The following is a 57,671-nucleotide window of genomic DNA, read 5'->3' on the forward strand; positions in this document are numbered from 1 at the left end:
CACCGTCGGTGGAGGCTTCATGGCCCGGCGGTGACCGGGTCGCGAAGCGGCTCGCTTTCCAGAGTTGCCTCGCCACGACGGTACAGGGGGCCTGAGAGATTCCCGGGGAGGATTTGCTCCTTCGGCGCCGGCTCCGGCGTCGTCGTCCACGGGGGTGACGACGCCATGTCCGGACTCTCCCGTCGCGGCTGATGGCGGCACGGTCCAGGAAACCGAACGCGTCGGAACCCCGGGCCGTCGATTCAGTTGTGGGTCCAGCCTACTGGGGCACGGGGGCGCGATGTGACGCGGGGCCCGGCGGAGCCTCGCGCTCGGACCAGGGGCCGCCCGCAGCACGCCCCGGCCGCGCTCCCGGATGCCGTTCGATCGCCGCTACGCTTGCCCCATGACGAACTTCCAGGTTGCCCACCGTGACAAGCAGGAGCCGACGGCGGCCCTCCTGGTGCGCGTGATCGTGTGCTTCGCCCTGTTCGCGGGCGGTCTCGCCCTGATCGGCGTCGGAACCGCCGCCGGGCCGTCCGAGGACCTCGGCGGCGCGCTCGCGTTCACCGGTGGCATCCTCCTGGTCGGCCTGTCCTTCGGCCTCCCGATGCTGGGCGCCCACGAGCGCTGACGTACCCGGCTTCCGAGCCCCGATTTCACCCTGCAGCCGGGCATATCGGGGCGCGGCGTGTGCCAGGATGAGCGACGGTGCCGTCTTCGACGGGCCATTTCCTTTCCTTTCTTTTCTTCCTCCCAGAGGTTGATCCATGCGCTCATTGCTGCGTTCTGCCGTAGTCGCCCTGTCTGCGGGTGCTGTCCTGCTCGGCGGGCTCGTCACTCCGCTCGCCCCCACCGCCGAGGCCGCGACAAGGAAGGATTCGCTTCGCGTCGAGACGTCGGCGGGACCGCTCGACGTCACCTACTCCGTCTCGGATGTGGTGACGGGCACGGCGCCTCGTGTCGCTCGCGTGAACTTCGTCTTCAACCCGCACGGCAAGTCGCTCAGGCTGAGCGCCTCGGGCAAGAGCGCGATCTTCGTGGAGAGCAGAAGCGACGGGTACGGCGAGCGCGTATACCTCGTGAAGGACTCGGGCACGAGGGCGCACGCCGATTTCTACCTCGACGCGAGCGACCCCGCGGGCACCTATGACATCCACCTCGAGCTTGCGTTCACCCTCGACGGCGAGGGCAACTTCGGGACGTACGAGGAGTCCGCGCTGTCGTTCTCGGTGAAGCGCCAGACGAAGGCGGCAGTCACGGCGAGGCGGTCGGGCTCGTCGGTAGTCGTCTCGGGCTCGCTCAGGCGTGCTGTGCCGCAGTACTACAACACGGAGGTGGGCCTCAAGCGCTACCCCGACGCCAAGATGGCTCTCTACTTCGACCCCGACGGCAGTGCCGGCCCGGTCTACAAGGCGACCGTCACGACGTCGTCGAAGGGGACGTTCAGCAAGAAACTGGCCTACCCGGGCGCTGGGCGCTGGATCGCCCGGTTCAAGGGCAACTGGGGGTACGCGCGGTCGAACGTGAGGCCCACCGGCAAGCTTGCCCCCAGCGCCGATCTCACGAAGACGGTCAAGTACACCGAGCCCGACAACGGCATCACGATGTCGCTGAAGACGGCTGCGAGGAATGTGACCGTTGTCGGGTCGAACGACTCCCGGATGCGTGTTGACGTCACGGGCGCCGTCAGTTCCGGCCGACTGTCTCTCGGCGTGGACTACGTCTGCGCGACGAGCCGAATCGGCCGCTACGACTGGTACTGCAGCCCCGCCGTCAAGGTGAGCCGTACGCACTACTACGCCAACTTCTGGATCGGTGCGGACGACCCCGCGAGCGTCTACGATCTTGCCGTCTGGGGTGATTTCCGGCTGGACAAGAACTCGGACGGGAACTATGAGGACTACATCGACTTTCCGGCCGACTCCGGACTCGCCAGTTTCACGGTCACCAAGCGTCCCAACCTGAGGACGACCGTGAGTGACACGACGGCCCGCGTCGGGCGCACCGTGAAGGTCTCCGGAACGCTCAAGGTCCCGACGCAGGCCGACAAGTACAACCTGCGTGGCTACCACCCGCTCTCCGGGCAGAAGCTTCGGATCTACTTCGACCCGGCAGGTTCTGCCGGGCCCGTGCTCAAGGCCAAGGTGACCACGGGTTCGACCGGCTGGTACTCGAAGTCGTTCACGGCGCGGAAGTCCGGAACCTGGATCGTCAAGTACGCGGGGCACTCCAGCCGCTACCTCGGGGCGACGTCGAAGAAGGTGTGGATGTCGGTCCGCTGAGCCGGCTCCGGCGCGGGTTCAGCGCGCACCACACCGGAACGCTCGTCCGGCGGGGTGACCGGCTCGGCCGGCGCCGCCGGAGCCGCGCGGGGACGACGTCACCGTCCCCGCGCGGCCTCCGCGTCACAGCCGGGTGATGCGGATCGCGTCCGCGACGACGTAGGCCGAGCCGCCTGTCCAGCGGCTGACGGCCACGACCGTCCGGGTGCCCGCCGTCATCGAGTACGTGCCGAGGGACAACCAGGCGCCGCCGCCGGTCGACTGGTCCACGCGGACCGTCGACTGTCCCGCGCCCGTGTACACGATGAACGGCGTCGACGTGTTGTAGCCGGAGATGCCCGGGAACCAGGCCTCGACCCGGTAGGACCCGTTCGACGGGATCGTTGCCCGGTACGTCGCGAGGTCGCTCACCTCGGCCGGCGTCGTGTACCGGTAGTTGGAGCCGTACCGCTCGCTCGAGTACGACGACGTCAGCCAGTTCCCGCTCGCGGAGAACGCGCTGGAGGTGTTGTCGATGGTCACGGACCAGGAGGTGCCGTTCAGCGCCGCGGCCACCTCGCTGCGCAGCTGCGGCAGCATCGAGTAGAGCACGTCGCCCGGGCACGCCGTCGCGCGGAAGTCCCGGTGACCGTAGATCTGCGTGGGCGCGATGTCGTACTGCTGGCAGATGTACGCGCACAGGTCGACCAGGCTGTTCCACAGCTGGGCGGGCGGGGCGACGTTCGTGTACGTGCCCTGGTTCTCGATGCCGATCGCGTCGCTGTTCTGGCCGGGGCAGTGGGCGCCGACAACGGTATGGGTGCCCGCCCGCAGGCCGTTCAGGCTGCCTCGCCGGCCCTCCATGACGTATCCGCCACGGCTGACGGACAGGTGCTGGCCGGAGTCGACCCAGCCGTTCGCGAAGTGCCACTGCTGCACGTCGCGGGCGATCCGGTAGGCCGCCGCCTGTGAGTAGTCGGTGACGTTCGCGGAGGCCATGTGGTGGATCAGGATCTTGTTGGGCCGGCCCGACGTCGTCGAGATCGTGCCGCGCGGGGCCTCGGCGCCCCACGTGTCGCAGCTCGCGATGGTCGGCGCCGCCAGCGTGACACCCGCGGCGGTGCCCGCGGGCGCGTCGGAGGGGGCTTCCGGCGCGGGCGCGAGGCTCGGCTCGCGAGGCCCGGACGGAGCGGCGATCGCGGGCGCGGCGGCCGCGGGGAGCGCGGCACTCGCGCCGGCGGCTCCGAGGCCGACGACGACGGCTCCGCGGAGCAGACCGCGGCGATCCATCGCGTGGTGAGTGTGTTCCTGCGGGTCCTGGGCGTGCTCGTGTGGGTGGTGCACGGGTCCTCCACGTCGGCGAGATGCGAAAGGGGCAGGTCAAGCCCGAGTATCGCAACGGCCACGTCGGAGCGGCTACATTCCGCCTACATCACACCTACGTCATACCCCCGACGTGATGACGTGATGGACACCGGCCGCGTGGTCATGGCCCCGAGGCCGGCGTCACCGGCACGAGGTTCGCGCGCCTCACCCGAGACGGGCGGTCGGCAACCTCATGCCGGTGATGCCGACCTCGTGCCGGCACCAGCCCTAGAGACTGGCCCGGACCTCCCGGGCCGCCGCGACCAGGTTGGTCAGCGACGCCGTCGTCTCCTCGTAGCCGCGGGTTTTCAGGCCGCAGTCCGGGTTCACCCACACGAGCCGCGGATCGATCTCGGCCACGGCGAGCTTCAGCAGGTCCGAGACCTGGCCGTCGGACGGCACGCGCGGGCTGTGGATGTCCCACACCCCCGGCCCGATCCCCCGCGCGTACCCGGCCGAGGCGAGGCCCGGGACGATCTCCATCCGGGACCGCGCGGCCTCGACGGACGTGACATCCGCGTCGAGGTCGTCGATCGCGCCGACGATGTCGCCGAACTCCGAGTAGCACAGGTGCGTGTGGATCTGCGTCGAGGGGGCGGCGCCCGACGTCGTCAGCCGGAACGACCGCACCGACCAGTCGAGGTACGCGGGCTGTGCCGCGGCGTCGAGCGGGAGCAGCTCCCGCAGTGCCGCCTCGTCCACCTGCACGATGGCGATGCCGGCCGTCTCCAGGTCCGCGACCTCGTCGCGCAGCGCGAGCGCGACCTGGTTCGCGGTGTCGGCCAGCGGCTGGTCGTCCCGCACGAACGACCACGCCAGGATCGTCACCGGGCCGGTCAGCATCCCCTTGACCGGCTTCTCGGTGAGCGACGCCGCATACGTGGCCCACGGCACGGTGATGGGCTCCGGGCGCGACACGTCACCCCACAGGATCGGCGGACGGACGCACCGCGATCCGTACGACTGCACCCAGCCGTGCACGGTCGTCGCGAACCCGGCCAGGCGCTCCGCGAAGTACTGCACCATGTCGTTGCGCTCGGGCTCCCCGTGCACGAGCACGTCGAGGCCGAGCTCCTCCTGCAGCGCGACGACGCGTGCGATCTCCTCGCGGATCCGCGCCTCGTAGTCGGCGTCCGTGAGGTCGCCGCGAGTCCAGGCGGCGCGGGTCGTGCGGATCTCGGTCGTCTGCGGGAAGGAGCCGATGGTCGTGGTCGGCAGGGGCGGCAGGTCCAGTCGCGTGCGCTGCGCGGCGGCTCGGTCGGCGTAGGGGGCGCGCGCGAAGTCGCCGTCGGACAGCCGCGCGAGCCGGTCCCGTACCGCGGGGACGACGACGCCGGCCGCGTCCGCCCGCCCTGTGACGGCCGCCGTGGCCTCGGCCAGCTGCGGCTCCACCGCCGCCCGGCCCTCACGCAGCCCGCGGGCGAGGGTGACGACCTCCCCGACCTTCTGGTCGGCGAACGCCAGCCATCCGGCCAGCGCCGGGTCGAGCCGCGGTTCGTCCGCGACGTCGTGCGGCACGTGCAGCAGAGACGTGGACGTGCCGACGGCGATCGCGCCCGCGCCCGTCCCCCGCAGGGACTCCAGGAGGTCGAGCCGCGCGGCGAGGTCGGCGCGCCAGATGTTGTGGCCGTCGATCACGCCCGCGACGAGGGTCTTCGACGCGAGCCCAGGAACGGCGAGTCCGGCGCCGCGCGCGGCGTTCCCGGGACCGCCGTCGGCGGCGTCCTGGACGGCCGGTCGCGACGAGGGCGCGGTGCCGCGCACGAGGTCCAGCGCGATCGCCTCGACGTCGGTCCCGGCGAGCAGCTCCAGGCGGTCACCGGACTCGCGCCGCAGGTCGCCGAACGGCGCCGCGACGAGGATCTGCGGGCGTCCGGCCCCTGCTTCCGGGGCGGTGAGCGTGGCGTACGCCCGGCGGACGGCGTCGGACACGGTCCTCGGCGCCGACTCGGGCTCGTTCCGGTCCTGGCCCGGGCCGGTCGGCCCGTCGAACGGGACACCGATCAGGTCGCTGACGAGCGCGGGCTCGTCGAGCTGCACCCAGGGCGCCCCGGCGGCGGCGAGCGCGGCGAGCAGCTCGCGGTAGGCGGCCACGACGTCGTCCAGGCGGCTCAGCGGGGAGAAGTCCTCCGGCGCGCCGTCCTCGGGTTTGCTGAGCAGCAGGTAGGTCACCGGACCGACGACGACCGGGCGCGTCACGACGGGCGTGCCGCCGTCGGACGGGCGAGCGGCCTCGGTGAACTCGCGGACGATGCGGTCGTCGGCGAATCCGATGGGCGTCTCCGGCCCGATCTCCGGAACGAGGTAGTGGTAGTTCGTGTCGAACCACTTGGTCAGCTCGAGGGGCGGCTGATCGGCCGTGCCGCGGGCGAGGGCGAAGTACGCCTCGGTGGAGATGCCGGTGGCGGATCCCGTGGGCGCGAGTCCGGCCCGGTCTCCCGTCGACGCCCCGGCGACGGACTCCGCCGCGGAGGACGCGGCAAGGTGCCCGAAGCGGGCCGGGATCGCGCCGAGCGTCGCGGTGACGTCGAGGACCTGGTCGTAGCGAGAGAACGAGTTCGGGACGGCACCCGTCCCCGGGTCCAGGCCGAGTTCCACCAGGCGCCGCACGGTGGCGAGGCGCAGCTCACGGGACGTGCGCTCCAGGTCGTCCGCCGTCGTCGTACCGGCCCAGTACGACTCGAGCGCGCGCTTGAGCTCGCGCCGCCGCCCGATCCGGGGATAGCCGAGCGCGGTGGCGTGCGGGAAGTCGGGGCGCGGGGAGTCCGGCGCGGTCGTGTCAGTCATCTCAGCTCCATCGCACCTGGCATTGAGCACCGTGCCCCCGGGCGGGGGTGGTTGCTGCGGCGTCGTCGAGCCAGGTCTCTCGGCCGCTCTGGATGGGTGTACGTGCCTCCGTGGAGAGGCGGGGCCTCGGCGTGGTCGCACGGGCTCTCAGGGCCCGCGCGACCTCTCAGGCCGAGGTGGTCGTGAGGCCGACGCCGGACAGGAGGTCCAGCGCCGGGCGGTGCTTGTTGAACGTGTAGACGTGGATGCCGGGTGCGCCCGCGTCCAGGACGGCGCGGGCGAGGCGTACCGAGTGCTCGATGCCGCGGGCGTGCTGTGCCTCGGTGTCGGGCGAGCCGTCGTCGAGCCGCAGGCCCTCGAGCTCCGCGAGCAGCTCCCGCGGCGGTACGACGCCGGTCAGCTCCTCCACGCGGCGCAGACGGCGCGGCTCCGTCGTGGGGATGACTCCCGCGAGGATCGGGATCGTCACTCCGGCCCTCCGGGCCGCCTCCACGAAGCCGGTGTACGACTCGGCCTCGTAGAACAGCTGCGTGATCGCGAAGGACGCGCCCGCCTCCTGCTTCTCCAGGAGCCGGACGACCTCCTGCTCGCGCGTGGTGCCCGCGTCCGCGTTGCCGTTCGGGAACGTCGCCACGGCGATGGTGAGCGGCTTGGTCGCGCCGCGGAGCGCGGTGGCCGGGCTGGCGGCGCAGCGGCGCTCCTCGACGGTACGAAGGAGCCGGACGAGCTCGATGCTGGAGTGCACGCCGTCGGCCGGCGGCCGCCAGTCCGGCTGGTCCTTCGGGGGGTCGCCGCGCAGGGCCAGGAAGGTGCGCACGCCGGCGTCGAGGAAGTCGTCGATGACCTCCGACACGTCCTCACGGGACGCGCCGACACAGGTCAGGTGCGCGACCGGGAGGACCGGCGTGCCCTCCAGGAGCTTGGCCACGACATCGCGTGCCGTGGCGCGGTCGCCCCCGCCCGCACCGTAGGTGACGGAGACGAAGTCGGGCTGCGTCGCGACGAGCCGGTGGGCGGTCTCCCAGAACTTCGGCGCCACGTCGGGTCGGCGCGGCGGCATGAGCTCGAACGAGATCGTCGGCCGGCTCGGGTGCGGCGTCTCGACAGCCATAGGTGATGCTCCCATCGCACCTGGCGTTAGCACCTTGTCGGCTCCGGCACGGAGCGACAGGTTGCTGCGGTGTCAGCGAGCCAGGACTCTCGACCGCTCTGGATGGTGAGCCCTCATGGTCACACATGCCCGCCATGCGATCCAGATTCCGCTCACGTGCTGAGACGTGGCGCTCCGTCGCGCCGGACGGCGGCGATGTCGGCGGTAGCCCGTAAGGTGGCAACCATGGACAACGAAGAGCGCCTCGCCGTCTTCATCGACTACGAGAACCTGGCGCTCGGCGCTCGGGAGCACCTGGGCGGCATGCAGTTCGACTTCGGCCCCATCGCCGACGCCCTCGCGGTACGCGGGCGAGTCGTCGTGCGCCGCGCCTACGCGGACTGGTCGTACTTCGACGAGGACCGCCGCGCCCTGACCCGGCACCAGGTCGAGCTCATCGAGATGCCGCAGCGCATGGGCGCCTCCCGGAAGAACGCCGCCGACATCAAGATGGTCGTCGACACCATCGAGATGGCCTTCGAGCGCGACTACATCTCCACGTTCGTCATGTGCACCGGCGACAGCGACTTCTCGCCGCTCGTCCACAAGCTGCGCGAGCTGAACAAGCGGGTCATCGGCGTGGGCGTGGAGCTCTCCACGTCCCGCCTGCTGCCCGCCGCCTGCGACGAGTTCCTCTTCTACGACCGCCTCGAGGGCGTCGACGTTCCCGACGAGGAGCCGAGGCCGAAGGCGACGAGGTCCCGTGGTGCCCGACGGCGGTCCGTGGCCGGGGCTCCGGAGGCCGTGCCGCCCGGCGACGGCGGCAAGCAGGAGCCCGTCGAGCCGGACAAGGCCGGCGCGGTGTCGTCGGGCAGGAAGCGCAAGGTGAAGGAGACGCCTCCGCCCGAGCCCGCCGAAGTGGCCGTCGTCGACGAGGATGCGGAGGAGCCGGCCGGCGAGCCGCCCACCATGGAGGTACGGGTGGCCCAGACGCTCAAGGATCTCCAGGCGTCGTCGTCCGACTCCGTGACCGCGTCCATGCTCAAGCGGACCCTGGTACGCAAGGATCCGACCTTCAGCGAGTCCGACTACGGCTTCCGCACCTTCGGCGAGTTCATCCGGTTCCTCGCCGATCGTGGATTCGTCGTGCTGTCCGAAGGGCCGTCGAAGGGCGACCCCGAGATCTCGCTCCCTGAGGCGGGCGACGCCGACGCCGCGTTCGCGCTGCTGCGGTCCGTGGTCCAGGGATCCGGCGGGAGCGCGGCGCTCTCCGGGCTGAAGAACGCCGTGCGCAAGGAACGCCCCGACTTCTCGGAGAAGGCACTCGGATACCGCGGGTTCCTGCAGTTCGCGAAGGCGGCGCAGGACTCCGGCGCCGTCAGCCTGGCCTGGGACGACGCTGCGGACGATTACCTGGTGACCGCCCTCTGACCGTGTCTTGGTCAGCTTTTGGTGGGTGAAAGATCGCGCGACGTCGGAAGTCCGATTCACCGCGGGGGTGGGGAGGCGGTGCACAATGTGCGGGTGACGTACCGGGTACTGAAGCTCATCGTGTCGATCCTGTCAGCCGTGCTGCTGCGGCCGCGGGTGACGGGGGTCGACAACATCCCGCGCAAGGGCCCGGTCATCTTCGCGAGCAATCACCTGTCCTTCATCGACTCCGTGATCATCCCGATCACCGTGCCCCGGCACGTGACGTTCCTGGCGAAGAAGGAGTACTGGACCGGCAAGGGCGTCAAGGGTGCGCTCTCCCGCTGGTTCTTCACCACGATGGGGCACATCCCGGTGGACCGGAACGACCCTCGGGCCGGCCAGCGCTCCTTGGAGGACGCGCTCGCCGTGCTCGAGAAGGGCGGGGCGTTCGGGATCTACCCGGAAGGGACCCGCTCGCGCGACGGAAAGCTGCACAAGGGGCACACGGGAGCCGCGTGGCTCGCGCTCACCGGGAAGGCGCTCGTCGTCCCCGTGGGGTTGAAGGGAACCGATAAGGTCAAGCCGATCGGCAAGATGCCGCGGCTCGGCCGGATCGAAGTGCACTTCGGGACGCCGATCGACCCGTCACGACAGATCGAGGCCGGGACCAGGCCCGCCAAGGCGCGCCGCGAGCTCACGGAAGAGGTCATGACGGCCATCCAGAAGCTCAGCGGGCAGGAACGTGTGGACTGATCGTGAGGATCGTTGCCATGGTCCGAGCGCTCATGGTCTCGGCGTGGTCACCGCCGGGCAGGTCGACAGGTGATCGTCCACGAGACCGCACGCCTGCATCGCGGCGTACATCGTCGTCGGGCCCACGAAACGGAACCCCTCCTTCTTCAGGGCCTTGCTGAGCGCCTTGGACTCTCCGGTCTGCGCCGGGACGTCCGCCCACAGAGCGGGGCGTTCGCGCCCGGGATCGTCGGGTGCGAACGACCAGAACAGCTCGTCCAGGGTGCGTCCCTGGCCGTGCAGTGCGGTGAGGGCCCTGGCGTTCACGACGGTGGCCTCGATCTTCATGCGGTTCCGGATGATGCGGGCGTCCGTGAGGAGCCGCTCGACATCCCGCTCGGTGAACGCCGCGACCGCCGCGGGGTCGAATCCGTGGAACACCTCGCGGAACGCAGGGCGTTTGCGCAGCACCGTGATCCAGGACAACCCGGACTGGAAGCCCTCCAGCGCGATGCGCTCGAAGAGCTCTGCCTCGCCGTGCACCGGCAGACCCCATTCCGTGTCGTGGTACGCCTCGTACAGCGGATCGCCGTCGCCGAAGCATCGGGCGCCGGCCTGAGGCGGCAGCGAGGTGGGGGGTTGGTCGGTGCGGTCCGTCGTCGTCTCGGTCATGCGACAACTCTGCACCCGGACACCGACACGCGGACCGAGTTTTCCACACAGGCCGCGCCACCGAGCCGGGCCGCGGGGGTCGAATGTCAGTGTCCGGTGTGATGCTGGGCCCAGCCATACCCGGTGTCCCCGGGGTGGCCAGAAGCCTACGCACGCTCCGGGAGCCACATATGAACACCGCAAGGAACGACAGCAGCAGGACCGAGACCGATGCCGAGACCGGCGAGGAGTTCCAGAAGCGGATCCTCAAGAGGTACCTCCGCGAGGCCCGCGAGGCTCTTGTCTGGAAGGTCGAGGACCTGTCCGAGCGAGAGGCGCGATGGCCCCGCGTCCCCAGCGGCAACAACCTCGCCGGCCTGGTGAAGCACCTGACGACCGTGGAGGCCACGTACCTCGGTGACGTCGTCGGCCGGCCCTGGCCCACGCCGGAGGAACTCGTCTCACTGGACGCTGTCGAGGAGGACCCGCAGGCCGACTTCTACCTCACGACCGACGAGACGCTTGCCGGGACGATCGACCTCTACCGCCGCGTGTGGACCTTCACCGAGGAGAACATCGACGCCCTGGCGCTCGACACCCCGGGCATCGTCCCGTGGTGGTCCGACAACACCGACACCACGCTGTTCCGCCTCATCGTGCACACGCTCGGGGACCTGGCCCGCCACGCGGGGCACGCCGACATCCTCCGCGAGCAGTACGACGGCGCGGCCGGTCTGAGGCGGCAGAACTCCAACATCCCGGACTGGGAGGACGAGGAACGAGCGGCGTACGTCGCCAAGCTCAAAGAGATCGCCGACCGGTATCCGCGCGAGAGCTGAGGGCGTCGGCCCTGGCCGCGTCGGCACTGCCCGCATCGGTCCCGCCCGAGCTGGCCTTGCCCGCGTCGGCCCTGCCCGCGTCGGCCCTGCCCGCGTCGGCCCTGCCCGCGTCGGCCCTGCCCGCGTCGGCCCTGCCCGCGTCGGCCCTGCCCGCGCTGGCATCCGCCCGGCGCAGACGAAACACTACATCCGTGCACCCTCGTCGCCGCGCGGCCCTGATCATCGCCTCCGCACTCGTCGTGCCGCTGGCTGTCGTCGGTGTGGCGTGGGGTGTGCACCTGAGCCGTCAGGCGGAGGCCGAGGAGAACACGGCCATTGAGCGTGAGGAAGCCCGGGCCGCCGTCGTGCAGCTGATCGATGCCGGCGAGGCAGCGCGAGCAGAGCTCGGTGAACGCATCGACCAAGGGCGGGACACCGCCGCCGCCGGCAGGACCGCCGACGCCGGAGTGCTGCAGGCGCTGAACGAGGCGCTGTCCACGGCAGAGTCGCACCATGCCGCGCCGGCCCCCGAGGCGCCCTCCGCGGACGCCACCGTCGAGGACATCGTCGCGACCCGCACGAAGGTGGAGGAATGGGCCGGCGAGCTGCGGTGGATGTCGGACGAGCTCGCCCGCAACATCCACGAGACCGAGCGATCCCAGGCGAAGCACCGATCCCGGCACGTCGAGGACGACGGGTAGCCCTAGAACGCGAGACAATAGCGGCGTGCAGTGCCCACACTTCGACGCCGGACGCTGCCACTCGTGCACCCTCCTGGAGACTCCGTACGCGACCCAGGTCGCGGAGAAGCAGGCGCACGTGTCCCGGCTCCTGGCAGGCGCGAGGGGCGCGGCGACCGCGGTTGGCGCGGGCGCCACACCTTGCGGGACCGCCGCACCCGGCGCGGACGGCGTACCTGACGTGGTCGGCGCACCCGGCGTGGCCGGCCCGTCCACGGCGTCCCCGCGTTCCGCCCCGGCCGCACCCACCACCGGGATCGACTGGCTCCCGCCCGTGACAGGGCCTGAGTCCGGGTTCCGCAACAGGGCGAAGATGGTCGTCAGCGGCACGGTCGACGAGCCGGTGCTCGGTATTCTCGACCGGGTCGGGCACGGCGTGGACCTCACCGACTGCGGCCTCTACCCGCCGGCCCTCCAGGCCGCCTTCGCGCCGCTGGCCGAGTTCATCAGGCGAGCGCGCCTGGAACCGTATCGTGTCCCAGGGCCGACGACGGCGCGGGCACGCGCCGGGAAGTCCCGGAAGGCCACGGCCGAGCGCGGTGAACTCAAGTACGTGCTGGTCACGATCTCGCCCGACGGCGAGCTCATGGTCCGGTTCGTCATGCGCTCCACCGAGGCGCTCGCCCGCGTCCGCAAGCACCTGCCGTCGTTGCGCTCCGCGCTGCCGAACCTGGTGGTCGCCACGGTGAACGTGCAGCCGGCCCACGCGGCCGTCCTCGAGGGCGACCGCGAGATCGTGCTGACCGACTCCGAGGCGCTGACGATGCGGCTGGACGGCATCCCGCTGCGCCTACGGCCGCAGAGCTTCTTCCAGACGAACACCGAGGTGGCGGCGGGCCTGTACCGGCAGGCGCGCGAGTGGGTGGACGACGTCGGCCCGGCCGCCTTGTGGGACCTGTACTGCGGCGTGGGCGGATTCGCGCTGCACTGTGCGGCGCCCGGCCGATCGGTGACGGGCATCGAGCTGAGCCGGGAGGCGGTCGCCGCGGCGTCGGCGACCGCCGACGGACTCGGGCTGCACGATGTGCGGTTCGAGGCGGGCGATGCGCGCGACGTCGTCGGACGGCTGGCCACGGAGGCCCCGGAGATGGTGATCGTCAACCCGCCCCGGCGCGGGATCGGGGCCGGCCTGGCCCGGGCCCTGGACGAGTCGGCGGTCGGCCATGTCCTGTACTCGAGCTGCAACGCCACCACACTGGCCGCCGACCTGTCGCACATGCCCCGGCTCCGGCCCGTTCGCGGAGTCCTGCTCGACATGTTCCCGCAGACCCAGCACTACGAGGTACTGCTCCTGCTCCGGCGCGACGTCTGATCAGCCGCGGGCTCTGGTCAGCGTGCCGCGGCCGCGGGTGCGGGTGGCACGTCGGGGACCGACACCGTGCCGAGCCGGACCACGGGAGGCGCCGCCTGCTGGAGCCAGTACGACTCCCGGACGTCGGTGAACGCGCGCACACACGCCGCGCAGTCGACCAGGTGGTCCTCGAGCTCGCGGCGGCGTCCCGGCAGCAGCCGGTGCCGGATGTAGTCGTGCATGGCACCGCGGGTGATCCGGCACGCCGCCGGGTCGAGGGGCGTCACGGTCGCGAAACCGGGTGCGGGCCGGTTACTGGCCGGCCGCGTGCGTCGCGTCGCGGGCGGTGGTCCCGCGGTGGGCGCGGCCGGCGCGATCGACGGCGGAAGCTCCGTGCGCCCGGCGCCCGGCGTGGTGTGTACCGCGGGGCGCGGCGTGGTGGACGGTGCCTCCTCGCGGACGACGGCGGTCGCGGCGGCGTCGGCCGGTCCCGTGGCGGCGGGCCGGGTTCCTGCCAGCTCTGCCGTAGCAGCTCCTGCCGCCGAGGTCTCAGCCGCGGGACTGCCGGCCGCGGAACTGCCGGCCGCGGAACTGCCGGCCGCGGACGTCTTGGTCGCGGACGCCGTCGCCGCCGACGTCTCGTTCGCCGATGCCTCGGTTGCTGCGTCGATCGCCGCGTGGTGCCAGTAGTCCACCGGGCGATCGACGGCCCCGTGCACGGCGATCTCTCGGCACAGCTGCTCGAGGCCGAAGCTCGTGGCCAGTTCCGGGTCGGCGCCCGGAACCTGCCGCGACACGGCGAACACGACAGCGCGCCGCTGGGCGGCCAGCTCGCTCAGATCAGTGCTGATCAGCGTGTGCAACCTCGTCCTCCAGTCCGCGAGGCGCCGCGCCGCCGGTCAGCGGCGAGGCACCACCGACATGGTGGCACTTACGTGTCCGTGCATGGAAGCTTCGTCTGAAATATCGGAGATATCAGTGGGATACCGCCCAACTCAGCTCCAAGACTCGGTACCCGCCACACCCCGATCGTGTGCCCGGACGCACGGAGGGCCCGGGTCCGATTCCGGTCCCGGGCCCTCCGAGGTGGGGCGCTCGTCGAGGTGAGGCGCTCGTTCAGTTGCCCTGCAGGTTCCCCGCGAGCTCGTCGACCGCCTCCGCGCCGTCGCCCGACAGGCCGCCCGTGAGGTCGTCGACGGCCTGCGTGCCGTCACCGAGCCCGCCGGCCACATCGCCGAAGACCGCAAGATTCAGCAGGTCGCCGATGACAGGGATGTCCTCGAGCCCGCCCAGCACGTTCTCCAGGCCGCCGAGGGGCAGCTCGCCCAGCACGCTGCCGAGGCCACCCGGGGGTGCCTCAGGCGTCTCGGGCGCCTCGGGCGGCTCCGGCGGCTCAGGAGCGCCGGGCTCGCCTCCGCCCCCGTTGCCGGGATCGTTTCCGTTCCCGTTGTTCCCGCCGCCGTTGTTGCCCCCGCCGTTGTTGCCGTCGCCACCGTTGCCCTCGCCGCCGGCGGGCTCCTCGGGCCCGGGTTCCGGCGCGGGTGGCGGTGCGTCCCCGGGACCGGGGTCCGGCGCAGGGTCGGGCTCGGCCTGGGGTGCGGCGCCGTCGGACGGTGCCTCCGGCGTCGACTGGTCGAGCGGCGGCGGGAACTCCTCCCGGGGCTGCGGGTCCTCCGGCGGGACGTTCGGCGGCTCCTCCGCCTCCGGCTCCGGTTCGGCGTCGGGCTCCGGCTTCTCCGCCTCGGCGGCGGGATCGGCGCCCTCCCCGGCGCCGCCACCGTCCCCGGAACCGGCTCCGTCTCCTGAACCCGCCCCGTCCCCGCCGTCCTCGGACGACGCCTCCGCCTGGATCTCGGGCTGGGTCGCCATGTAGGCGCCCCAGGCGCCACCGGCGAGCGCGAGCAGTGCCAGGACGCTCGCCGCGACCGCCATCTGCTTCGGGTCCGGCCTCTTCTGCTGGGGTTTCTTCTCGTCCGCCTTCTTCTTCGCCAGGGTGGCGGCACCGCTCACGGCCATGCCCCCGAAGAAGATGGCGACGAGCTGGTCGCCGAACTCGCGCAGCATCCACGAGATCTCGCGGACGTCGATGAACGCGTGCGTGCAGTCCGCGCAGCTGTCGATGTGCATCTCGAGGCGCTTGGACCGGCGCGGCAGCAGACGACCCTTGAGGTAGTCGTGCATCGCGGCACGGGTGGTGCGGCACTCGGGCTCGTTGACCTTGCGCGCGTGCGCGGCGGCGAAGGCGCCGGCGAGGCGCTCCTCCGCGCGACGCAGGCGCATGGTGACCGCGTGTGGCCGGACCCCGAGGTCGCCGGCGATGTCGTTGACCGCCATGTCGTCGACATGGCGGTTGAAGAGGAGCTTGCGATCGTCGTCGTTCAGGTCGGCGAGGGCGTCCCGCAGCATCGCGACGTCGGCCTCACGCTCCGCGTCGCGCTCCGCGCCCTCCACGGGCGGGGTGAGCGCGGAGAGGGTCCCGTCCTCGACGACGACGGCGCGGCCGGACTCGCGGGCGATCGAGTACGCCTCGTTGATCGCCGCGCGGCGCCAGTACGCCGCCGGATCCGCGATCTCCCCGTCGTTGTTGACGATCCGGATCATCTTCTCGAGGGCACGGCTCGCCGCCTCGTCGGCGTCGACGCCGGGGACGCGCGCGGCGACGGACCGCACCACGTTGGGCCGGTGGATGACCCAGTCATCGATCTGTACGTCAGTGGTGGTCACCGATGCTCTCCCCCTTCATCGCGTCGGCCGTCGACAGCGGGCACGCCCATACATGTTCCCACCGGGGCAGTGGGTAAAAGCAAGCCCCTTGGCGGGATATATAGCAGCAGGTCGTATTCCTTGAGCATGTCTGGGGTCATCCTCACTGTCGGTATTGCTGTCGTTGGAGTGATTCGTGGTTCATTGGCGATGGAACGCCTCGTAGACGGCGTCGATCCCGCGTGGCCCGGTCGTCGCGTTGATGACCGCGAGGGCGACCTCACAGGCAGCCGCACACAGATCCGAGGCTCCCCAGGCGTCCGCCAGCCGGTACAGGCTGACGGCGTCGCCATCCGAATAGGCGCGCAGATACTGCGCACCGAGCCGGACGAGCTCGGTGTGTTCGGTACTTGTCATGTGCCCCTGACGCTCGAGGGGATCGAATGTCACAGCACTCCAGCCATTTTGTCGGGGAGTATCGCTCGTCTGTCTGGGTTTGGGGCGGTTCCGCCTGCTGAGTGTGCCCGACAACACATCAACCCGCCTCCCGAGTCGGTGGTAGCGGGATGTGATGCAGGTCACACCAGCCGCCCGTGCGAAACGCTGTGACATCCGCGCCGTCCGCGCGTCTTCCCACCGACGCGAAGGTTCGGACCGCGCTGGGGGCGGGCCGAGCCGGTCCGTCCGACGGGGCCGGCGTCGATCGGAGTGTGCTGGGAGCACGCCGATCGGCGCCGGACTCCGCACCTCCGGCCGAGCGCCGGATCGAACTGCGCTGGGGGCAGGTCGATCCGGCGCTCGTGCTACCTCGAGCCCCCGGTCGGTGCGTCCACCGGGTCGGGTGCGCCGTTGCGCTCGGCGCGGAGGGCCGCCAGTTCGGCACGGACCGCCTGGATCTCCGCCAGGAGCGCGGCGTTCGAGGCGTCGTCCTCCCGGTCGTGTTCGACGAGCTCCTCCTCGAGGCTTTCCATGCCGCTCACGATCACGGCGATGAACAGGTTCAGCACCGCGAAGCTGACGACGAGGATGAAGAGCACGAAGAAGAGCCAGGCGCCCGGCATCTCGGCCATGACGGTGGCCGCGACGTCCGGCCAGGCCTCGCCGGTCATCACCTGGAACAGGGTGAACAGCGTGACCCCGAGGTTGTCGAAGTGTTCCGGGGCGACGTCGCGGAAGAGCTTCGTGGCGATGACCGCCGACACGTACAGCACCAGCACGAGCAACGCGCCCACCGATCCCATGCCCGGCACGGCCGCGATCAGCCCGTTCACCACGCGCTTCATCGACGGGACGGCGTTCACGACCCGGAGCGCGCGCAGGATCCGCAGCGCCCGCAGCGCGGACAGCGAGTCGATCGACGCCGGGACGAGGGCGATGCTCACGACGAGCAGATCGAAGATGCTCCACGGGTCGGTGAAGAACCGGCGACCGTGCGCGAAGATCCGCAGGCACAGCTCGACGACGAAGATCCACAGCATCACCGCGTCCACGCGCGTCAGCCACACGTCGACCGGCCCACCGTCGATCGACGTCTCGATCCCGAGCACGATCGCGTTCGCGACGATCACCGCGAGGATCGCACGGGTGAACCAGGTCGCCTCGACCAGGTCTCTCACTCGTCCGCGAATCGCCTGCACGCGCCTCACTCCGCTTTCCCTGCCCGTCATCGGTCCGTTGGCAACGCGAAGCCTAGCGTTCCGCCGGTGTCCGGCATCGCCGTCCATGGCGAGATATGCACCTCATGCAACGAATCGCCGTACACACTGGGCGAAAGCGGCGGTTCAGTGCCAAGGTAGGTGCCGCAACACCCACTCTCACTGGAGGACCATCACCATGGGTTTCATTCCCTTCCTCATCCTCGGTCTGCTGGCCGGCGTCATCGCGCGCATCATCCTGCCGGGCAAGCAGAAGGGCGGCTTCTGGCTGACCCTGCTGCTCGGCGTGCTGGGCGCGATGCTCGGCGGCTGGCTCGGCCAGCTCATCTTCAGCATCGAGATGACTCAGTTCTGGTCCTGGCAGGCCTGGCTGTTCTCGGTCATCGGCGCGCTGATCGTCATCGGCGTCTTCGAGATGATCTTCAACCGGAAGAAGGCGGACTGACCTACTGACACGGGTGAGGGCCCGGGCCTAGTTTGGTGCGCATGTCGCAGTGCGTCCCGCAGGTCCGGGCCTTTACCGTGTCCGCGTTCGCCGCGTCCGTCCTCCTGGTCGGCTGCGGCGCCGACGGCGGGACGAGCGCGGGCCGGTCCGGCCCCGTCGTGCCCGATGGCGTCGCCGCGGACCTCTCCGTCACGCTGCAGCAGTCCCGCCTCGACTACGCGGATCGCGTCGTCGAGATCGAGGTGGCCAACATGTCGGACACCGACCTCGTGCTGCTCGGCGGTGTGCTGGAGAGTGAGAGCTTCGGCCCGTCGACGGAGACCACGTCGCGGCCGTTCCGTCCGGAGACCCTGGCCGCCGGCGGTCGCCGAGGGTTCTACGTCCAGCTCGGCACGGCCACCTGTCGACCCGACCCGGCCGAGGACGCCGTCGTCGGCGCCGAGCTACGTGCCGCGGTCACCCTGGCGGCCGGGAGCCGCGGCGACCACGGCGAACCGACCACCGTCCAGGTGCCCGTCTCCGACCCCGGCGACCACCTGACCCGGAATCTCGCACAGGACTGCGCGGCCGCGGCCGTCGCCTCCGGCGTCACGCTCACCCAGGGCGAGACCGTGCGTACCGAGCGCCGCGGCGACGAGACCGTCGCGGTCCTCACCCTGACCGTCGAGCCGGTCCCGGGCGGACCCGACGTCCGGATCACCCGGATCGACGGCTCGACCCTCATCGACCCGGTCGACGGCGAGGCATGGACCGGCAGGGCCCTGGCGGGCCAGGACGACGGCGTCCTCGAACTCGCCCTCGTGCCGACCCGGTGCGACCACCACGCCGTCTCCGAGGACAAGCGGGGCACCTTCCTGCCCGTGCACACCACGGTGGCCGGAGCGGAACAGCGGGCCGTGTACGTGCCGATGCCCGACGACGCGAAGCGCGATCTCTTCGAGTACATCGCGGACTACTGCGACTGGCCGTGAGCGGTCGGCCCGGCGGGTCGCCGTCGTCGCGGCGATACGCCGAGCGCCGCGGGCCGCCAGGCAGGGAAGCCGGCGGCGCCGCGGCGCTCGTGAAACAGTATGCGTGCCCGACGCGATCGCGTCGGATCACAGGTGTCAGATGACGCGGATGAAGACGGGGCTGTCCTGCCACATCTCGGTGTAGCGGCCGGGGAGGCCGGACTGGTACCACTCCATGATCATGCCGTTGCCCGCGTAGAGGGCGACGTGGCCGGGACTCCAGACGATGTCGCCGGGCTGCGGGTCGTAGACCTGGTAGCCGGCGCTGAGCATCGCCGAGGAGGAGTGCGGCAGACCGATCCCGTACAGCCCGTAGACGTACTGGATGAAGCCCGAGCAGTCGAACGCGCCGGGGGTCGAACCGCCCCAGACGTATGCGCCCGCGAGGTAGTTGTAGGCCGTGTTCACGATCTGGACGTTGAGCGGCGTGGGCGGGGGCTCCGGGGCCGGGGTCACCTCGACGAGGCCCTCGACCTTGGTGCTGCCGTCGGCGGTGACGGCAGCACCCTCCACGTCGAGCTTGACGTCGTGCCCGACCGAGACCGTCGCAGCCCCGCTGATGGCCTGACCGGCGGTCTCCTTCAGCGCGTCCAGGTTGAGGCCGTCCATCTTCGCGGCGGTCTTGACGTCGCTGGAGGCCGGGGCGGCGTGGGAGGTCGTGGCGAAGGTCGAGACCAGGACACCGCCGGCGGCGACGGCCAGAGCCCCGCGGCGAGCGGCGGTGCTCGCGTTCTCGGAGGCCGTGCGGGCGATGATCGTGAGGGGGGTTGTGGCCTTGCGGTCCGCGCGATGGCGTCCGCGCTGGGTGGCGTTGGTCACCTGTTTCTCCTGTAGCGCCTACGAGGTGAGCTGTCGGGTTCGGGTGGGAGATGCTCACCCGGCCGAGCAGATGTGGGGGTTCTGCCCGGCTTCACCCCAAGGGCGCCGCCCCTTCGGAACTCCTGCGAGTTCCGCCGGTTCGTCGCCCGGAGATGGTTCCCCCGTCCCTGCCGTGGTCATCCTGGGCACGATGCGGTGGCAGGGCTCGGCGTCCGCCTCGTGACTTCACCCGTTCGGGGGAAGCGAGACTCAAGGTACACACCTTCGGCGAAAAAGTCACGAACGTGTCACGCAGAGCGGGAATTGGCGGGAGATGGCCATTTTTGCCGGAGATTTCACCCGATCCGGCGACGCCTGACACGCGGGTTCCGCTACGGTGCGCGCCATGTCCAACGGCGCGACCGACACGGTGACCGAAACGCTCACGTCGAACGATCTCCCCGCACGGATCTCCGGGTGGTGGATCCTTCCGATCAGCGCTGTGGTCTGGTGGGTCGTCGGATTCCTGCCGTGGATCGTGCACGAGATCTCACAGGCCCTCGGGATCCGGTCCGCCTCCCTCGAGGAGATCGGCGCGTTCACGCCGATCCCGCTCGTGGCGGAGGACGCCGTCGCCTCCCTGGTCACGATGAGCGTCATCGGAGGCGTCCTGGCCGGGGCGAGCGCACGGCTCGCCCGCCATCGCGCCGGCGGAGCCGTGGCCGCCGTGTTCGGGACGGCGCTGGCGCTGGCCGCCGCCGGCGGTGGGGCCTGGTGGCAGGTCAACGCGGCCGACGGAGCCGACGACGCCAAGGCCGACGCCCTGCTGGCCGTCGCCGTGGGGGCCACGGCCCTGGGACTGACGCTCGGCCTGTTGGCTGCACTCGCCCCGGCGCCCGTGCGCGCCGCCGCGTTCGCGCTGCCGGTCGTGCTCGCGGACGGGTGGTTGTGGGGCCTGCTGCCCGGGCACTCCGCCGTCCCGCAGGGGACCTGGTGGATCTTCGCGGTGGCGCTCGGCATCGCGCTCGGACTGGGCGTCGACCGCAATCCGCTGCAGATGCTGGGCTGGCTGCCCGCGGCGGGGCTGGTGTGGGTGCTCCAGGCCGCCGGTCCCGTGCTCGACGCCGTGAGCGGATTCTTCGCGCCCGGGGCGGCGCCGCTGTCGGTTCCCGTGGTGCTGGATGCCGCCTGGGCGCCCTTGCGCGAGACGACGTTCTCGGTCGACGGGCACGACCTCGGCGGCTGGGTGGTGGGCCTGCTGCTCGGTGTGGCCGTCGCCGGGCTGCGACTGACCCGCGGGGCCGACGACGGCGAGGAGGATGACGAGTTCGACGAGCTGCGAGCCTTCGCGCCGAGGTAGCGGCCGGGCAGGCGGCCACCACCTCGGCGCGAAGCCGGTTGTCGGGAACCGGTCGGACGTCCGGTCAGACGACCCGGACGAAGGTCGGGTTGGACTGCCACATGGCGCGGTAGCTCAGCGGTGTGCCGTAGCTGACCGCCTCGACCACCATCCCGTTGCCGGCGTAGATGGCGATGTGGCCGGGAGTCCAGACCAGATCGCCCGGCCGCGCCTCGGCGGCGGACACGACCATGCCCGAGCCGCGCAGGGCCGACGACGAGTGCGGGAGCGAGACGCCGACCTGTGCGAAGGCGTACTTGACGAGCCCGGAGCAGTCGAAGCCACCGGGCGACTCGCCCCCGTAGACGTACGGCGTGCCGACGAACTGCATCGCGATCGACACCACGCGGGCGCCGATCGAGCCGCCTGACGCCGGGACCGCGGCTCCGGCGTCGGCCGGCTCGGGTTCCGGCTCGGGTTCGGGTTCCGGCTCGGGCTCCGGCTCCGGCGCCGGCTTCACCTTGACCACGGGGGTCGTGAGGTCGATGCGTGCATCGGGCGCCACCCTCACCGCCGGCGCCGTCTCGATGTGGGTACGCGCGGCGTTCAGGGCCTCGAGATCGAGCCCCGTGACGCGCTCGTAGCGGGCGTTGCCCTCAGGCGTGGCGGACGCCGTGCTGGACAGCGTCGTCGCGATGATCCCCGATGTCGCCGCGACGAGCGCGCCCTTGCGTGCGGCGTCCGCTGCGGTCTTCGACAGTGCAGTAAGCGGGGTGTTGGGAGTGTGGTCGGCGCGGTGTCGACCGCACCTGACGTTGGTACTCACCAGTGATTCTCCGAATCGCACCTAGGGTCTCCGGGAGCCGCGTACAGCTGGTCGCGGCCACCCGTGGCTGCGTCGTCCTATGACGCAACGGACTCGACGCTAGGTGAAGAAATCGTGCTTGTCTCGACCAGGCATGTGGTGACGCCGAATAACTTGACAAGGTCGGTCCTGTAACTTTTCGACCGTCGTCGACACGCAGGTCGGGTCCGGCAATTCCGGCGAGTCGCAGCAGGCGTCTTCGGGCTCGCGAGAGTCGCGTCACCGTTCGGCGTGTCGCGGGGATATCTTTCCGTTATGCCTGAGGAGCCGGAAAGGTCGCCTTCCCACACCGGACGGCGGTGGATCGCCTCCGTGCTGATCGCCGCCCTGGCCTCGGGCGTCGTCCTGGCCGTCCTCGTGGCAGCGGGCGTGCTCTGGCCGAACCGCGTGTTCGCCGCCGGGTACGACGTCCGCGGCATCGACGTGTCGCACCACAACGGCACGATCGACTGGGAACTGGTCGCCGCGCAGGACATCGACTTCGCCTACGTCAAGGCCACCGAGGGGTCGGGGTACGTCGACGAGCGCTTCGCCGAGAACTGGGACGGCGCGCGGGCCGCAGGCCTGATGGTCGGCGCCTACCACTTCATGAGCTTCGAGAGCTCGGGGCAGGAGCAGGCGGCGAACCTCGTGGACACGGTCCCCCCGGAGGCGGACGCACTGACGCCGGTCGTCGATCTGGAGCCTTACGGGGAGTATCTGGGCGACCTGCCGCCGGCGGACCGGGTCCACGAGATCCTCGACCCGCTGCTCACGGAGATCGAGGAGCACTACGGGCGCCCCGCAACCCTTTACACGACGGCCGAGGCGTACGACGCCTACCTCGCCGGGCGGTACCCCCGCAACCCGGTGTGGATCCGGGGCGTCGTCCTGCCGCCGCGCCTCTCGGACGGCCGGGACTGGACGATCTGGCAGTACTCGCACCGCGACCGGCTGGACGGTGTCGGCACCGACCCCGGGGCCGAGCCGTTCGTCGACATGAACGTCGTCGACGGCACGCTCGCGGACCTCGGCGGCCGCCCGGTCGGGTAGGGGCCGGTGACCGCCCGGTCGGGTAGCGGCTGGTGGCCGTCGGGCGGGCCGGCAGCGTCGGGGTTGCCCTCAGCGGTCGCGCGGCAGCACGTCCCTGATGTCCGCGAGCAGCGGCTTGAGCAGGGTGGTGCGGCGCGTCCGGACGACGTCCTCCGTCACGGTCGCGATGCGTTCCAGCAGCGCGAGCGAAGTGGTCAGACGCGGGTCCGGGGCGGGCTGCGGGACCTCGTTGCCGGTGTCGGCCAGCGTGCCGGACCATTGCTGCGCGGCCCCCGTGAGCATGGACGCCAGGTCGTCACGCTCGACGGGTCGTGCGGACATGGCGTAGGCGATCGCGGCGCGGTGCAGCGTGTTGCGCGCCTCTCCGACCCGGCGGCCCTCGCGAGCCTTCTCGAAGAAACCACCGGCGCTCGCCCGTGCGAGCACGGGCTGCAGCTCCGGCCCGCTCTCGATGACGATCGGACGTGGATCCAGCGGCACCTCGTAACGGAGCCCGGCGGGGACGTCGGTACCGGCCAGGGACAGCTCTGGGGCGGTCGTCATGGGTTCGTTCCTGTTCTCGCGCATTCGATCATGCCCGTCGACAGGGGTCTATCAAGGACCGCGGTCACTCGCCCGCTGACGCGCCGCCCATGTCCGGCGGCGTCACGATCGTGCGTTGCACGCAATCGAGAGGACGCGCGGGTAGTGCTCTTGCCGTGCCGTCACTCCCGGGCCGCCCGCCGGCTACGCGTCCGCACCGGGCATGTCGTCGGCCGTGGCGGGACGTACCTGGCGCGAGGCGGCGAGGATCATCTCGCGCAGCATGGCGAACGCGGCGTCGACGGCGGCCTCGCACCAGATGTCCGCGGGACGGTCCACGGCGCCGTCGGCCACGATGCGGGCGCAGAGCGTCGCGAGCCCGCGGCTCGCGGCGGCCTCGGGGTCGACGAACGGCACGCGGCGCTTGACCGTGTGGACGACGGCGCGACGGTGTGCGGCCCAGGAAACGGTGTCCATGAGGTTCGTTGTCATGCAGCTCAGACGCGTCACCCGCCCGGATGTCACAGCACTCGGCGAAACTCGTACGCCGGTGTGCCCGGCCGGCGGCGTCGCCGAGGTCCGGGTGCCCCCGTGCCGCCGCCGATGCGCCGGCCCGGTGCGCACGCGCCCACCTGCCGGGCGACGTGACCGCACGACGTGACCGGTCGACGTCGGACGGGTGTTCCTCGTCCGGTCATCCGGGCTTCACGCAGGGCTCACCCGTGGCTGGTCGCCTGGGCACCACTGTGCGTCGAACCAGGAGGAACGGCATGAACAGCAGCATCACTCGCCGAGGCGTCCTCGCCGCGGCCGGTGCCTTGGGGGCGACCGTCGCCGCCGGGGCGACCACGATCCCGGCGGCGGCGGACACCGCCGCCGGGGCCCAGCCGGGCGGCAGGCCACGCGGCAGGCCCGTCGTCGGCCGGGTCCGGGGTCCCGCGATCCACGTCATGAGCTTCAACATCCGATACGACCGCGAGGGCGCCACGCAGCCGGGGGACGCGGACTACTGGCCCGAGCGCGAGCCCCTGGTCACCGAGTTCCTCGAGCTGGAGCAGCCGTCGCTGCTCGGCGTGCAGGAGGCCGAGTTCCACCAGCTCACCGCGATCGGGAAGGGGCTGGGCAGGCACCACGAGATGGTCGGGTACGGTCGCGGCGGCGGCGCGGCCGGTGAGTACTCCGCGATCTTCTACGACACCCGCCGGTTCACGGTGCTGTGGTGGGACCAGTTCTGGCTGTCCGACACGCCGCAGGTGATCGGCTCGGCGACCTGGGGCAACACCGTGACACGGATCGTCACCTGGGCTCGCCTGCGCGACGCCAGGACCGGCCGCGACCTGCTCTTCGCGAACTCGCACTTCGACCACCGGTCCGAGAACGCGCGGGTACGCAGCGCCGAGGTGGTGCGTGACCTCGCCGCCGACTCCGGCCTGCCCGTCCTCTTCACCGCCGACTGCAACGCGGCCGCCGAGAACTCCGAGCCGTACGACGTCCTCGTGACCGACGGCGGGCTGCAGGACACCTGGCTCGCCGGCGAGCGGCTCACGCCGCGGGCCGGCACGTTCCCGAACTACGGGGAGCCCGACCCGAACGGGACGCGGATCGACTGGATCCTCGCGTCGCCGGAGTGGGACGTGCGGTACGCGGCGATCAACACGTGGACCTCCGCCGCCGGGCGCTGGCCGAGCGACCACACTCCGGTGCAGGCCGTGGTGCGACTTGAGGCCTGACTTCTGGTAATTCTACGTATGTGGCGCTTTGCCACGATGTAGACGAGGCGGCCGGGCGTCGGCCCGGCCGTCCATTACCTTTCGAGAAACGGAACCTCATGTCTGTTCGCACGCGCACGATCGTCCCCGCCGTCCTGCTCTTCGCCGTCACCGGTCTCACGGCCTGCGCCGCCGACCCGGCCCCCGCACCACCGGCCCAGGAGGCGGAGGAGGCGGCGCCGGACGCCGAGGAGGTGCACTGGTCCTACGACGGCGAGGAGGGACCCGCCCACTGGGGTGAGCTCACCGACGACTTCGCGCTCTGCGTCGACGGCTCCCACCAGTCCCCGGTCGATCTGCCCGCGGAGGTGCCCGACAGCGACCACGAGACCCACCTCGAGGTCGAGGACACCGAGGGCGTGGTCGCCGACACGGGGCACACCTTCCAGCTCACGGTCGCCGACGGCGGCACGGGCCTCACCTACGACGGCGAGAACTACGACCTCGTCCAGATGCACTACCACGTCCCCTCGGAGCACACCGTCGAGGGCGACGCGGCCGACGTCGAGTTCCACTTCGTGCACCAGAGCGCCGACGGCGGGGTGCTCGTGCTCGGCCTGATGGGGGAGGAGGGCGAGGAGACGCCCGCCATGCAGCCGTTCATCGACGCGGTGAACGCCGAGCACGACACCGACACCGACGAAGAGGCCGACACCGACGACGAGGGGACCGAGACCGGCCTCGACCTGTCGACGATCCTCCCCGACGACTCCTCCGCGTACTCCTACGAGGGCAGCCTGACCACACCGCCGTGCACGGAAGGCGTGCACTGGCTCGTGCTCGAGGAGCGGATCTCCCTCTCGCCCGAGCAGCTCGAGGTCCTGACCGGCGCCGAGGACCACAACGCACGCCCGACCCAGCCGCTCGGGGACCGCGAGATCGACGGCACCGAGGTGACGTCCGACGACGAGTAGGACCTGACTCCGCGCATCCGACAGGCGGGACCACGGCGGAGCGCCGTGGTCCCGCCCGGCATAATCTCGCCCTATGGACGAGCGCAAGCCGCGATGGACCCGACGCACCATCGACTGGCTGCGTACCGAGGTCGGCAGCGCGCTCCTGCTCGTGGGCGTCGTCCTCGTGGCGCTGGCCTGGGCCAACTCGCCGTTCTCCGCCTCCTACGAGCACCTGTGGGAACTCCCGGTCCACGTCGACGTCGGCGACCTGCGCTTCGACATGGACCTGCACCACTGGGTGAACGACGGCCTCATGGTCCTGTTCTTCTTCGTCGTCGGCCTCGAGGTGCGCCAGGAGCTCGCCGTCGGCGCCCTGCGACAGCGCAGCCGCCGGCTCGTCCCGCTCGTCGCCGGAGCCCTCGGCGTGCTCGCGCCCGCCGGCATCTACCTTGCGATCGCCGGCAACACCGCACCCGACGGCTGGGGCGTCGTCATCGGCACCGACACCGCGTTCCTGCTCGGCGTCCTCGCGCTCGTCGGCCCCGCGATGTCCAACCAGCTGCGCATCTTCCTGCTCACTCTCTCCGTCGTCGACGACTTCATCGCAGTCACCGTCATCGGCACCGTCTACTCCGACGACATCCGCCTCGCACCCCTCGCCCTCGCCGCCGCCTGCCTCCTCGCCCTGTGGCTCCTCGGCCGGGCCCGCGAATGGCGCAGCACGCCCTACGTCCTCGTCGTCGTCGTGCTCTGGGGCGCGACCGTGCAGGCGGGGGTGCACCCCTCGCTCGCCGGCATGCTCGCGGGCCTCCTCGTCCCCGCCGCGACCCCCGAGCGAGAGGACGTCATCCGCGCCAAGCACCTGTTCCGCTCCTACTGGCAGTCGCCCAACGCCGGCGTCGCACGCGTCGTCGGACTCGGACTCGCCCGGTCCATCTCCGTCAACCACCGCCTCCACGAGCAGCTCCGCACACCCGTGTCCCTCGTCGTCGTCCCCGTCTTCGCGTTCGCCAACGCCGGGGTCGACCTGCGCGGCGGAGCACTCGGCGAGGCCTTCGGCTCCGCCGTGCTCTGGGGCGTCGTCGCCGGCCTCGTCGTCGGCAAGCTCGCCGGTATCAGCCTCGGGGCCTGGGCGGCCGTGCGGGCCGGCCTCGGGCGGCTCCCCGACGGCGTCGGCCCGGGCAGCGTCGTCGGGGGCGCGGCCCTCTCCGGCATCGGCTTCACCGTCTCCCTCCTCGTCGCCGACCTCGCGTTCGACGACGAGGCCGACGCCCAGGCCGCCGCCATCGGCGTCCTCGTCGCCATGGTCCTCGCGTCGCTCGTCGGCGCGCTCGCCTTCCGCATCGCCCGCGTCCGCTTCGGCGAGCACAGCGCCGACCTCCCCGTCACCCTCACCCCCGACGTCGACGTCGAGCAGGATCACCTGCGCGGCGCCCCCGGAGCGCCCTACACCGTCGTCGAGTACCTCGACTTCCAGTGCCCCTTCTGCGCCCGCGCCACCGGGATGGGGAAGGACCTTGCCGACCACTTCGGCGACCAGATCCGCTACGTCGTCCGGCACCTCCCGCTCGAGGATGTCCACCCCCAGGCGTTCGGCGCGGCGCTCGCGGCGGAGGCCGCGCACCGCCAGGGTGCCTTCTGGGAGATGCACGACATCCTCTTCGCCAACCAGGCCCGGCTCGAACTGGAGGACCTGCGCGGCTACGCACTGGACCTCGGCCTGGACCTGGAGCGGTTCGACGCCGACATGGTCGACGAGACGCTCGCCGCGCGAGTCCGCGCGCACGCCGAGAGTGCCCGGGCGAGCGGCGCGCACGGCACGCCGACGTTCTTCCTCAACGGCATCCGCAACCAGGGCTCGCACGACGCGCGCACGCTCATCGCGGCCCTGGAGGAGTCCCTGCCGGAGGCGGCGGTACGACGGCGGTCGTGATCCTCGGCCCGCGGCCTCCATGGATCACCCGCGCGACCTGGACGGTCGTCCTGTCTGGCCGTAGGGTTCCAGGCAATCAGGACAGCTCCGTCGAGGTGCCAGGGGGTGCCCGCAGATGGTCGAGGTGACCAGTTCCACCCGGTCCGACGAGACGTTGCTCGCTGATCTCCGGGCCGGCCGGGACCACGCGTTCGCGGAACTCTACGTGCGCCACCGCCGCGCCGCCGTCGGCGTCGCCCGGCGCGTGGTCGGCAAGAGCCATGCGGTCGACGACGTCGTGGCCGAGTCGTTCACCTCGTTCCTGTCCGTCGTGCGCGACGGGGGCGGCCCGTCGGGCAACGTGCGCTCGTACCTGCTGACGACAGTACGGAACACCGCCATCAGGTTCCGGCACGCGCAGGAACGTGCGGTGCCGGCCGAGGCGGAGATCGTGGACGGACCCCACCACGACGCCGACGGCCTCGTCGCGGCGGACGACGTCCAGCGGATCCGGCAGGCGTTCGCCGCGCTGCCGCCGCGCTGGCGCCGGGTGCTCTGGTACGTGGACGTCCACGACCTGCCGCCGGCCCAGGCCGGTCCGCTGCTGGGGGTCTCGCCGAACGCGACGTCCTCGCTCGCCCGCAGGGCTCGCGAGCGACTCCGGCGCGAGTACCTGCAGGCGCACCGGGGCCGCGTGGCTCCCGGGTGCGAGGACTACGCCCCGCACCTCGCGCGGTACGTCGAGGAGTCGCTGGCCGCACCCGTGCACCATCGCGTCGAGGTCCACGTGCTGACGTGCCTCTCCTGCGCGACCGCCGTCGAGCAGATGCGGGACCTCAGGCGCCGCATGCGCGCCGTGCTGCTGCCGCTCGGCCTGCCGCTGGCTGCCGGTGGTCGCGCCGACATGTCCTGGGCCGCCGACCACGGGCCGAAACGGGGAACGGGTGTACCGGGGGCGGGGGCGCGCGGCCTGCGGGCCTTCGGCAGACGGTGGTGGTGGTCGCGACCCAGCGACCTGCGGCGCGTGGTGCGTCACGGCGCGACGGTCGCCGTGGTGTGCCTCCTCACGCTGCCGGCCGTCGCGGCGTCGGACGGCACGCGAGCGAACTGGGTCGAGGGTGTCGCCGAGGGCGCGGACCTGACCCCCGGGTTCCGCCCCGTCCGTCCGCCGGAGCCGATGTCCCCGCCCGGGGGCGAGCCGCGGCCGGAACCGACGTCTGCGCCGACGCCGTCGTCGGAGCCCACCTCGGATCCTGCGCCGGAGCTCACGCCGGATCCGGCGCAGGATCCCGCACCCGCACCGACGTCGGTGGCGATGCCTGCGCCGACCCCGGCGCCCGCGCCCGCACCGCCGTCGTCGCCGGCACCGCCGCGGGACCCCGAGCCGCCGCCGTCCGCGTCGACCCCGGCGCCGCCGGCACCCGAACCGGAGCCGGACCCGGCTCCGCCGGGACGGACGCCCGAGCCGCCGTCCGATCCGACGCCGAGCCCTACACCCGATCCGACCGAGCCTCCCCTCCTGGAGATCGTGATCGACGGCGAACCCGTGATTCGGGTGCCATAGAGGTCGCGCGGGCAGGAACGAGGTCGGCGTCGCCGGCNCGGCTCTCGAGCGATGTGCGCGACCTCGCGCCGGCGACGCCGACCTCGTTCCCACCGGTGGGAGCCTTCTAGCGGTCGGGTGAGCCCGCCGCGTCGTAGTCGTCGTGCGCGTCGAGCAGCGCGCGACGGAGGTTCGGCTCCACGGCCAGCATGCCGTCGGGCGCCGTCGGATCCTCGAGAACGACGCCCGTGTCCACGAGCCGGTCGAGGAAGTCCTCCGGGAGCATCGAGAGCAAGCCCGTCCCTTCCAGGTCGTGCCAGGTGAACCGGGCGGACCGGCTCGCCTCGACCAGCACGGCGAGCGCCTCGTCGGACATGGCGTCGCGCAGGAACGCGGCACGATGCGTCGCCGCGACGACGGAGACCAGGGTGTCGGTGACGGGGTCACCCGCGACGCTCGCGCGGTGCAGCTCGTGCAGCGCGGGGTAGAACATCGCCGGCCACCCCGCCGTGGCTGCGGTCAGGAGACGGGTCTGCCGGTCGCTGAGGGGCAGCCCGAGCGATACCGCCGCCCACCGCGCCTCGTCCGCGGAGACGCGCAGGGCGCGCAGGTCCAGCTCGACGTGGGCGGCCCCGGCGGGACCTCGCTCGCGCAGCGGCATCGCGGTGAGCGCGACGACGTGGCTCCCGCGCAGCAGGCGGGCCGCCCGATCGAGGAAACGCAGCGCCGCGCCCGACGCCGGACCCAGCCGGTCGACGACGAGTACCACCTCGTGGGCGTCGAGCGTGGCGGCAACGTCCTCCGGGGTCCAGCCCTCGGCGGTCGACGGCGCGGCGGGTGCGGCGCCGGTCAGGAACAGGAGTCCGGTACGGACGGCGGCCCCGAGCATCTCGCCGTCGGCCGCATCGTTCTCGGACAGGTCCACGTGGACCACCGCCCTCCCGCCGCGGACGAGGCGCTGCGTCCACAGGGCGACGGCGGTGCGGCGACCGCTCCCGCGCGGGCCGCGCAGCAGGGTCATTCCGGTGGTGCTCGTCCACAGCGCGTCGTCGAGCAACCTCTCGATCGCGGGTCTGTGCAGTGCGGCCGACGGGGGTGGTGCGAGGCGTGCCTCGACACATGAACGACTTTCCACTCTGCCTCCTCTGGGTCGAACGACACGCGCCTCAGGCGCCTGCCGGGACAGGTGTGATCACGCTGGGTAGGACCGCGGATTGGCGTCGACGTGTCGAGTGATCTACGTCACACGCCTCCTGCGGGGGTGCTCACGCCTGCGGAGCGGGCTTCTGGCACTCACCGACCGGCGCACCTCCCGACCGGCGACGCCGGCAGGTCCCGACCCCGACGCGCGGCACCGAGCACCGCACGGATCGCGAGGTGCCGGCGCTCCGCGAGACGACCCGACGGGGCGGATGGCGCGAAGAGGGCGGGCCGGCGCGGCCTACTGTCTACGTATTGCGACGTCGCCAGAGTGTCCACGGACGTGGGCATCCCGAGACCTGACGCTCCGCGAACCGGGGCCGACACGTGCGAAGGAGACCGATGATCAGGGAAGACATGGCAGGCGCGGTCGGGCCGAGGTTCGGGAGCGCGGATCTGGACTACACCCCGTGGTTCTTCTGGGACAGGGCCGACGACGCCGCCAGGCACCGGCAGCGCGCGGTCCAGGACGACCTGGCCGGCGAGCGGGGGTACCGGTTCGGGGAGCGGTGCTTCGTCTCGGAGTTGTCGTCGGTGACCAACGAGGCGCTCGAGCTGGGCGACCGCAGCTACGTGGCGGCGGGCGCCTACCTCTCCGGAACGCTGCGCGCCGGGCGCGACTGCACGATCAACCCGTACACCGTGGTGCGGGGCGAGATCAGCCTGGGCGACGCGGTTCGCATCGGCGCCCACACCTCTCTCATCGGTTTCAACCACACCTTCGACGACCCTGATCTCGAGGTTCACCGACAACCACACACGGCCGAGGGCATCACGATCGGCGACGACGTCTGGATCGGTTCGCACGTGGTCGTCCTGGACGGCGTCAGCGTGGGCGACAAGGCGGTGCTCGCCGCCGGTGCCGTGGTGACCAAAGACGTACCAGCCGGCGCCGTCGTCGGTGGCAATCCGGCTCGCGTCATCAAGTGGCGGACGGGACCGGACCGGCCGGCGCGGCGCCGGGAAGGGGACCTGGCCGGGGCGGTGGCGGAGTTTGCGGGTGCGGCGCGCGAGCAGGCGGCCGCGATCCTCGATCGGTACTGGGACGGCGGCGCCGGCCTGTTCGTGAACCAGCCCGGGGACGCGCCCACGGTGCGGGCGCAGTGCGACGCGGTCGAGGTCGCCGACCTGCTGTTCGGAGGCCCGCCGCCGCAGCGGGACGCCGCCGAGCTGACGGAGCTCCTGCGCTCGTGGCAGGACCCGGCCACCGGACTGGTGGGTGAGCTCGGCGAGGATCGCCGTCCCGTGCCACCGGAGGCGACGATCTTCACGTGGCCGGCCGGCTATCACGTCCTGTCCGTGGGCTACGCCCTGGACCTGCTGGGCAGCCGCTTCGCCCATCCGCTGACCGTCGTCGCCGAGGCGTCCGCCGCCGACGTCGTGGCCGGCCTCGAACGCCTCCCCTGGGCCGAGAGGGCGTGGCACTGCGGGAGCTGGGTCGACGAGCTCGGAACCGCCCTGCACTGGAATGCGCGCATCGGGGCGGCGAACAGCTCCGGTGCGCTCGAGGCGCTGTTCGGGTGGTTGTTCACCCACGCCGATCCGGGTACCGGGATGTGGGGCCGAGCCGGGGGACCGGAAGGGCTGCTGCAAGTGGTCAACGGCTACTACCGCGCGACGCGAGGCACCTTCGCGCAGTTCGGCCTACCCGTGCCCCACGCGGAGCGTGTGGTCGACACCGTCCTGGCGCACGCGCGCGATGTGCGCTACTTCGCCCCCGCCCGGCAGAACGCGTGCAACGTGCTCGACGTCGCCCACCCGCTGTGGCTCACCCGCGGAACCGGACACCGCGGCGACGAGGTGGCCGACCTCGCGCGGCGCCTGCTCTCCGACGCGCTGCGCCACTGGACGCCGGACCAGGGCTTCGGGTTCCAGGCGCCGCACCCGACGACGATGTCGGTCACCGTGACCGCCCCGAGCCTGCAGGGCACGGAGATGTGGCTAGCCATCATCTGGCTCCTCGCGGACCTGGCCGGCTTGTCCGACCAGCTCGGCTACCGGCCGCGCGGAGTCCACCGGCCCGAGCCGGCCGGGACCGGGCCGAGGTAGCCTCCGAGCGCGGATCGTCCATCGAACCGCAGCGAGCATCGGGCAGCCGGGCACCGGGCAGCCGGGCACGCCGTACCGAGCGCCGATCCTCCGGACGTCGCCGTGGACGGATCGTCCTTCCCGGCGGACGGCCACTGCCGCCCGGCCGCCGTCGGGCCACCGACCCGCCGGCGGGCGGGTCGGTGGCCACGGCGTCACCTCGTCAGGAACTGGTGCACGTGAGGGCCGACGTCGGCGGGGTGCCGCTGCCGAGCAGGCCGAACGTCGTGGTGGCCCCTGCCGCGAGTCGCCCGTTCCAGTCCGCGTTCCGGACGGTGACGAGGTCGCCCTGCGTCGTCGCCGTGCCGTTCCACACCTGGTTCACGCTCCCACCGGACAGCTGCCAGCTGACGCTCCACGACGTCGACGCGGAATGAGCCTCGACGGTCACCTCGCCCTGGAAGCCGCCGGGCCAGGTGTTGACGGTGCGGTACGTCGCGGTGCAGGCACCGGCGGGCGGCGGGGTCGTCGTCGGAGTCACGGTCGGCGTCGGGGTGGGTGTGGGAGTGGGGGTGGGAGTGGGTGTCGGAGTCGGTCCCTCGGACGGCAGGGACGTGAAGAACCGCCAGATCTCACCGGGCACGTGCGACTGCGACTGCCCGCGGTCCCGGGCGTCCCACTGGTGGTCGGCGTCGTTCGCGATCCACACGACCGGGTAGCCGTCCCGGCAGGTGTAGGTCGTCTTGATGTGGGTACCGCTGCCCGCACCGGGCTCGGGCGCCTGCTGCGCCTGGCACCCGTTGTTCTGCAGGAAGCGGTCGCGCAGCGCGCGGCCCTGCGAGATGTTCAGGACGCTGTCCACGACGCCGTGGGAGCCGAGGTACGCGACCGGCTGCGTACCGCCGGCGCACCCGGACAGCTGGGCGCCGTTGAGTACGGCGACCGCGCGGAACACGTCGGCGCGCGCACAGGCCAGGGCGTAGCTCATGCCGCCGCCGTAGCTGAAGCCGGTCGCGAACCTCTGGGCCGTGTCGATGCACAGCGCGGACTCGACGGTGCGCAGCACGTCGTCGACGAAGGCGACGTCGCGGCCGTTGCTGTTGGGCCAGGCGTTGTCGATGCCCTGCGGGGCCACGAAGATCGCGGTCCCGCCCGAGAGCGGCTTCAGGCCGTAGAAGTTCTGGTTGACCACGTCCTGGGACGTGCCGTGCCACCAGTGCAGCCCCACGACGAGGCGGTAGGGCTGGTTCGGGTCGTACCCGGCGGGTACGTCGAGGCGGAACGTGCGGGACTGCCCGCCGCTCTGGATGGTGTGGTTGCCGGTCGCGAGGCCGGCGGGCCGGCCGCAGCCGGCGGTCGTGGCCGCCGGGACCGCCGGGGCCGCGGTCTCCGGTAGTGCCCAGCTGGGGGCGGTCAGCCCGCCGAGGGCGAGCAGGGCGACCGCGGCTGCCAGCAAGGCCCGCCGGCCTCGGGACGGAGCAGGGTGTCGCATGGTGTCACTCCCTTCAGCAGTGCCCCGGCCGCACTGCCGGGGGCGGTGTGCCGCGGGGCGATGCCCGCCGCAGAGGGAATGTATCGATAAACAGGCTCGGGCGAACGAGGACTAAACGGTTCGCGCTCGCGAGAGCCGTGGGCGCCGCCGAGTCCGTCTACCGTCCGCGGTGCCGAGCGAGGATCGCGGCGGCGTCCGTACCGCTCGACAGGACCTGTAGCCGCTGCCGTTCCGGGCGAGTCGCCCGCTCGGTGCCCGGAACAGCGTCGGCACCGGTCAGGGCGTCCTCCTGCGGTGCTGCGGGTGACTCGGGCACCTGCCACACTAGCGACCACGTCCCGTCCGTCGGAAGATCGCCTTGTGAGTTCCCCGGCCGAGCCGACCGCCACACCGCCACCACCACCTCCTCCACCTCCACCACCGCCGCGACGCCGGTGGTCGCGATGGTGGTGGATCGGCGCCGCCGCCCTCGTCGTCCTGGGCGCGGCCGCCGTCGTCGCAGGCGTCCTCGAGCACCGGGCCTGGGTACAGACGGTGGCCGAGTACGACGCCGAGGTCGCCCGCGTCACCGCCGAGGCCGAGGGCTCGCGGGCCCGCGCCGAGGACGCCTACACGACCAGCCACGATGCCCTCCGCGACACGATCGACGACGGCCGGCCCGTGTACCGCGCCAGCGAGGGCCAGGTGGCCGACCCCACCGTCCGCGACCCCCTCGCCGCCGCACTCGACCGTGCCGAGCAGCTGCGCGACGCCGAGGTCGCCTATCCGTCCGCCGTGCGCACCGTGGAGGAGGTCACCCGGCCCAACCCGTTCTACCGCGAGACCCTGCCGGAGGTGGAGGTCGAGGTCGTCGACGGGTCGGATCCGCCGCCCGCCGACCTCGACGCCGCGGCGGCCGACGTGAGCGAGGCGACCGACGCGGTCGCCGAAGCCCGAAGGCAATGGGCGTTCGCCGAACTGCGCGCGGCCACCACCGAGGGCCGGGACGCCCACGCCGACCTGCGCCCGCAGGTGGGTGCCGCGGCTCTCACGTCTCTCGGGGACGCGGTCGCCGACGCGGAAACGATCCTCGATGCCGGCGAGGACGCCGTCGACCCCGACACCGCCGTCCCGCTCCGGAACACCCTGCTCGAGACGACGCAGGCCCTGTGGTCCGACCGGCTGGCCCAGATCCATGCCGAGCGCCGCGCCGCGGCCCGCGCCGACGGCGTCGACTGCCGCACGGACAAGTGCGTCGCGCTCACCTTCGACGACGGACCCGTCGAGGACACCCGGCGACTGCTCCGCATCCTCGACCGGAAGAACGCGCCCGCCACGTTCTTCATGGTCGGCGACAACGTCGCGAAACGGCCCGACATCGCCCGCGCCGTCGCCGACGGCGGGCATCTCCTCGCGAACCACTCCTGGGATCACCCGCAACTCACCACCCTCGACGACGCCGAGGTGCGCGACCAGCTGCGCCACACCCAGAACGCGATTACCGACGCGACGGGGTTCACGCCGTTCCTCCTGCGCCCGCCCTACGGCGACGTCGACGGCCGCGTCCGCGCGCTCGCGACGCGCACCGGTCTCGACGTCGTCCTGTGGAGCCTCGACACGGAGGACTGGCGTACCCGCGACGCACAGGAGACCCGCAGCCGCGTGCGAGCCCAGGTGGAGTCCGGCAGCAACATCCTCATGCACGACATCCACCCGTCCACCGTCGACGCCGTCCCGAGGATCGTCGACGACCTGCGTGAGCGTGACTACGTGCTGGTCACGGCCGATCTGCTCGTCGGTGGGGACGAGTGAGGCCCGACCGGCCGGCACAGGCGGCGGCCGACGTCAGTCCTCGGAAGGTTGCCCGACCCCTCACCCGGCCCGCCCTCGTACGGCGGGCTCGGGGCGGCGCTCGCGGGCGAATCGTGCCGGCAGGTCGGGTCCGTCCCACACCTGGATCGCACGCCAGATCGACGCGGCGATCGGCACGGCGAGCACGGCGCCGGTGATTCCGGCGAGCACCGTCCCCGCCGTCAGGGCGAACAGGATGACGAGGGGGTGCAGGCGCAGGGTCCGGCCCATGACGATCGGCTGGAGGAAGTCGCCCTCGAGCTGGTTCACGGCGATGACGATCGCGACGACGACGAGCGCCTCGACCGGTCCGACGGCGACGAGCGTGACCAGGGCCGCGAGGATGCCGGCCAGGGTGGCGCCGACGAGGGGGATGAAGGCGAGCAGGAAGACGAGGACGGACAGCGGGATGACGAGTGGTACGCCCACGATAGCGAGCCCGATGCCGATGCCGACCGCGTCGACGGTCGCCACGATCGCCGTCCCGCGCACGTAACCACCGAGCGTTCGGATCGTCGCGGCGCCGACGCGCCGTCCGCGCTCGTAGCGGTGCCCCTCGAACGGCCGCAGCAGGAACTCCCACATCCTCGGGCCGTCCTTCAGGAAGAAGAACAGCACGACGATCATGATGAAGAAGCCGGCGACGAAATCGGCGGTCTGGGAGACGCCGGCGACGGCACCCGAGCCCACGGCATCGGACTGCAGGAGGTTCACCGCGGCCTCGCGCACCGACGAGATCTGCTCCTCGGTGATCTCGAAGGGCAGGTTCCGGACGTAGGACTGCAGGGAGTCGAAGCCCTGGAGCGCCTGCTCCTGCAGCTCGTCCCACTGGTCCACGACCGCCCGCACGACGAGCCACACGATTCCCGTCAGCAGCGCGACCAGCGCCAGGAGCGAGATCCACGTGGCGAGCAGTGGTGGCAGACCACGGCGGCGGAGGAACGAGACGAGCGGGAAGATCGCCGCCGCCAGCACGAGCGCGATGAGGACGGGGATCACGACGAGGGTCAGGCGGGTGCCTACGAACCCGAAGACGGCGATGACGGCGACGACCGCGAGGATCTGCACGGACCGCGTGGCGACGCGCCCGAAGCCGTCCGACCACAGGCGTGACGTCCCGGGATCGGCGGGCGTCTGGTGCTCAGCTGGGGCCCGTGTCTCGACGCTCGGGCGGGTCGGCGGTGTGCGGCGGCGGAAGAGGCCCATCGCCAGTGCTCCTTGTCCTCGATCCGGTAGGTGCTGGACGTACCCGACGCTATTGCGGTCGGGTCCGTATCGCGCGGCGGCGCGTACGTCGTCGCTTCGCGGGCGCATCCTTCAGCGACCGATGAATCGGGGCGGTCACCACGGTCGAGACTCTGGGCACGACGAGTGGAGGTAGGCATGGTGGAGATCGACGACCTCCGGCCGCTGGGCACCGGTCTGGAACGCTCCTACGAGGTGTACGTGCGTGGTCGGCTGAAGTTCCGCGTCGGGCAGATCGTCTACGTGGCGTTCTCGCTTGACGAGTCAGTGATGGGCTTCGCGTTCCCCAAGGAGGAGCGGGCAGACTTCGTCGCGAGCGATCCGCGCAAGTTCCAGCTGCCGTCGGCGTCGGACATGCGTTTCAACTGGTTGCACGCCGACCTCGCCGCGCTGGATCGCGACGAGGCGCGTGAGCTCGTGATCGACGCTTGGCGCATGGTCGTCCCCCAGAAGGTCTCCCGCGCCTACGACATCGCGCATCCGCCTGCTGCGGACTGATGCACGAGGGTGCGCCGACGCGACCGGACGGAGGCAGGTCGAGGCGGTGACGTGCCGCGCCGGATCGCGCGGTGCGTCGTGTGCGGCGCCGACCGGGTCGTCTGCCCGGCACTCGATGCGGGCATCGGCGGTGACCTTGTGTCGACGGATGCTGCCGCGTTCATGACCGCCGCCCTATGGCACAGTCGTTTCCTGTGACCTGTCGAGCGCTGTGGTCTACACCTGCATGTCGACGAAGCGCTGGTAGTGGCCCTGGAAGGCGACCGTGATGACGTCCGTGGGGCCGTTACGATGCTTGGCCACGATCAGATCCGCCTCGCCGGCCCGCGGGGACTCCTTCTCGTAGGCGTCCTCGCGGTGCAGCAGGATCACGACGTCCGCATCCTGCTCGATGCTGTTGTGGACGGCGATCCCATTGGCGATGAAGTTGTGGGTACCGAGTACCGTGGCGTCGAATACCTGCTTCTCGCCGGACGGTTCGATCGCGACGACCTCGTCCCAGAGGAGGTCGTTGACCGCCATGATCTCCAGCTCCTCGCTGTCGAGTACCTGAGCGATCTTTCCGAGACGCTGCCGCGACGGTGCCGACTTGTAGAGCGCGCTGCCGCAGTACTGCGTGCCGATCGCCGCCTGGAACTGCCGATGCGTCATCCCCTTCTCGGTGAGTACCGCTCGGACGTCCTCCCACACCTGCTTCGGCACCGTGTCGATGTTCGTGTTCGCCTTGGTGTCGCGGATGATCGCAAGCAGACGCTCGGCGACGTCACCGCGATCCCCATGGACACCGATCTCCTGAAGGAAGCGGCGTTGATCGTCGACTCCGGAAACATCAAGTGTGTAGCCAGGCCGGTAGCTGCTCTCGAGGGTGACGTCGCGGATCCTCGTCGAGATGCCGAACCGCAGCAGAAGGCGGGACAACCCGTCGAGGAGTGTCCGAGACGTCGATGCGTAGTAGATCCGCCCGCTGCGCCCGTTCTTGTTGATCGTCACGGAGCCGTCGGTCGCCCAGATGTGCCTGATGAACAGGGCGATCTGACGCTTCGGCAGGTGATGCACCCCTGTGGGGATGAACTTCTCGTGGCTGCGTGCGCCGAACAGCCCCATGTCGTCGAGCCAGGCGGCGATCGGGTTGCGCCTGCCGCGAGCCAGCTTGAACGGAGCGGGCAGCCGGAGCGTCGTCACCCGGGCTTGGGCGTAGTCGTCGCGGATCGGCGTGATGCCGAACGCCTCGGCCGCCTCGGTCACGGCCGCGAGGTTCCGCTCGTCCACGGATGCGTACCGAATCGGCTGCCGCTTCACGAAGGATCCGTCGCCGAGCAGGTGGGCGAGCATGACCACCTTGCGGTCGTCCCACTCGGCATCCCGCTCCGGCGCGGGCACATGCCGTGGCACGCCGATCCGGGAACCCACGGCCAGGTCTTCGAGAGGCGTCCATCCCTCGTAGGTCAGGAACGGATGGTTCCCTGTCGCCTCGATCTCCTTGCCCGAGGCGAGTCGCAGCTTGTACGTCGGCTTGACACCGGTCGGGAAGACATGGGTGAGGTGCCGACGCACGTACTGCAGCCGTTCGTTGAGCGCCCAGACCGGGACGTCCTTGGCGTTGAGCGCATGCAACTCGCCCATGGTGGTCTCAGCGCCTGTGTCGGCACGGAGAATGCGGGTGTCCTCGGTCAGGCAGCCTGACTCGCGCAAATCAGACATCTGCGGTTTCTTGTCGCCGCGCTGCTCCGGGCCCCGGTTGAGCTGGGAGATCGCGATGACCGGGACCTCGAGCTCCTTCGCCAGGAGCTTGAGCGCTCGAGAGAACTCCGAGACCTCCTGCTGCCGCGACTCGACCCGCTTGCCCGACGTCATGAGCTGGAGGTAGTCGATCACGACGAGCTTGAGGTCATGCCGCTGCTTGAGCCGCCGGCACTTGGCCCGGATCTCCATGAGCGACATGTTCGGTGAGTCGTCGATGAACAGCGGCGCGTCCGAGATCTTGCCCATGGTGGCGGCCAGCTTCTGCCAGTCGCCGTCGTCCATCTTCCCGGACCGCATCCGCGTCAGCGGAACCCGCGCCTCGCTCGCGAGCAGACGCATGGTGATCTCGTTCCGGCTCATCTCCAGCGAGAAGATCACGGCGGCCTGGTTGTGATGAATGGCCGCATGCCCGGCAACGTTGATCCCGAGCACGGAGTTGTGCGTCGGCACCATCGACCGGCTCGCCAGATACAGGTGCGAGGGATGCTCCACCTCGACGCACCGCACGGGCACGGACTCGACCGGCCGGACGGAGGCGAGGCCCCAGACGCGGTCCGCATCGTGGTAGCCCGGTCCGATCGCCAACTCGGCCCCGGCGGCCATCTTCCCGGCGATCTGCTCCGTGGTGAGGACCTGGCCGTCGCCCGCAGGACCGACGGCCCACTCGTGCCACGCATCGGCGACGATGACCGTGCCGTCGTCGAACTCGACCTCGTAGCAAGGTCGGCCCGTCATCACCTCGGTTGCGGCGACGACCCGCGTCGGAGTCCCGTCGCCCGCGATCAGTTCGTCGCCGACGGCGACCTCGCCCATGGTGGTCCAGCCGGACGGCGTAGGCAGCGGTGTGTCGAGCGCCAGGGCCTTTCCGACCGCCGGGCGGGCCGCCACCACGATCATCTGGCCCGCGTGGAGGCCGTTCGTGAGGCGGTCGAAGTCGGAGTAGCCCGTCGGGACGCCGACCATGCCCTCGCCACGGCCCTGGGCCGCGTCGATCTCGTCGAACGTGGGGCCGATGATCTCGGACAGCGGAAGGTAGTCCTCGCTGGCCCGGCGCTCCGTCACGGCGTAGACCTCGGCCTGGGCGTTGTTCACGACGTCGTCGACGTCGCCGCCCTCGGTCGAGTAGCCCATCTGCACGATGCGCGTGCCCGCCTCGACGAGCCGCCGCAGGATCGCGCGCTCGCGCACGATCTTCGCGTAGTAGCCGGCGTTGGCGGCCGTCGGCACGCTCGCCATGAGGTCGTGGATGTACGGCGCGCCGCCGATTCTGGCGAGCTCGCCGCGACGGTTCAGTTCCGCGACGACCGTGATCGCGTCCGCCGGCTCGCCCCGCCCGTACAGGTCGATGATCGCGTCGTAGATCTGCTCGTGCGCCGGCCGGTAGAAGTCGTTCCCGCGGATCTGCTCGATCACGTCCGCGATGGCGTCCTTCGACAGCAGCATGCCGCCGAGCACGCTCATCTCCGCCGCGACGTCCTGCGGTGGTGTGCGGTCGAGACCTGGCCCGGGCCCGGAGTACTCTGCCTCGAGTTCGTCGATCGACATCCGGGCCTCCTCTCTGTGTGACTCGCCTCTGTGTGTCTCGCCGCGTCAGCCACGGTCGATCTGGCCGCCCGCTGAACACCCCATCCGGGGCGTTGGCTCCAGTTGTACCCCGGGACACTGACACGGCCGAGCGACACCCCGCAACGCGACCTGTGGACACACCTGTGGATACCGGTGTGGAAAAGTGGCTCAGGGCTGTGTACACCGGTGGACAACCCTGTGGATAACTGTGGACAAGCCCTGTGCATAACGCTGTCTTATGGCATCTCACCTGCGATAACGCTGCCCCCAGCCTGTGGAGGAAGAAAAAGTTGGGCGAGTCTCGTCGCGCCACGCCGACACCTGATGACAACACTCCCGACGCCGCGAGTTCAGACACCACGGCCTCTCATGAGCGACCCAACGCGACGTTATCCACAGGCGCGAGCGCACCCGGGAGCCGCCGTCGGGCACCCGTACCTCGCCGTCGTGCACGACACGACCACGCACGACACGACCACACGCAGCACCACGACGCACGGCCCGACGGCGGCCGACGTCGTCTCGACCGGGAGATCCTCGGCCTCGCCCTGCCGGCGCTCGGAGCCCTCATCGCGGAACCGCTGTTCGTCCTGGCCGACTCGGCGATCGTCGGGCACCTCGGCACCGCGCAGCTCGCCGGCCTGAGCCTCGCCTCCAACATCCTGCTCACCATCGTCGGACTGTGCGTCTTCCTCGCCTACACGACCACCGCGCAGGTCGCGCGCCTCAGGGGTGCCGGCCGCGAACGCGACGCCCTGCAGGCCGGGATCGACGGCACCTGGCTCGCGCTCGGCCTCGGCGCCGTCCTCGCGGTCGCCCTGGTCGCGGCTGCCGACTGGACGGTTCTCGCCCTCGGCGGCCGGGACGACGTCGCCCGCCACGCCGTCACCTACCTGACCTGGGCCGCGCCCGGCCTGATCGGGATGCTCATGGTGAACGCCGCGACGGGTGTGCTGCGTGGCCTGCGCGACACGCGCACCCCGCTGGTCGTCGCCTCCGTCGGCGCGGTGGTCAACATGATCCTCAACGTCGTGCTCGTGTACGGGGTGGGTCTGGGCATCGCGGGATCCGCGCTCGGCACCGTGCTCACGCAGTTCGGTATGGCCGCCGCGTTCGGCGCCATCGTCGTGCGCGGGGCTCGTGCGCGAGGCGCGACCCTGCGTCCGCACGCCCACGGCATCCTCGCCGGCGCCCGCGCCGGACTGCCCCTCGTGATCCGGACGCTGAGCCTGCGCGTGGCGATCCTGCTCACCGTCTACGTCGCCACGGGCCTCGGCGCGGCGGCCCTGGCGGGCCACCAGGTCGTCAGCAGCCTGTGGGGACTGGCCGCGTTCGCGCTCGACGCGCTCGCGATCGCGTCCCAGGCGCTTGTCGGGCACGGCCTCGGAGCCGGCGACGTCGGACGCGTGCGCGACGTGCTACGCCGCTGCCTGCAGTGGGGTGTCGGAGCCGGCGCGGTGATCGGGCTCGTCATGGCGGCCGGGGGCTGGTGGATAGCGCCGCTGTTCTCGCCCGACGACGGCGTGCGGGTGGCCGCCGCGCTCGGCCTCGCCGTCTGCGGGGTGACGATGCCCATGGCGGGCTGGGTGTTCGTGCTCGACGGCGTCCTCATCGGCGCCGGGGACGGGCGATACCTCGCGTGGGCCGGGATGTGGACACTCGTCGTGTACGCACCGTTCGCCCTCGCCGTGCATGCGTGGGCGCCCGGTGGCGCCGTCGGCCTGGCCTGGCTGTGGGGCGCGTTCGCGGGTGTCTTCATGGCGGCCCGGGCCCTGACGACCGGCCTGCGGGCACGCGGGAACCGCTGGATGATCACGGGCGCGTGACAGCCTCCCGGCGTGGTCCGGCCGGCCGCACCCCGGCCGCCCCGCGCCTACTCCGGGACGCGCAGGCGGTAGCCCACGCCGCGGACGGACGCGACCTCCAGGCCGCGCAGGCGGGGCAACCTGCGGCGGAGCCGCTTGATCGCGGACGTCACGGCGTCCGCGTCGCCGAGGTATCGGGTGCCCCACACGTGCGCGGTCAGCTCGGCGAACGTCCACACCCGGCCGGGCTGCGAGGCCAGTGTTGCGAGGAGGTCGAACTCCTGCGCGGAGAGGTGCACCTCCCGGCCGTGGACGCGGACCTCCCGGGCAGCCAGGTCGAGCGTCAGGGGGCCGCGACCGATCGGGCCGCCCTGCGTGTGGGGGACGACGGGGAAAGCGCCGCTCACCGCCGGAATGGCCCCCGTGACGACGGGGACCTGTCCCGTCGGAGGCCCGCCGGCGACCGGCGTCGTCCTGCCGTACGGCCCGCTCCCGCTGTACTGCCCCGTCCCGCCGTGGGGCCTCGTCCGCGCCGGCCCGGGGAAGGAATCCGCCGCCCCGGTCGGCCGGCCATGCCCGCCGCGCCGGCCGTGCGGCGGGAAGGCGACAACGCGGCCGCCCGGTGGATCCTGCGGTGACCGTGCGGAATCGTAAGGATGCGCAGGGTCGACGGGCTCTTCGGGGTCGGCCGCGGTCGAGGGTTCCGCCGTCGGCGCACGGTCGGGCGCCAGCAGATTGACTGCGCTGTCACTGTCCGGCACGACGAGCACGGCGTGCTGTCCGCCGAGCACGTGCACCACCTGAGCGACGATCTCCGGGGGAAGCCCGACGCAGACGATGTAGGCGTCACTGCCGGGGCGAGGTGCGATGCGTGTCACGTTGGCCTCTCTGGGATTCGGCCGGTTGTCTCGTGGTGCGTGCGTTCACTCGGGGCTGGTCGACGGCGATCGCGCGTCGTTGCGCTGTCGGTCGGTGCTGTGGGGCGCAGGAGGCAGGATTTGGGTCATTCTGCCGTTTCCTGCGGCCTCGGATCGTTGTCTTCCGTTAATTCCGTGTTTCAGTATGCCCGGGCGGAAAGTCGCCATGTCGTCTTTACGCCATTCGCTGAGCGCGGCGCGAAGAATTCACCCACAAAGAGCGGGTGAATTTCCTGTCCAGGCCTTGACACGGATGCCTGACCGAGTTCCGACCGAGTCTTGACCTTGAATCGACCCCGCCATGGCCTGGAGTCGCCGACGCTCCGTCCTTGTTGCCCCGAGCATCACGAACGACTGTGGTTTCTGGCCCGTAACCGCGGGCCGACATGTGCCTCGGCCACACGGCGGAGGCGCCGAACCATGGAGGCTCCATGCAACGTCGCAGCATTGCGCGGCGCGCGAGCACGGCCGTCACCGCGGCATTCGCGCTCCTCGCAACGTCAGCGGTGAGCGCTGCCCCAGCAGCGTTCGCCGGTCAGCAAGGTACCGACCAGACCCTCGCCGCCGTCGCGGACGACCCGGAGGAGAAGTTCACCTCCGCGGCGCGTGAGCAGCTCGAATCGGAGAAGACCGCCGCGTTCTGGATCGAGTTCACCGACCGGGCGGATCTCGACCCCGCCAAGGACATCGCCGACTGGGCCGAGCGCGGCCAGTACGTCGTCGACACCCTGCAGGAGACCTCCGAGGCCGCTCAGGCCGACGTGATCAAGCAGCTCGAGGCCGCTGGCGCGGACTACGAGTCCTACTGGATCAACAACTCCATCTACGTCGAGGACGGCACGCTCGCCCTGGCCGACCGGGTCGCGTCGAGCGCGGATGTCGAGAGCATCCACGAGCAGTTCGAGATGCTGGAGATCGCGCCGGTGAAGACCGAGCCGGCGGACGAGAAGCTCACCACTGCCGTGGAGTGGGGCGTCAGCGAGATCAACGCCCCCGAGGTGTGGGACCTGGGCTTCACGGGCGCGGGCATCACCGTGGCCAGCTTCGACACCGGCGTCGACGGGAGCCACCCGGCTCTCGCGGACAAGTACCGCGGCATGGGGCCGGACGGCAGCATCGACAACGACTACAACTGGTTCGACGTCCCCGGCGGTTGCGGCGGCAGCCCGTGCGACACGCAGGGGCACGGCACGCACACCACCGGCACCATGGTGGGTGACGACGGCGCCGGCAACCAGGTCGGCGTCGCGCCGGATGCCACATGGATCGCGGCGAACTGCATCGACAACGCGGGCTGCACGCGCGACGACTACCTCGCCGACGCGCAGTGGTTCCTCGCCCCGACCCGCGCGGACGGCAGCGATCCGGACCCGGCGATGCGCCCGCACGTCGTCAACAACTCGTGGGGTATCCCGCCGGGTGCGCCCGATCCGTACGGTTGGATGCGCGACGAGACCCTGGCGTGGGACGCGGCGGGCATCTTCGGCGCGTGGGCCGCGGGCAACGAGGGCTCCGCGTGCGAGACGGCGCGGTTCCCCGGCGACTACGAGAACACCTACGCCGTGGGTGCCTACGACGTGAACGGCAACATCGCGAGCTTCTCGTCGCGCGGTCCGGGGGAGAACGGCGTCACCACGCCGAACATCGCCGCGCCGGGCGTCAACGTGCGCTCGTCCGTCCCGGGCGGCGGCTACTCGAACTCCAGCGGAACCTCGATGGCCACCCCGCACCTCGCGGGCGCCGTCGCGCTGCTGTGGAGCGCCGCGCCGGCCCTGGTCGGGGACATCGAGGGCACCAAGGCGATCCTGAACCAGACCGCCATCGACACCGAGGACCTGCAGTGCGGCGGCACGGCCGGGGAGAACCACGTCTGGGGTGAGGGCAAGCTCGACATCGCCGCGGCGGTCGACGCCGCCCCCACCGCGGGGACCGGCACGGTCGCGGGCACGGTCACCGACGCGGCCGACGCGCCGATCGCCGGCGCCACCGTGCTGCTCGACGGCGAACGCGATCGCACCGTCACCACCGGCGAGGACGGCGCCTTCTCGGCGACCGTCGTCGCGGGCGACTACGACGTGTCGGCGTCGGCCTTCGGCTACCTGGGCTCCACCCCGGAGCCGGTGACGGTCGCCGAGGACGAGACGGTGACGGTGCCGATCACGTTGGAGGCCGCCCCGCGGCACAGCGTGTCGGGCGTCGTGACGTTCGCCGACGGCGGTCCGGTGGCGGGCGCCCCGGTGAGCCTGGGCAGCCATTTCGAGGAGGTCACGACGGCGGAGGACGGCTCGTTCGCGTTCGCGGACGTGCCGGAGGGTACGTACCCGCTCTCCGTGACGACGGGCGGCTGCGCCTCGTCGTTCGAGCAGGACGTCGTCGTCGACGGCGACCTGGAGGTGCCCGTGACGATCGAGGCCCTGGTCGACGAGCGCGGGTACTCCTGCTCCGTCTCGACCGGCGAGTACCTGCAGGGCGACACGGACACGGGCCTGGCCGGCGACGACAGTGCGACCACGGTCTCCCTGCCGTTCGACTTCACCTACTACGGCGAGTCGTACGACACCGCGTACGTGACGACCAACGGCCACGTGAACTTCCTGGCCTCCACCACGGCCTACTCGAACGTGTCGATCCCGGCGGCGTCCGTGCCGAACGCCGCGATCTACCCGTTCTGGGACGACCTCTACTTCGTCTCGGGTGAGTCGGGGCTCTACGAGGGCACCACCACGGTGGACGGCACGGATGCGTACGTGCTGGAGTTCCGGGACGTCGCCCTCTACGGCGACCGGGACGCCCGGCTCGACTTCTCCGTCACCCTGCTCGCGGACGGCGACATCGTCCTCGGGTACGGCGAGCTCGCCGGCAGCGGGGACACCGCGGCCGGATCCTCGGCGACGGTCGGCATCGAGGACGAGGCGGGCACCGTCGGCCTCGAGTACTCCTACAACTCGGCGGCGCTGTCCGAAGGGTTGTCCATCACGTACGACGCACCGCCGCTGGCGACACTGTCGGGCATCGTGAAGGACTACAACACCAAGGATCCGGTCGCCGGCGCGACCGTCACCATGACCGGGGCGGACGGCGTCAGCGACACCGTCACGACCGGTGACGACGGCCGCTACACGACGATCGTGGGGCTGGGCACCTACGACCTGAAGTTCTCCGCCGACGACTACGAGCCCGTCGCCAAGCGGGTGGCGCTCACGGAGGACGGCTCGGCGAAGACCCGGAACGCTCAGCTCAAGGCCGGGCTGCTCACGGTGGACAAGGAGGCGGTCTCCGTCACGAAGCGGCTCGGCGGCGCCCCGGCGACCCGGGGCTTCGTGGTGGCCAACGAGGGGTCGGCGCCCGCCGACCTCTCGGTCGGAGCGTCCGGCGGTGACTTCGACATGCTCGGCCTGGGTGATGCCTTCACCGGCGGCGTGATCAACCATGTCGACGGCGAGGCCACCGAGATCGAGTCCACCGAGCCGGGAGTCTCGATCGGGGGATCCCGGGGTGGTGGCCGGGACGGCGCGCTGGGCACCTCGTCGCTCACGGCCGGTGTCTCGGCCTTCCCGGCCGTGTCGGTCCCGCAGGCCGCGACGACCATCACCCACTCGGCGTCGCAGGAGGTCGTCGCGCTCAACTCGGCATCCTGCGGGAGTGCCTTCGGCACCTCGGAGAACAGCTTCCTGCGGACGTTCACGCTGAGCGACTTCGGGATCGACGGCTCGTTCGCCGTGTCCGAGGTGTCGTTCGGCATCGAGGAGGCGACGGCACAGACCCTGACCGTCAACCTCTACGAGCTGGTCGGGGAGGACTTCGTCTACGCGAACCTGCAGCAGCTCGGCACCGCCCAGGTCGACATCGAGGCGCAGTCGCTCTCCATGGTCAGCGTTCCGGTGGAGGGGGAGATCACGGGTGGCACGCTGGTCGTCGAGGTGGTATCGCCGGACCAGCGTGACACGGGCGGCGCGTTCTACATCGGGTCCAACCCGGACGGGCAGTCGGCGCCGTCGTACCTCAAGGCGGACGAGTGCGGTATCGCCGAGCCGGCCGCGACCGACTCCATCGGCTGGCCGGACATGCACATCGTGATGAACGTGTCCGGTAGCACCGGCAGTGGCGGCGGCAGCGACACGGCCTGGCTCGACGCGCAGCCCGGCACGGTCACGCTCGACCCGGGCGAGTCCGTCCGGATCGTCGCGACCATCGACCCGCGCGCCGTCGACCAGCCCGGCACCTACACCGCGGACGTGGTGCTGGGGGCCGAGACGCCGTACACCGAGCCGTCCGTCGCGGCGACGCTGGTGGCGAACCCGCCCGGGAACTGGGGCAAGGTCGCGGGCACGATCGCCGACACGGCGGGCGCGCCGCTCGACGGCGCCACCGTGCACATCGACGGGCTCGAGAAGGACGTCACTCTTGTCACCGGCGGGGACGGCGCCTACGAGTACTGGATGGGGGTGTCCAACAACTCGCTCATGCTGATCGCCGCCAAGGACGGGTACGTCCCGCAGGTCCGGACCGGCACGATCGTCCGTGGCCAGACGGTCACGTACGACTTCGCGCTCGCCCCGCTCTGACGTGATCTCTCCGTAGGGAGCAACCATCCGGCCCGGTCGTGCGTCCTCGTGGATGTACGGCCGGGCCGTCGTCGTGCCTGCGTCCAGGAGTCGGACGGGGTGGAGACGAGGCCCTATTTGTGTCTTATGTGAAGATTAATCCACAGGGAGCCGACTTTCCTTGCCGGTCGCCCGGAACTGGGTCACGGTGTGACCCAACCGTTATCCGACGGTCACCGACGCGTCCGCGATCCGCGGGCGCCAGATCGCAGGAGGCTCCATGCGACGTCGCACCATGCCCGGAAGGAGAGCCGCCGTCGCTGTCGCGACGGCCCTCTCCTTCGTGGCCGCCTCGGCGGTGAGTGCCGCACCGGCCCTCGCCGGCCAGCAGGCCGGGCTGCCGAGCACTGCCAGCACGATGACCGCAGATCGAACCACCGACGACCCGGCCGGTTCCTCGGCGGCCGGGAAGAAGAAGCTCACCGAGACACTCCGGGCCCGCCTCGGAACCGGCAAGTCCGGCGACTTCTGGATCCGCTTCGAACAGACCGCCGACCTCGAGCGGGCGACGACCATCGCCGACTGGGGCGAGCGCGGCCGGTACGTCTACGACGAACTGACCGCGGCCGCGAAGGAGTCACAGGCCGACGTCGTCGCGGAGCTGCGTGCGGCCGGTGCGGACCACGAGAGCTACTGGATCAACAACTCCATCCTCGTGACCGACGGCGACCTGGAGCTCGCCACGCGCCTCGCCGCCGAACCCGAGGTCACCCGGGTCCACGAGCGCGTCGCCGTGGAGCCCATCGAGCCCGTGGAGCAGCGGCCCGCCGGCGACGTCGAGGTGGCCGCCGTCGAGTGGGGCGTCGAGGCGGTCAACGCCCCCGCCGCCTGGGACCTCGGCCACACGGGCGAGGGCATCACGGTGGCGACCGTCGACTCCGGCGCCGACCTGGAGCACCCGGCGCTCGCGACCCACTACCGGGGCGTGGCCGACGACGGCAGCGTCGAACACGACTACAACTGGTTCGACGCGTCCGGCGGCTGCGGCGGCGAGCCGTGCGACCGGGCCGGCCACGGGACCCACGTGATGGGCACGATGGTGGGCGACGACGGCGGCGAGAACCAGATCGGCGTCGCGCCCGGTGCGGAGTGGATCGCGGCCAACGGCTGCGACAGCTGCTCGGACGCCGATCTGCTGGCGTCCGGCCAGTGGATCCTCGCGCCCACCCGCGCGGACGGCAGCCAGCCGAACCCGGCGCTGCGGCCGCACGTCGTGAACAACTCCTGGGGTTCCCAGCTACCGGGAGACATCAACGATTTCTTCGCCGACGAGGTCGCCGCCTGGGAGGCCGCGGGCATCTTCGGCGTGTGGGCCGCGGGTAACGCGGGCGAGGCCGGCTGCCAGAGCACGTCCTCCCCCGGGGCCAATGCCGCGACGTACTCCGTGGGCGCCACGACCTCGGAGGGCGAGATCGCCGCGTTCTCCTCGCGGGGCCCCGGCGAGGACGGCGTCATCCAGCCGAACATCGCGGCGCCCGGTGAGGAGGTCCGCTCCTCGGTCCCCGGCGGCGACTACGAGGTGGCGTCGGGCACGTCGATGGCGGCGCCGCACGTCACCGGTGCGGTGGCGGTGCTGTGGTCGGCCGTGCCCAGCCTCGTCGGCGACATCCCCGCCACGCAGGACCTGCTGAACACCTCCGCCGTCGACCACGCCGACGACGAGTGCGGCGGCACCCCGGAGAACAACAACGTGTACGGCGAGGGCGACCTCGATGTCCTCGCCCTCGTCGAGGCGGCGGGCGAGGAGGAGCGCGGCTACATCGCCGGATCCGTGACCGACGCCGACGGCGAGCCCGTCGACGGCGCCACCGTCACCGTGGGCGAGCGCTCCACCGGCACCGACGCCTCCGGCGCGTTCCGCATCCTGCTGCCCGCCGGCACGTACGACGTCCGCGTCGAGGCCTTCGGCTTCGTCGCCGGAATCGTCGAGGGCGTCGAGGTGTCCGACGGCGGGACCGCCGCGGCGGACTTCGTCCTCGAGCGCGCGCCCATGACCACCGTGACGGGCACCGTCACGGACGGGTCCGGACACGGCTGGCCGCTCGGAGCGAAGGTGCGGATCGCCGAGGGCCCCGCGAGCTACTCCACCTGGACCGACCCGTTCACCGGCGAGTACACGCTGGAGGTCCCGGCGAACGCGACGCACACGGTCGTCGCCGAGCCCATGACCGAGGGTTACGCGACGTCACGCGAGGCCGTCGAGGTGCCGGCCGAGCCCGTCGTGCACGATGTCGCCGCGCAGGTGACCGCGGCCTGCGTCGCACCCGGATACGAGTTCGGAGGCGCCGGCATCCCCGTGGAGGAGTTCGAGTCCGGCGAGGTGCCCGAGGGCTGGAGCGTGGAGGACCTCGCCGGTACGGGCGAGGTGTGGACGTTCGACGACGCCTTCGGCTACGGCAACATGACCGGCGGCGAGGGTCTGTTCGCGGAGGTGAACAGCGACGCCTACGGCCCCGAGGGACACCAGGACACGACCCTGACGACGGCACCGCTGGACTTCTCCGGGCTGTCGGCACCCGCGCTGACGTTCGACCAGGCCTTCGACACCCTCGGGGAGTACGCCGACGTCGACCTGTCCGTCGACGGCGGCGAGACCTGGGAGACGGTCCTGCACCAGACGGCGCCCGCCCAGGGCCCGATGCGGGTGGACCTGTCGGCCGCGGGCGGGGAGGACGACGCGCTCGTCCGCTTCCACCTCGGCGACGCCTTCTTCGGCTTCTGGTGGCAGATCGACAACGTCGGCTTCGGCGAATGCCTCCCCGTCGAGGGCGGCCTCGTGTCCGGCCACGTCACCGACCTGAACACGGGGGACGGCGTGGTCGGCGCGACCGTGTCCGACACCGAGTTCCCGGACGACGGCGTGCGGACGACGGACCCGGCCAACACCCACGTGCGACCGGGCTACTACTCGCTGTTCGTGCCCGCGGGGGAGCGCACGGTCTCCGTGGTGGGCAAGGGGTACGTCACCGACGAGTCCGGGGTGCGGGTCTCCGCGGACGCGATCACCCGGCATGACGTCGTCCTCGCCGCGCCGCGGCTCGCCGTGACTCCGGACCGGGTGTCCGCCGAGACGGTGCTCGGCGGGAGTCGCTCCGGCCGGTTCACCGTGACGAACGAGGGCACGGCGCCCGCCGAGGTCGAGGTGTACCCGGGGTCGTCGGACTTCGAGATCCTGTCGACCGGCACCCCGGGCGGCGTCATCAAGGGGGTCGAGCGCGAGGCGACCGAGGTCGCGACCGCGCCCGCTCCGTCGTCGGACACGAGGACGGCGGACCGGACGGCGACGGCGGGCACGGCGCGGCCCGACCCGGCGTCCGAGCGTTACGCGCCGCACGGGCGGCCCGGGAAGGCGGTCACGCCGGCCCCGACGCCGTCGCTGCTCGTGGACGAGGGCACCACGATCACGCACTCCAGCTCGCAGGAGATCGTGCCGGGCAACTCGGTGGCGTGCGTGGGCGCGGCGACACAGGTGCTGCGCACCTTCACACTGGAGGACTTCGGCATCGGCGGGGAGTTCGCCGTGACGAACGTGTCGTTCGGCGTCGAGGCCGCGGATCCGGGGACCGAGGTGACCGTCAACCTGTACACACTGGACGGCGACCTGCTCTACGAGAACATGGAGCCCCTCGGGTCGGCGACGACGACGCTGGAGAACGCTGACCTCACGCTCGTGGACGTCCCGGTCGAGGGGACCGCGCCCGCGGGCAGCACGCTCGTGGTCGAGGTGGCCTCACCGGACGGGTCGTTCTTCTTCGTCGGCTCCAACGCGGAGCCGGAGACCGCTCCGACCTACCTCGCGAGCGAGCCGTGCGGGAACCCCGAGCCGGCGGAGGTGGCCGACCTCGGCTTCCCCGACATGCACGCGGTCATCAATGTGACCGGTGAGACCTCGGTGGACGTGCCGTGGCTCGACGTGCAGCCGCCCGTGTTCTCGCTGGAGCCCGGCGAGTCTGCCACCGTGCACGTCGCGATGGACAGCAGCCGGGTCGACCAGCCGGGCACGTACGAGTCCGCCGTCGTCGTCAACGGGTCGACGCCGTACCGGGCGCCGCGCGCGACCGTGTCCATGTCGGTGAAACCCCCGAAAAACTGGGGCAAGATCGCCGGCACCGTGACGGGTCAGCCCTGTGAGGGCGATCCGGCGCCGCTCGAGGGCGCGTTCGTGAAGCTCGACGGCTCGGAGTACGACGTCACGCTCGTGACCGGACCCGACGGCGGCTACGCACGCTGGATGGGGGTGTCGAACAACAAGCTCACGCTGCTGAGCTCGGCGGACGGCTATCCGCCGGAGATGAAGTCGAACGTCCGGATCATCAAGGGCAGGACGGTGGTCCACGACTTCACCCTCACGGAGTACTGCGGCTGACAGCCGGGCGCGTCCGCTGGTCGGTCGTCGGTTGACCGACCAGCGCCGTGGTCGGTCCTTCTGTGAGTGATCGGTAGATCGAACAGTCGATCACTCACAGAAGGACCGATCGTCCTCGCCGGCCGTGACCGGCGGCGGCCGGCCGGATGCCGCGGGCCGTCAGGCCGGCTCCTCCCCGCGGATCCAGGCCTCCAGGCGGGCGCGGCCCTCGGTGTCCTCGCGCTGCTCGGGCGGGGACTTCATGAAGTAGGTCGACGCCGGGTGCACCGGGCCGCCCTGGCCACGGTCCTGTGCGATCTTCGCGCACCGCACCGCGTCGATGATGATGCCCGCCGAGTTCGGCGAGTCCCACACCTCGAGCTTGTACTCCATGTTCAGCGGGACCTCGCCGAACGCCCGGCCCTCCAGGCGCACGTAGGCCCACTTGCGGTCGTCGAGCCAGGCGACGTAGTCCGACGGCCCGATGTGCACGTTGCGGTCGTCCTTCACGCCGGCGAGCGGCCCCTCGGACAGGTTGGACGTGACCGACTGGGTCTTGGAGACCTTCTTCGACTCCAGCCGCTCACGCTGCAGCATGTTCTTGAAGTCCATGTTGCCACCCACGTTGAGCTGGTAGGTGCGGTCCAGGACGACGCCGCGGTCCTCGAACAGCTTCGCCAGCACGCGGTGCGTGATGGTGGCGCCCACCTGCGACTTGATGTCGTCCCCGACGATCGGCACGCCCGCCGCCTCGAACTTCGCGGCCCACTCCGGGTCGGAGGCGATGAACACCGGCAGCGCGTTGACGAAGGCGACGCCGGCGTCGATAGCGCACTGCGCGTAGAACTTGTCCGCCTCCTCGGAACCCACCGGCAGGTAGGACACGAGCACGTCCACCTCGGCCTCGCGGAGTGCGGCGACGACGTCGACCGGCTCGCTGTCGGCCTCGTCGATGGTGTTCCGGTAGTAGGTGCCGAGGCCGTCCAGGGTCGGACCGCGCTGCACGGTGACCCCGAGAGGCGGAACGTCGGCGATCTTGATCGTGTTGTTCTCCGACGCGGTGATCGCCTCGGCGAGATCGAAGCCCACCTTCTTCGCGTCGACGTCGAACGCCGCCACGAACTCGAGGTCGCGTACGTGGTAGTCGCCGAGCCGGACGTGCATGAGGCCCGGGACCTTGTCCTGCGGATCGGCGTCCTTGTAGTAGTGCACGCCCTGGATCAGTGACGACGCACAGTTCCCTACGCCGACGACCGCGACGCGGATGGAAGTCATCCTCGCTCCTTACTCTGAGGTGTGTTCCCTGGGGTCTTGGGGACGGACACCGCTCGCGGCGTCGACCCGGCCGCGCTCGGTGCGGATCAGCCGGTCGATCCAGTCGACCTCGTGCTCCACCTTCTCCTGCCCGAAACGCTGGAGTTCGCGCGTGTATTCGTCGGCGCGGTTCCGGAGGAGCGCCGCGGCGTCGCGGACCGCCTCGAGTTGCTCGGCGAGGCGGGTGCGGCGTCCTTCGAGGATGCGCAGGCGTGTCTCGGCGTCGGTCTGCCCGAACAGGGAGAACCGCACGTCGAAGTTCTCGTCCTCCCAGGCCGCGGGCCCGGCGCTGGTCAGGAGGGTGTGCAGGTGTTCTTTGCCGTCGGCGGTGAGCTCGTAGACGATGCGGCCACGCCGCCCGAGCTTGGCCGGACGGGACGACGCCGACCGGGCCGACGTCGACCGCGTGGACGCGGATCGCGTGGCTGCCGACCGCGCCGCGCCCGACCTCGCGGAGGCCTGCCGCGTCGGGTGCGACGTGTCCGACGATGACCGCTGGTCGCCTTCCACCGCGGTGATCAGTCCGCGTTGCACGAGCTTCCGCAGCGCGGGATACAAGCTTCCGTACGACAGGGCGCGGAACGTGCCCAGCGCCAGGCTGAGTCGCTTGCGCAGTTCGTAACCGTGCAGCGGCGCCTCGTTCAGGAGACCGAGCACGGCGATCTCCAGCACCTCCGTGCGGCTACGCATACCCGACGGGCCTCCTCGTCACGCGATGTTCATCGTCCGTTGGTTGCATTCGACCTATCGAGTCGATACATCGCGAGGATAGGCACGCGGTGTCGTCGGTCGCAACGGATGGGCGCCCAAATGTGATGAACCGGTGAAGGCGCGGGACGAGGGCTGCGCGAGCCGTGGGGGAACTGCGTCGCTCTGCGTGGGATTCCCCCCACATCGTTGCAGGACGCCGAGGCCGTACCTCTATTGTGTCCGGTGGTTCGATGTGCCTCGGACCCTGTGGGTCCCCAGACCCCGTTCGGGCACCGACCCCCACCGAACGAGAGGAAGAGGCAGGACGTGGCTACTTGGAGTGCCCCGCAGATCCCGCCGTTCCGCCCGCGTGCGCGTACCACCTTCTGGAATTACCCACGGCCGTACCGCACGGGCTGGAAGGCGTGGCTGCCGTCATGGCGTTTCATCGTCGGCACGATGCTGGCCGGCGCGTCGGTCGTGGCCGGCGTGCTGATGGCCGCCTGGACGAGCATCACCATCCCGGCCGAGCTCGACAACATGGAGACCACCACCGTCCGGTACGCCGGGGACGGGGGCAAGCTCGGGGAGTTCCGTGGGGACGAGGACCGCAAGATCGTCACCGTGGAGGAGCTGCCGATCTGGGTCGCGAACGCGGCGGTGGCCTCCGAGGACCGCGGCTTCTACGCCGAGAACAACCTGGGTATCAGCCCGAGCGGCATCGCCCGGGCCGCGATCACCGGCGTCGGTGGAGGGTCCACGCTGACGCAGCAGTATGTCGAACAGGCCTACACGAGCTGGAATCCGAATCCCACGTACGTCGACAAGTTCGAAGAGATGATCTTGGCGATGAAGATCCGGCAGGATCCGGAGACCTACCCTCCGGAGGAGATCCTCGGGGAGTACCTGAACCGGATCTACCTCGGCCGGAGCGCGTACGGCATCCAGACGGCGGCGCAGGCCTACTACGGGAAGGACGCCAAGAACCTCACCCCGTCGGAGGCGGCGTTCCTCGCCGGGATCATCCCGTCCCCGAACGCCTACGACGACACCGACTGGGGCCGTGCCTGGGCCGAGAACCGCTGGGAGCGCACGCTCTACTTCATGCACGAGGACGAATACATCGACGACGAGCAGTACGACAAGGCCGTCGCGGAAGGATTCCCGAAGCCGCAGAAGCACCGGCAGTCCTCGGCGTATTCGGGGCCGAAGGGTTACATCCTCAAGGAGGTCGAGCGCGAGCTGCAGGCCAACGGGTTCAACCTGAAGGACCTGTACCAGGACGGGCTCGTGGTGCACACCACGATCGACAAGAAGCTGCAGAAGGCGGCGAACGAGACCGCCAAGCTGCCCAAGGACGCCAACACCCCCCTGACGAGGTCCGCGCTCGTCTCGATCGATCCGAAGACCGGTGCCATCCGCGCGATGTACGGCGGACCCGACAAGTCCAAGCCCGAGTACGACCTGAACGCCGCGACGGACAACTGGCAGCAGGGCGGCTCGACCAACAAGCCGTTCACGCTGATCGCGGCCCTGGACCAGGGGATCTCGCTCGGCACGCAGTTCAACGGTGACGAGCCGCAGACGTTCGACTACTACACGAAGAAGAACCCCGACACCGGGCTCGAGGAGCCGGCCGAGGTGACCAACTTCGACAACAAGGACTTCGGGAACATCGACCTGGTCGAGGCTACGGCGAACTCGGTCAACACCGTGTACGTCCAGCTCAACAACGAGGTCACGCCCCAGGCGACGCAGGAGGTCGCGAAGAAGCTCGGCCTCGACGTCGAAGGCTCGATCGCGTACCGGAAGAACCCCGAGAACCCCGGTGAGACGACGAGCCAGATGTCGAACGTGCTCGGCACGTCCTACGTCTACACGGTCGACCTGGCGCGCGCGTACGCGACGATCGCGAACCAGGGGGTGCGGACCACGCCGCACCTGGTCGACAAGGTCGTCAACCCGGACACGGGCGAGGTGGTCTACCAGTCGGAGGTCACCGAGGAGCGGGTGTTCGACAAGGAGATCATGGCGGGCGCGACGTACGCCATGTCCCAGGTGATCGACGACGAGAACGGCTCCGGCCACTACGCCCGGCAGTACATCCCGGACCGGCCCCTCGCGGGGAAGACCGGCACGTCGAACGACAACTACGCGGCGTGGTTCGCCGGCTTCACGCCGCAGCTCGTCACGGTGGTCAACACCTACCAGTACGATCCTGCGGGGCGCGACGGCAAGGGCGAGTTCCAGCAGATCACACCGTTCGGCGGGTTCACCCAGATGACCGGTGGCACGTGGCCTGTGCAGGCGTGGACGTCGTTCATGGTCAGGGCGACCGAGGGGATGCCGGTCGAGCAGTTCCCCGAGTACGAGTACGAGGAGCCGGAGCCATCGCACTCCCCGACGCCCACCGACCAGCCGGAGACGGTCATGGTTCCGACCGGACTCGTCGGCCGCGGCTGGGAGGACGCCCGTAACGCGCTCACGTCGGTGGGGCTCAATGCGCAGCCGCAGGAGATCGACAGCGAGCTCCCGCCGGGCACGGTCATCGCCGTCCAGAACGAGGGCCAGGAGGTTCCCGTTCCCTCGACGATCGTGGTCCAGATCTCCAAGGGCCCGGGACAGGACATGGTGGCGGTGCCGAGCGTCGTCACGCTGAGCGAGCAGGAAGCGAACAGCACCCTCCGAAGTTCGGGCTTCGACGTGAACGTCGAGAGGCAGGCGCACACGGAGCCCGAGGGCACCGTGATCCAGCAGGATCCCGGACCAGGAATT

General features: G+C 71.0%; 41 protein-coding genes and 4 riboswitches (1 of these 45 running past the window's edge). Of the genes, 22 read left to right on the top strand and 19 right to left on the bottom strand.

Annotated elements, in window-relative coordinates:
- Positions 1–68: 68 nt before the first annotated feature.
- A riboswitch (glycine riboswitch) is annotated at positions 69–192 on the bottom strand.
- A gap of 193 nt (positions 193–385) precedes the next feature.
- Both IIE03_RS19555 and IIE03_RS19560 read left to right on the top strand, forming a co-directional pair.
- Positions 386–613, top strand: coding sequence for a hypothetical protein (locus tag IIE03_RS19555; protein ID WP_192864444.1), 228 nt, complete (start codon positions 386–388; stop codon positions 611–613).
- A 136-nt stretch (positions 614–749) separates the two neighbouring features.
- Entirely contained in the window at positions 750–2,264 is a 1,515-nt protein-coding gene (locus IIE03_RS19560) for a hypothetical protein (protein ID WP_192864445.1), read from the top strand.
- A gap of 123 nt (positions 2,265–2,387) precedes the next feature.
- On the opposite strand, the gene IIE03_RS19565 is transcribed toward IIE03_RS19560, so the two are convergent.
- The 3 genes from IIE03_RS19565 to IIE03_RS19575 all read right to left on the bottom strand — a co-directional run bounded on the left by IIE03_RS19565 (position 2,388) and on the right by IIE03_RS19575 (position 7,506).
- Positions 2,388–3,587, bottom strand: a complete 1,200-nt coding sequence (locus IIE03_RS19565; RefSeq protein WP_318843079.1) for a golvesin C-terminal-like domain-containing protein — start codon at positions 3,585–3,587, stop codon at positions 2,388–2,390.
- Positions 3,588–3,836: 249 nt separating this feature from the next.
- The gene (gene metE / locus IIE03_RS19570; protein WP_192864446.1) at positions 3,837–6,395 is read right to left on the bottom strand and encodes a 5-methyltetrahydropteroyltriglutamate--homocysteine S-methyltransferase; all 2,559 of its coding nucleotides are present in this window, start codon (positions 6,393–6,395) and stop codon (positions 3,837–3,839) included.
- Positions 6,389–6,494, bottom strand: a riboswitch (SAM riboswitch). (Overlaps the previous gene by 7 nt.)
- Positions 6,495–6,561: 67 nt before the next feature.
- Positions 6,562–7,506, bottom strand: a complete 945-nt coding sequence (locus IIE03_RS19575; RefSeq protein ID WP_225998042.1) for a methylenetetrahydrofolate reductase — start codon at positions 7,504–7,506, stop codon at positions 6,562–6,564.
- An 8-nt stretch (positions 7,507–7,514) separates the two neighbouring features.
- A riboswitch (SAM riboswitch) is annotated at positions 7,515–7,616 on the bottom strand.
- Between the two features lie 115 nt (positions 7,617–7,731).
- Here IIE03_RS19575 and IIE03_RS19580 point away from each other — a divergent pair.
- Entirely contained in the window at positions 7,732–8,916 is a 1,185-nt protein-coding gene (locus IIE03_RS19580) for an NYN domain-containing protein (RefSeq protein ID WP_192864448.1), read from the top strand.
- 93 nt (positions 8,917–9,009) lie between these two features.
- Positions 9,010–9,651, top strand: coding sequence for a lysophospholipid acyltransferase family protein (locus tag IIE03_RS19585; protein WP_192864449.1), 642 nt, complete (start codon positions 9,010–9,012; stop codon positions 9,649–9,651).
- A 30-nt stretch (positions 9,652–9,681) separates the two neighbouring features.
- Here IIE03_RS19585 and IIE03_RS19590 read toward each other — a convergent pair whose 3' ends face one another.
- Positions 9,682–10,302: a DNA-3-methyladenine glycosylase I gene (locus IIE03_RS19590; protein WP_192864450.1), complete on the bottom strand. Its 621-nt coding sequence runs from the start codon at positions 10,300–10,302 to the stop codon at positions 9,682–9,684.
- 170 nt (positions 10,303–10,472) lie between these two features.
- Between IIE03_RS19590 and IIE03_RS19595 the strand changes: the two genes are divergently transcribed.
- From IIE03_RS19595 to IIE03_RS19605, 3 genes are all read left to right on the top strand, one after another.
- Positions 10,473–11,120, top strand: a complete 648-nt coding sequence (locus IIE03_RS19595) for a DinB family protein (protein ID WP_192864451.1) — start codon at positions 10,473–10,475, stop codon at positions 11,118–11,120.
- Between the two features lie 191 nt (positions 11,121–11,311).
- Positions 11,312–11,800: a hypothetical protein gene (locus tag IIE03_RS19600; RefSeq protein ID WP_192864452.1), complete on the top strand. Its 489-nt coding sequence runs from the start codon at positions 11,312–11,314 to the stop codon at positions 11,798–11,800.
- A gap of 25 nt (positions 11,801–11,825) precedes the next feature.
- On the top strand, positions 11,826–13,151 hold the full coding sequence (locus IIE03_RS19605; RefSeq protein ID WP_318843080.1) for a methyltransferase domain-containing protein: 1,326 nt from the start codon (positions 11,826–11,828) through the stop codon (positions 13,149–13,151).
- A gap of 17 nt (positions 13,152–13,168) precedes the next feature.
- On the opposite strand, the gene IIE03_RS26490 is transcribed toward IIE03_RS19605, so the two are convergent.
- The 4 genes from IIE03_RS26490 to IIE03_RS19625 form a co-directional block, all read right to left on the bottom strand.
- On the bottom strand, positions 13,169–13,993 hold the full coding sequence (locus IIE03_RS26490) for a zf-HC2 domain-containing protein (RefSeq protein WP_192864453.1): 825 nt from the start codon (positions 13,991–13,993) through the stop codon (positions 13,169–13,171).
- A 253-nt stretch (positions 13,994–14,246) separates the two neighbouring features.
- Positions 14,247–15,854, bottom strand: a complete 1,608-nt coding sequence (locus IIE03_RS19615) for a sigma-70 family RNA polymerase sigma factor (protein WP_192864454.1) — start codon at positions 15,852–15,854, stop codon at positions 14,247–14,249.
- 180 nt (positions 15,855–16,034) lie between these two features.
- Positions 16,035–16,250, bottom strand: a complete 216-nt coding sequence (locus IIE03_RS19620; RefSeq protein ID WP_192864455.1) for a hypothetical protein — start codon at positions 16,248–16,250, stop codon at positions 16,035–16,037.
- Between the two features lie 386 nt (positions 16,251–16,636).
- Entirely contained in the window at positions 16,637–17,470 is an 834-nt protein-coding gene (locus IIE03_RS19625; RefSeq protein WP_318843081.1) for an ion transporter, read from the bottom strand.
- A gap of 196 nt (positions 17,471–17,666) precedes the next feature.
- Here IIE03_RS19625 and IIE03_RS19630 point away from each other — a divergent pair, with 196 nt between their 5' ends.
- Positions 17,667–17,933 (top strand): GlsB/YeaQ/YmgE family stress response membrane protein, encoded by a 267-nt coding sequence (locus tag IIE03_RS19630; protein WP_192864457.1) that lies wholly within the window; start codon positions 17,667–17,669, stop codon positions 17,931–17,933.
- Positions 17,934–17,974: 41 nt separating this feature from the next.
- Entirely contained in the window at positions 17,975–18,904 is a 930-nt protein-coding gene (locus IIE03_RS19635) for a hypothetical protein (RefSeq protein WP_192864458.1), read from the top strand.
- A 135-nt stretch (positions 18,905–19,039) separates the two neighbouring features.
- Here IIE03_RS19635 and IIE03_RS19640 read toward each other — a convergent pair whose 3' ends face one another.
- The gene (locus tag IIE03_RS19640; RefSeq protein WP_192864459.1) at positions 19,040–19,762 is read right to left on the bottom strand and encodes a C40 family peptidase; all 723 of its coding nucleotides are present in this window, start codon (positions 19,760–19,762) and stop codon (positions 19,040–19,042) included.
- A gap of 1 nt (position 19,763) precedes the next feature.
- Positions 19,764–19,960, bottom strand: a riboswitch (cyclic di-AMP (ydaO/yuaA leader).
- A gap of 187 nt (positions 19,961–20,147) precedes the next feature.
- Here IIE03_RS19640 and IIE03_RS19645 point away from each other — a divergent pair.
- A complete protein-coding gene (locus IIE03_RS19645) occupies positions 20,148–21,101 on the top strand; it encodes a hypothetical protein (RefSeq protein ID WP_192864460.1) in 954 nt (317 codons plus the stop codon).
- A gap of 64 nt (positions 21,102–21,165) precedes the next feature.
- Here IIE03_RS19645 and IIE03_RS19650 read toward each other — a convergent pair whose 3' ends face one another.
- Positions 21,166–21,906 (bottom strand): C40 family peptidase, encoded by a 741-nt coding sequence (locus tag IIE03_RS19650; protein WP_318843082.1) that lies wholly within the window; start codon positions 21,904–21,906, stop codon positions 21,166–21,168.
- Between the two features lie 351 nt (positions 21,907–22,257).
- Between IIE03_RS19650 and IIE03_RS19655 the strand changes: the two genes are divergently transcribed.
- Complete coding sequence (locus IIE03_RS19655; protein ID WP_318843083.1) at positions 22,258–22,977, top strand: GH25 family lysozyme; 720 nt, start codon at positions 22,258–22,260, stop codon at positions 22,975–22,977.
- A 69-nt stretch (positions 22,978–23,046) separates the two neighbouring features.
- Here the strand turns inward: IIE03_RS19655 and IIE03_RS19660 are convergent, their stop codons facing one another.
- Positions 23,047–23,520, bottom strand: coding sequence for a hypothetical protein (locus IIE03_RS19660; protein WP_192864462.1), 474 nt, complete (start codon positions 23,518–23,520; stop codon positions 23,047–23,049).
- Between the two features lie 183 nt (positions 23,521–23,703).
- Complete coding sequence (locus tag IIE03_RS19665) at positions 23,704–23,991, bottom strand: hypothetical protein (protein WP_193107592.1); 288 nt, start codon at positions 23,989–23,991, stop codon at positions 23,704–23,706.
- Positions 23,992–24,269: 278 nt separating this feature from the next.
- Here IIE03_RS19665 and IIE03_RS19670 point away from each other — a divergent pair, with 278 nt between their 5' ends.
- From IIE03_RS19670 to IIE03_RS19685, 4 genes are all read left to right on the top strand, one after another.
- Complete coding sequence (locus IIE03_RS19670; protein WP_225998043.1) at positions 24,270–25,229, top strand: endonuclease/exonuclease/phosphatase family protein; 960 nt, start codon at positions 24,270–24,272, stop codon at positions 25,227–25,229.
- A gap of 98 nt (positions 25,230–25,327) precedes the next feature.
- Complete coding sequence (locus IIE03_RS19675; protein ID WP_192864464.1) at positions 25,328–26,182, top strand: carbonic anhydrase; 855 nt, start codon at positions 25,328–25,330, stop codon at positions 26,180–26,182.
- Positions 26,183–26,255: 73 nt separating this feature from the next.
- Positions 26,256–28,097: a Na+/H+ antiporter NhaA gene (gene nhaA, locus IIE03_RS19680; RefSeq protein ID WP_192864465.1), complete on the top strand. Its 1,842-nt coding sequence runs from the start codon at positions 26,256–26,258 to the stop codon at positions 28,095–28,097.
- Positions 28,098–28,221: 124 nt separating this feature from the next.
- A complete protein-coding gene (locus IIE03_RS19685) occupies positions 28,222–29,640 on the top strand; it encodes a sigma-70 family RNA polymerase sigma factor (protein WP_192864466.1) in 1,419 nt (472 codons plus the stop codon).
- 106 nt (positions 29,641–29,746) lie between these two features.
- On the opposite strand, the gene IIE03_RS19690 is transcribed toward IIE03_RS19685, so the two are convergent.
- The gene (locus tag IIE03_RS19690) at positions 29,747–30,754 is read right to left on the bottom strand and encodes a hypothetical protein (protein ID WP_192864467.1); all 1,008 of its coding nucleotides are present in this window, start codon (positions 30,752–30,754) and stop codon (positions 29,747–29,749) included.
- Between the two features lie 407 nt (positions 30,755–31,161).
- Between IIE03_RS19690 and IIE03_RS19695 the strand changes: the two genes are divergently transcribed.
- Entirely contained in the window at positions 31,162–32,868 is a 1,707-nt protein-coding gene (locus IIE03_RS19695; protein WP_225998045.1) for an acyltransferase, read from the top strand.
- A 202-nt stretch (positions 32,869–33,070) separates the two neighbouring features.
- Here IIE03_RS19695 and IIE03_RS19700 read toward each other — a convergent pair whose 3' ends face one another.
- On the bottom strand, positions 33,071–34,339 hold the full coding sequence (locus IIE03_RS19700; protein WP_192864468.1) for a CE1 family esterase: 1,269 nt from the start codon (positions 34,337–34,339) through the stop codon (positions 33,071–33,073).
- Positions 34,340–34,699: 360 nt separating this feature from the next.
- On the opposite strand from IIE03_RS19700, the gene IIE03_RS26880 reads away from it, so the two are divergent.
- Positions 34,700–36,130: a polysaccharide deacetylase family protein gene (locus IIE03_RS26880; protein WP_192864469.1), complete on the top strand. Its 1,431-nt coding sequence runs from the start codon at positions 34,700–34,702 to the stop codon at positions 36,128–36,130.
- 60 nt (positions 36,131–36,190) lie between these two features.
- Here IIE03_RS26880 and IIE03_RS19710 read toward each other — a convergent pair whose 3' ends face one another.
- Complete coding sequence (locus IIE03_RS19710) at positions 36,191–37,375, bottom strand: AI-2E family transporter (RefSeq protein WP_192864470.1); 1,185 nt, start codon at positions 37,373–37,375, stop codon at positions 36,191–36,193.
- 177 nt (positions 37,376–37,552) lie between these two features.
- Between IIE03_RS19710 and IIE03_RS19715 the strand changes: the two genes are divergently transcribed.
- The gene (locus IIE03_RS19715; protein ID WP_192864471.1) at positions 37,553–37,912 is read left to right on the top strand and encodes an MmcQ/YjbR family DNA-binding protein; all 360 of its coding nucleotides are present in this window, start codon (positions 37,553–37,555) and stop codon (positions 37,910–37,912) included.
- A gap of 216 nt (positions 37,913–38,128) precedes the next feature.
- Here the strand turns inward: IIE03_RS19715 and IIE03_RS19720 are convergent, their stop codons facing one another.
- Positions 38,129–41,200 carry a replicative DNA helicase gene (locus IIE03_RS19720; protein ID WP_192864472.1) on the bottom strand — a complete coding sequence of 1,024 codons (3,072 nt, stop codon included), beginning with the start codon at positions 41,198–41,200 and terminating at the stop codon, positions 38,129–38,131.
- A 554-nt stretch (positions 41,201–41,754) separates the two neighbouring features.
- Here IIE03_RS19720 and IIE03_RS19725 point away from each other — a divergent pair.
- Positions 41,755–43,047, top strand: a complete 1,293-nt coding sequence (locus IIE03_RS19725) for an MATE family efflux transporter (protein ID WP_192864560.1) — start codon at positions 41,755–41,757, stop codon at positions 43,045–43,047.
- A gap of 47 nt (positions 43,048–43,094) precedes the next feature.
- On the opposite strand, the gene IIE03_RS26885 is transcribed toward IIE03_RS19725, so the two are convergent.
- On the bottom strand, positions 43,095–43,904 hold the full coding sequence (locus IIE03_RS26885) for a winged helix-turn-helix domain-containing protein (protein WP_192864473.1): 810 nt from the start codon (positions 43,902–43,904) through the stop codon (positions 43,095–43,097).
- Between the two features lie 470 nt (positions 43,905–44,374).
- Between IIE03_RS26885 and IIE03_RS19735 the strand changes: the two genes are divergently transcribed.
- Positions 44,375–48,508 (top strand): carboxypeptidase regulatory-like domain-containing protein, encoded by a 4,134-nt coding sequence (locus tag IIE03_RS19735; RefSeq protein ID WP_192864474.1) that lies wholly within the window; start codon positions 44,375–44,377, stop codon positions 48,506–48,508.
- Between the two features lie 259 nt (positions 48,509–48,767).
- Complete coding sequence (locus tag IIE03_RS19740) at positions 48,768–52,913, top strand: S8 family serine peptidase (protein ID WP_192864475.1); 4,146 nt, start codon at positions 48,768–48,770, stop codon at positions 52,911–52,913.
- 159 nt (positions 52,914–53,072) lie between these two features.
- Here the strand turns inward: IIE03_RS19740 and IIE03_RS19745 are convergent, their stop codons facing one another.
- Both IIE03_RS19745 and IIE03_RS19750 read right to left on the bottom strand, forming a co-directional pair.
- Positions 53,073–54,167 (bottom strand): inositol-3-phosphate synthase, encoded by a 1,095-nt coding sequence (locus IIE03_RS19745; RefSeq protein ID WP_192864476.1) that lies wholly within the window; start codon positions 54,165–54,167, stop codon positions 53,073–53,075.
- Positions 54,168–54,176: 9 nt separating this feature from the next.
- Positions 54,177–54,896, bottom strand: coding sequence for a PadR family transcriptional regulator (locus IIE03_RS19750; protein WP_192864477.1), 720 nt, complete (start codon positions 54,894–54,896; stop codon positions 54,177–54,179).
- 327 nt (positions 54,897–55,223) lie between these two features.
- Between IIE03_RS19750 and IIE03_RS19755 the strand changes: the two genes are divergently transcribed.
- Positions 55,224–57,671: the 5' portion of a transglycosylase domain-containing protein gene (locus IIE03_RS19755; protein ID WP_192864478.1), read on the top strand. Its footprint extends 192 nt past the window's final position; only the first 2,448 of its 2,640 coding nucleotides appear in the window; it begins with the start codon at positions 55,224–55,226; its stop codon lies beyond the right edge, outside the window.

It is taken from the genome of Myceligenerans pegani, assembly GCF_014892515.1.
Classification (GTDB): Bacteria; Actinomycetota; Actinomycetes; order Actinomycetales; family Cellulomonadaceae; genus Myceligenerans; species Myceligenerans pegani.

What these genes read in the sequence shown, in the direction of transcription:
- IIE03_RS19555 (WP_192864444.1), top strand. Translation starts at nt 386, where the DNA reads ATGACGAACTTCCAGGTTGCCCACCGTGACAAGCAGGAGCCGACGGCG.
- IIE03_RS19560 (WP_192864445.1), top strand. Translation starts at nt 750, where the DNA reads ATGCGCTCATTGCTGCGTTCTGCCGTAGTCGCCCTGTCTGCGGGTGCT.
- metE (WP_192864446.1), bottom strand. Translation starts at nt 6,395, where the DNA reads ATGACTGACACGACCGCGCCGGACTCCCCGCGCCCCGACTTCCCGCAC.
- IIE03_RS19575 (WP_225998042.1), bottom strand. Translation starts at nt 7,506, where the DNA reads ATGGCTGTCGAGACGCCGCACCCGAGCCGGCCGACGATCTCGTTCGAG.
- IIE03_RS19580 (WP_192864448.1), top strand. Translation starts at nt 7,732, where the DNA reads ATGGACAACGAAGAGCGCCTCGCCGTCTTCATCGACTACGAGAACCTG.
- IIE03_RS19590 (WP_192864450.1), bottom strand. Translation starts at nt 10,302, where the DNA reads ATGACCGAGACGACGACGGACCGCACCGACCAACCCCCCACCTCGCTG.
- IIE03_RS19595 (WP_192864451.1), top strand. Translation starts at nt 10,473, where the DNA reads ATGAACACCGCAAGGAACGACAGCAGCAGGACCGAGACCGATGCCGAG.
- IIE03_RS19620 (WP_192864455.1), bottom strand. Translation starts at nt 16,250, where the DNA reads ATGACAAGTACCGAACACACCGAGCTCGTCCGGCTCGGTGCGCAGTAT.
- IIE03_RS19630 (WP_192864457.1), top strand. Translation starts at nt 17,667, where the DNA reads ATGGGTTTCATTCCCTTCCTCATCCTCGGTCTGCTGGCCGGCGTCATC.
- IIE03_RS19635 (WP_192864458.1), top strand. Translation starts at nt 17,975, where the DNA reads ATGTCGCAGTGCGTCCCGCAGGTCCGGGCCTTTACCGTGTCCGCGTTC.
- IIE03_RS19645 (WP_192864460.1), top strand. Translation starts at nt 20,148, where the DNA reads ATGTCCAACGGCGCGACCGACACGGTGACCGAAACGCTCACGTCGAAC.
- IIE03_RS19660 (WP_192864462.1), bottom strand. Translation starts at nt 23,520, where the DNA reads ATGACGACCGCCCCAGAGCTGTCCCTGGCCGGTACCGACGTCCCCGCC.
- IIE03_RS19665 (WP_193107592.1), bottom strand. Translation starts at nt 23,991, where the DNA reads ATGACAACGAACCTCATGGACACCGTTTCCTGGGCCGCACACCGTCGC.
- IIE03_RS19670 (WP_225998043.1), top strand. Translation starts at nt 24,270, where the DNA reads ATGAACAGCAGCATCACTCGCCGAGGCGTCCTCGCCGCGGCCGGTGCC.
- IIE03_RS19675 (WP_192864464.1), top strand. Translation starts at nt 25,328, where the DNA reads ATGTCTGTTCGCACGCGCACGATCGTCCCCGCCGTCCTGCTCTTCGCC.
- nhaA (WP_192864465.1), top strand. Translation starts at nt 26,256, where the DNA reads ATGGACGAGCGCAAGCCGCGATGGACCCGACGCACCATCGACTGGCTG.
- IIE03_RS19695 (WP_225998045.1), top strand. Translation starts at nt 31,162, where the DNA reads ATGATCAGGGAAGACATGGCAGGCGCGGTCGGGCCGAGGTTCGGGAGC.
- IIE03_RS19700 (WP_192864468.1), bottom strand. Translation starts at nt 34,339, where the DNA reads ATGCGACACCCTGCTCCGTCCCGAGGCCGGCGGGCCTTGCTGGCAGCC.
- IIE03_RS19710 (WP_192864470.1), bottom strand. Translation starts at nt 37,375, where the DNA reads ATGGGCCTCTTCCGCCGCCGCACACCGCCGACCCGCCCGAGCGTCGAG.
- IIE03_RS19715 (WP_192864471.1), top strand. Translation starts at nt 37,553, where the DNA reads ATGGTGGAGATCGACGACCTCCGGCCGCTGGGCACCGGTCTGGAACGC.
- IIE03_RS19720 (WP_192864472.1), bottom strand. Translation starts at nt 41,200, where the DNA reads ATGTCGATCGACGAACTCGAGGCAGAGTACTCCGGGCCCGGGCCAGGT.
- IIE03_RS19735 (WP_192864474.1), top strand. Translation starts at nt 44,375, where the DNA reads ATGCAACGTCGCAGCATTGCGCGGCGCGCGAGCACGGCCGTCACCGCG.
- IIE03_RS19740 (WP_192864475.1), top strand. Translation starts at nt 48,768, where the DNA reads ATGCGACGTCGCACCATGCCCGGAAGGAGAGCCGCCGTCGCTGTCGCG.
- IIE03_RS19745 (WP_192864476.1), bottom strand. Translation starts at nt 54,167, where the DNA reads ATGACTTCCATCCGCGTCGCGGTCGTCGGCGTAGGGAACTGTGCGTCG.
- IIE03_RS19750 (WP_192864477.1), bottom strand. Translation starts at nt 54,896, where the DNA reads ATGCGTAGCCGCACGGAGGTGCTGGAGATCGCCGTGCTCGGTCTCCTG.